This window comes from Streptomyces sp. cmx-4-9 (genome assembly GCF_046548835.1).
In the GTDB taxonomy this organism is placed as follows: domain Bacteria; phylum Actinomycetota; class Actinomycetes; order Streptomycetales; family Streptomycetaceae; genus Streptomyces.
Window position 1 is genome coordinate 1 of the sequence record NZ_JAEBEE010000006.1, and the last position, 55,850, is coordinate 55,850.

Here is a 55,850-nt window from a genome sequence, read left to right on the forward strand (position 1 = left end):
GGCGCCTGGAACTTCTGGCAGTCCCACCACTGGTACTGAGCCGACCCGGTTCGCCACCACGCCGCCGCCGGCGGCCAACGCACCACAACGCCCGACCGGAGACCCGGCCGGGCGTCTTGGCGTCCGCAGCCCCGCAACCGCCCGATGACAGGCCGGGGCCGGGACCGGATACCAGGCCAGGGCCAGGCCAGGGCCAGGGTCAGGCCGGGGTCAGGGGCGGTCGAGACCCCATGTCTGCAGGCTGAAGGGGCGCCCCTTCTCCGCACCGGTGATCGGCGGCACGTCCTCAAGGTGCCGGAAGCCCGCCGCGACGGCCACGCCGACGCTGGCGGCGTTCTCGGCCTCCAACTCCAGGATCACCTGCTCCGCGCCCAGTTCCCCGAAGGCGTAGGCGGCCATCACCCGCACCGCGCGCGACGCCAGCCCCCGGCCGCGGTGGGCCGGGCCGACCGCATAGCCGATCTCGGTCCCCTCGGGCGCGCGCCGCAGCATCACCTCGCCGAGCGGAGCCCCTCCGTCGAGGGTGATGGCGAGCAGGAGGGCGGTGCCCTCCGCCCGCAGCTGCCGGGCCCGGTCCAGCCGGGCGAGGGCGGCCGCGGTGTCGAAGGGCGAGACGATCGGCGTCCAGTACGCGATGTCCGGATGGTCGAAGAGCGCCGGCATCGCGGCCAGGTCCCCCTCCGCCCAGTCGCGCAGGATCAGACCCTCCCCCGAGAGCTCGACCCGCTCGGGGAACGACGGCGTTGTGCTGCTCATGATGAAGGACCTCCGTGGCCTGTTCGCGACGCAGCAGGGTATCCGCGGGACGGGCCGCCGGGCACCACGATTTCCTCCGGGCATGCCGGGCGCGCGCCCGGTCGTGCCGGGCATGCCGGAGCCGGACCGCCCGGCAGTCCGGCGCCGCCGTTGCGACACTGGACGGGTGACGGACAGCGAACGGCAGACGGACCGGCGCCTGGAACGAGCCATCCTGGAGCTGCTGGACCGTCGCGGCCCGACCGCGACGATCTGCCCCTCCGACGCCGCGCGGGCGGTGTACACGGGTGACGGCGACGGCTGGCGCGCCCTGATGGAACCGGCGCGCCGTGCGGCCCGGCGGCTGGTCACGGCCGGCGAGGTCGACATCACCCAGGGCGGCCGCCGCGTCGATCCCGCGAAGGCCCGCGGCCCGATCCGCATCCGCCGCCGCGCCCCCTGACGGGGCGCCGGGCGCCGTCAGCGTCCCAGCGCGGTCCGGACCGTCAGCCCGTGGTGGCGGCGCAGCCGGCGCAACTCCCACCAGGACAGGGCGGAGACGGTGACGGGCGCCCCGAGGACGAAGACCGCCCGGGCGACCGCCGGGACCTGGGAGTAGGCGCCCGTGAACAGGTCCAGCAGCACCATCTCCCACACCAGGACGCCGGCCAGGACCGGCGGCACCACCTCGTGGATGTCGGCGGTGCGGAAGACGTGCACGAGCGACAGGCCGATGCCGTAGAGGGCGAAGCCGACCGACCACAGGCACAGGACCACGATGGCGATCTTCCCCGGCAGGCCGACCGCGTCCCGCACTCCCGCCAACTCCGGTGCCATCGCCAGCGCGGAGGTGCCCATGGACGCCATCATGGCCACCACCGCGCCGAGCGGACGCAGCGCCCGCCGCAGGTAGACGCGCCGCAGCCCGCCCCGCGCGGCGGCCAGGAAGGCCCCCACGACCACGGGGAAGGTGCAGACCAGCACCAGGACGCTGGTCCAGCTCTGGTCCAGGCGCTCGCTCGCCACGCCCCTGGCGCCGTCGGCACCGGCGACCGCGTTGTAGGTGACCGTCATGCCCACCCACAGGGCCAGCCCGAGCGCGGTCCGCCACAGTTGCAGCCTGCGGACCTGCGGGTCGACCACCACCCCGGTGCGCGCGGGCCGGAAGGTGCGCTGGGCGGCGTAGAACGGGTTGTACAGCCCGCGCAGGATCTTCCGGGCCCGCGAGGGCTCGACGGGCGGCGGCCCGGCGGGCGGCCAGGGCCGGGCGTACGGATACCCCTGCGGAGGAACCGGCTGCGCATGCGGGTACCCGGGCGGGGCGGCGTACGGCGAGCCCTGCGGGGCGTACGGGTACCCGGGCGGAGCGTACGGGGAGCCCTGCGGGGCGTACGGGGAGCCCTGCGGGGCGGCGTACGGGTACCCCTGCGGCGGGAACGGGCCGCCCGGGCCCGGCCGGGCCGCCGGCGGCTGCCCGGGCGGCGCGCCGCCGCCTGCCGAATCCCCGTACCCGCCCCCGCCGTAACCGCTCACTGCGCGCACCCCCGCCGCCTTGCCCTGTGGAACCCCCGCATCGTAGTGGGCTGCACGCCGCCCGGAGCGCACGGTCTCCGCCGCTCCCGCCGGTCACCGCTTGCGGCGCCGGGAGATGCGGGAGCGGTGCCCGGAGGGGGCCGGCAGGGCCAGGGCGAACGTCACCGTGATGCGCGCTCCTCCGAGCGGCCCGCGGGTGATGCGCATCGTGCCGCCCGTCGCGCGCGCCGCCCGCTGCGCGATGTCGAGGCCCAGCCCGGTGGAACCGGTGCTGCTCCCGCGGGACAGCGCCCGGTCCGGTTCCGGGATGCCCGGTCCGCCGTCCTCCACGACCAGTTCCACGGCCTGGGCGGTACGCACGACCCGGACGCCGAAGGGGGTCCCGGCGGCGGTGTGGCGGAAGACGTTGCCGATGAGCGCGTCCACCACGGCGGCCACATCGTCCTCACAGAGGCCTACGGCCGTCTGCTCCTGTGTGAGATCGAGGGAGCAGGACCGGTTCTGCTGCCCGGCCAGGACCGTCCAGAAAGCCGTACGGCGACGGACGACCTCGGCGGCCTCGCAGCCCGGCCCGGCCGCCGCGGTCGCGGCCGTGTCCGCCGGCCGCAGCGCCGGCCCGTCCGCCCCGAGCATGCCCTGGCCCATGGGACCCACCGCGAGCGGGGTGCGCGCCGCCGCGATGATCGCCTGGAGCTCCGTCTCCAGCTCGCCCACGGCGGCCTCGACCCTCGCCGACTCCGGCGTACCGGCCATGCGCTCCGACGCCAGGTGCAGGGCGGTCAGCGGGGTGCGCAACCGGTGGGAGAGGTCGGCGACGAGCTCGCGTTCCACGGCGAGCAGCTCGTTCATCCGGTGGGCCATCGTGTTGAAGGCGATGCCCGCGTCCCGCAGCTCCCGGGGGCCCATCGGGTCCACCCGCGTGTCCAGGTCGCCCTGGCCGAGCGCGTGCGACGCCTGCGCGAGCTTCTTCGAGGAGCGGACCACCTTCGCGCCGAGCCGGTCCGCGACCAGGACGGATCCGGCGATCAGGCCCACGGCGAGGAACAGCATCACCGCCCACGACTCCTTCACCCCGCGGGTGAGTTCCGCCTCCGGCACGAAGTTCTCGATGACGGCGACCTCATCGCCCGGCAGCACCACCGGCTGCAGGCAGATCCAGCCGTCGGGGATCTCCTGCGAGATCGACTCCCGGCCCCGCTGCGCCCGTTCGAGCAGGGCAGTGGGCGCCTTGGAACGGCCCAGGGCCCCCGACCCCGGCAGATGCACGACCAGGTGGTCGGCCGCGTCCAGGCTCGCCGCGGACTCCCGCAGCGCATCCGGGTCCGTGGTCAGGGTCAGGACCGGCGCCAGGGCGGCGGCCCGCTGTTCCGCGGCGGTGACACCCTGCTCCTTGACGAGGGACATCACCAGGGCGGCCAGCGGTATGAGGAAGGAGAGGGCGACCATCGAGGTCACGGCGAGCGCCACTCCGGCAAGGGAGCGCCTCAACGCGGTGCCACCAGCTTGATGCCGACGCCGCGGACGGTCAGCAGGTAGCGCGGGGCCGCCGCGCGTTCACCGAGCTTGCGGCGCAGGGACGACAGATGGACGTCGACCGTCTGGTCGTCCACGTACGGCTCGCGCCAGACCTCCGTCAGCAGCCGCCGCTTGGAGACGACCTGGCCGGTGTGCCGGGCGAGGAACGCCAGCAGGTCGAACTCCCGCCGCGTCAGCCGCAGTTCCCGTCCGGCCAGGTACGCGGTGCGCGCGCCCGGGTCCACCGCCAGCTCGCCCACGGTGGTGGGGCGCAGCTCTTCGGCCGCCGCGACCGCCGCCCCGGCCGCCCCGCCGCCGGCGGGGGGCGCGCTGCTCGTGCGCCGCAGGACGGCCGAGAGGCGGGCCAGGAGCTGTCCCCCGGAGAAGGGTTTGACCAGGTAGTCGTCGGCGCCCGCGTTCAGGATGGTGATGATCTCCGTCTCGTCGTCGCGGGCGGTGGCCACCAGCACCGGCACGGAGGAGATCCCGCGGATCATGCGCAGCGCGTCCCCTCCGTCGAGGTCGGGCAGCCCGAGGTCGAGGACCACCGCGTCGACGGGCGACTGCGTGACCTCGCGCAGCGCGCCGAACCCGTCGGCCGCGCTGCGCACGGCATACCCGTGCTCCGCCAGGACCTCGATCAGTGACTGGCGGATGCTGGGGTCGTCTTCCACGACCAGGACGCTCGGCATGCGGACACCTTAGGGGCTCGGCCGGACGGGGAAGCGGACAGGCCTCCCGGTCCGCCGGTACGGGACGGCGGGCCTGCTACGGAGCGGCGAACGCCAGGCCGTCATCCGTGACGCGCAGGTGCACGGGGCGGTCGGACACCGGGATGGTGCAGCCGTCCTGCGTGCTGCAGCTCGCGTAGCCGAGCAGCACCGTCGCCTCCCCGGTGCCCGCGGCGCGGACGGGGAGGGTCGTGGTGACCGGGCCGTCCGGGTAGACGGGGAGCGGGGAGTCGACCCCGGGCACCATGACCGACCGCACCTGCGCGCCCGCCTGCAGCGGTCCCTCGGCCCCGAGGGCGCCGGTGACGCCCACCGTGGTCGGCCGGCCCACGCCCTCGATGCCGGTGGGCGGCAGGTCGGTGCTGTAGAGGTGGAAGCCCTTCGCCTCGGGCGTGAACACCGCGGTGAGCGTGCCCCGGGCGGCGTGCCAGTCGGACACCGACAGGGTGACGGTGACCCCGTTCTCGGAGAACCGCGCGGTGGCCGCGGACCCGGCGGACGGCCCCGCGGACGGCCCGGCGGACGCCCCGGCGGACGCCCCGGCGGACGCCCCGGCGGACCCTCCGACTGGCTTGGCGCCGCAGGCCACGAGGGCGGCCAGGGGGAGGAGGGCGGCCGCCACGCGGGTTCCGCGCCGGAGTCTCGCCTGGGTGGATGCGTTCATCTGAGTGCCTCTGCATCAGGGTTGCGGGTCGGGGTCACTGCACTAGAGAGCGGTGGAGAAGCTCGCGCTCCACAGCTGCATGCGATAGACGAGGTCGTTCCACAGACCGGTGGCCAGCAGGACGCCGACGAGCACGAGCATGCCCCCGCCGACCCGCAGGACCCACGGGTAGTGCCGTTTGACCACGCCGAAGGCGCTCAGCGCGCGGCGAAAACCCAGCGCGGCGAGGACGAACGGCAGCCCCAGTCCGAGGCAGTAGGCGGCCATCAGGAAGGCTCCGCGGACCGCGCTCGCCTCCGTCCAGGCCAGGGCCTGGACGGCGGCCAGCGTCGGGCCGATGCACGGGGTCCAGCCGACCGCGAACACCGCGCCCAGCACGGGCGCCCCGGCCAGGCCCAGCGCCGGGCGCCGGTGGCTGCGGAACTCCCGCTGGGCGAAGCCCGGCAGGAAGCCCGTGAAGGACAGCCCCATGAGCACGGTGAGGACACCGAGCACCCGGGTGAGTGCCTCCTGGTGGGCGAGGAGCGTGCGGCCGAAGTACCCGAACAGGGCGCCACCGGAGACCAGGACGGCCGTGAACCCCAGGACGAACAGGAGCGCGCCGGTCGCCATGCGGCCGCGGTGCCCGCCGCGCGCGTCCGTCAGATCGGCGACCGACAGGCTGGTCACGTAGCTGAGGTAGCCCGGTACGAGCGGCAGCACGCACGGCGAGAGGAAGGAGACGAGCCCCGCGACGAAGGCCACCGGGGCCGCCAGCAGGACCGTCCCGTTGACGAGGGAGGCGTCCGCGGCCGCCGCAAGCGTCCCGTGCACGGCCGCCGTCACCCCTCCTCCTGCGCCACGCGGGCGATCAGGGGCTGCAGTTGCCCGGCGGTGGCGGCGCCGCCGATAGCCACGGCGATCCGCCCGCGGCGGTCGATCACGAGGGTCGAGGGGATCGCCTGCGGGTTCAAGGCCGCCGGCGGGAAGCGCAGCAGGAGCTCGCCGGTGGGGTCGTGCAGGCTGGGGAAGCCCAGGCCGTGGGCACGTACGAAGGACTGTGCGGCGGCCCGCTCCCGGTCCCGGGTGTTGATCCCGAGGAAGCGGACGCCGTCGTCCCGGGTCTGCCGGCTGAGCTGCGCCAGGTCGTCGGCCTCCGCACGGCAGGGGGCGCACCAGGAGCCCCACACGTTGAGCACGACCACCTGGCCGCGGAAGCCGGCGAGGGAGACCGGCTTCCCGTCCAGATCGTCACCGGCCAGCGCGGGCGCGTGCACACGGGCAGCGGGCTCGACGACCGCGGCCTCGGCCGCGGCCCTGGTCCCGGCCGCTGTCCTGGTTTCCGCCGAGGCCCTGGTCCCGGCCGAGGCCCTCGGCCCGGCCGGCGCGCCGCCGTCGCCGCCGCCCGTGCCGAGGCCGGTCAGGTACAGGCCCGCCGCCACGGCCAGGCCCGCCCCCACCGGGAGGGCGGCCGCCCGTACGCCTCGTCTCACGGGGCCCACGTGCGCAGGAAGGAGTTGATGCCCTCCGCCGTGAGGGACGGGTTCCCGGTGACGTGGGTGTCGGTGCGCAGTGCGCCCGAGGGCGAGACGACCACCAGGACGGGCATCGTGTACGTCCCGCCCGAGGGGCTGTACTTGCGCAGGAGCGCGGAGTTGGCGGAGCTGTTGCCGCCGATGTCGATCTTGACCAGGTGGTACGAGTCCCCGAGCAGGGCCGAGGTCGCCGGCTGCGCGAACACCTTGTCGGCGGCCTTGCAGTTGCCGCACCAGTTCGCGCCGAAGTCGAGCAGCACCATCCGCCCGTCGGATGTGGCGGCGCGCAGGGCCGCGTCGATCTGCTTCTGCGCGTCGGCCGAACTGTCGTAGCCGGGGCCGGGTATGCGGGCCGGCGCGGGCGCGGCGGACGTCTTGGCCGGCTTGGACGGCGTCCCGGCCGAGCCGCCGGACCCGGACCCCGCCCGGGAGGGGCTCGCCGAGGAGCCGGCCCGGGTGCCGGCGGCCGACGCGGACGGGGATGCGGACGCGGAGGCGGAGACGGAGGCGGACGGCGAGGCCGGTGCGGAGGCGGACACGGACGCGGACGCATCGGGGGAGGCGCTCGCCGATTCGGTCGCGGCGGGGAGCGCCGCCGAGGAGCGGGCGCCGGCCGGCGCGGAGGACCCGACGGGCTCGGAGGAGGGCCCGCACGCGGCGGTCAGCCCGGCCGCCACCACGACCGCGGCGGCCAGCGGCAGGCGCCTGCCGAGCAGCGTGGCGGAACGGGAGGGCGTCGTACGGCGTGCGGCGCGGACGGATCGGAGCAGGCGAGAACTCATGGCGGAGACACCCCAGGGCAAGGTTCGGACTGCGGGACGGGCCAAGCGCATCCCGGCTCGGTGAAACCGTGGGCCCTGTGGTCCACCGGGGTCGTGCCCGGTGCCGAGGGCCGCTCGGCTGTCGTGAGCATAGGACCGCTCGGGGCCTGCGGAACCGCGTCGGCACGATCTTCAGGTTGCCCTAAGGAACAGCTCACCTTCCGCTTCGGCGGAACGGTCCCTCAGCCCGCACAGCGGGGCGAACCGGGCGGGGCGAACCGGGCGGGGCGAAACCGGGCGGGGCGAAACCGGCGAAGGGGCGGACCCGGCGAAGGGGCGGACCCGGCGAAGGCGCCGGCCGCGCCGTGGGGCGCGCAGGGCCGGTCGCGGCCGGTCGGGGTGGCCGTGGTCGGTCGTGGTCGGTCGCGGTACGCACGGACGGCCGCGGCCGTCCGTCAGAACGAGGTCTCGCGGACGCTGGCCTTGGCCCCCGGGACGATCGTCGCCGTGACCTCCGACCGGTGGTCGTTGCTGGAGAAGGTGACCGTCAGGGTCTCGTCGGCACTCTGCGCGGTGGTCGCCTTGAACCCGCGGCCGGGGATCGCCGAGATCAGGCACACGCCCCGGCTCCCGTACCGGACCGTCACCTTGCCTCCCTGCGAGGGCACGGTGTGCAGGCCCGCCCCGCCCTGCTCGCAGTCGACGCTGCTCTTCGGCGCGCTGGTCTTGGGGGTGCCCGACGGGGCCTTGGCGGGGGAGGGACTGGCGGGCGGCGGGGTGGTGGGCCGCTGCGTGAGCGTGGGCGAGGGGCTCGGGGAGGGGCTCGCGCTCGGGGAGGCCTGCTCGGGGGCCGCACTGCCCGCCTCCCAGGCAGGGGGCGTGTCAATGACCACCGGGGCGGAGCGCGCGACCGGCGGCGTATGCCGCGTCGATCCGACCACGAACTGGACCGTGGCGAGCACGGCGGTCACGCTGGCGGCCGTGCACGACAGCCATAGGAGCAGATAGCGCGGAGTTCGGGGCACGGCCCCATAGTGGCCGACGCGCCCGCCGGCCCGTCACCGGCTCCCCCCGAACGCCGCGGTGCGGACGCCCCGGCGGCGCGGGCGTTCGGGCGGGGGCGTGTTCGGGCGCCCCGGCGGTGCGGACGCCCCGGAGGCGGGGCGCTCGGGGGCGGGGGCGTGTTCGGGCGGGTGTGCGGGAACGCCGAAGTCCTCCGACCCGGGGAGGGGCCGGAGGACGGGCCGGAGCCGCACGGCGGGCCGGTGGGGGGTTGGGGTCGGCCGCCGGCGGCTCCGGGGCCGGTTACTTCCCGGTGCCGAAGTCCTGCGTCCACCAGGGGCCGCCGTCGCCCTTGTGCACGCCTATGCCGATCTCCCGGAAAGCACAGTTGAGGATGTTGGCCTTGTGCCCGGAGCTGTTCATCCAGGCGTTCATGACCGCGTCGGCGTCGGCCTGCCCGCGGGCTATGTTCTCGCCCAGGCGGGACCACCCGTATCCGGCGGCCTCCACCCGGCTGGTCATGGTGGACCCGTCGGGTCCGGTGTGCGACATGACACCGCTGCGGGCCATGGTGTCGCTGTACGCCCGAGCAGCGGCGCTCAGCTTTGCGTTGGCCGTCAGCGGGCCGCATCCGGCCGCCGCCCGCTCCTTGTTGACCAGGGAGAGGACCGCGGACTCGGCATCCGCGTTCACGGTGTCCGAACCACCGGACCCGCCGGACCCGCCGGAACCGCCCGAGCTGCCCGAACCACCGCCCGAGCCGCCGGAACTCCCGGAGCCGCTGCCCTTCGTGGGGGCGGGCTTCTGCGCCGGCTTGGCCGGCTGGGCCGCCGCCGTCGTGGCCGGAGCGCTGCTCGCGGGGGCCGTGGGCTCGGCGGGCGGGGTCGAGGAGGCGGCGGCGTCCGGCGTACCGGACGGGCTCGCGCTCACCGGAGCCGAGGCCTCGGGGGTGCCCGTCGCGGCTGCGTCCGCCGAGGGCTGCGCCGGCGTCGCCGCTGCCGCTGCCGCGCCGGACGTGGTGCCGGCCGCGCTGCCGGACCGCCGCTCCGCACGGGCGTCACCGCCGGAGTCGGCCACCGCCACGCCGACCGCCACGACCGCGGCGGCGGCGGTGACGGACAGGACGATGCGCGTGCGCGCCGTCTTCTTCCGGCGCGCCTCGACGCGGGACGGGGTTCCGGGAGTTCGGCTGCGGCTCATGCCGTTAACACCTCGCTGGAGAGGGGGAGGAGGGGAGTCCGCCTGAGCCTAGGCCCGCGACCAGCGAGGAGAGCGCCCCGGAGGGGGTTCTTCAGAGTCCCCTAAGGAAGCCCGCAGAATCGACGCAGGGACGATCCGGGCAATGGCCCCCAACGCGACATCAAGATCGGCGGACGAGTGGGCGGATGGATGGGCGGATGGATGGGCGGATGGGTGGGCGGTGGGCGGCGGGCGGGCAGGCGGTGGCGGGCATATCAGCGGATGAGCGGACTCCGGGGTGCGTACCAGGGACGGCGCGGGGTACACGCCGCGACAGAATTCGATCTTCGAGAAGGGACGCTTCCGTGCTGATGGCCCACCCGGTGCTCCTGTCCGCCGCAGTCCGCGAGTACGAGACCCTGAGCCTCCTCAACGCCCACGACGGCGACGCCGCCTCGCGCCGCCGCCTGGAGGAGGTCGGCGACCTGCTGTGCACCGCGACCGGCACGGGCAACCCGGACGCCGCCGTCATCGCGGCCCGCTACCGGCTCCCCGGCGCCCGCACCCTCGACGACTCCGTCCTGAGCGCGCACTGACGGCCCCGCCGCCGCGCCGTCACCGCCTCCAGACGGGGATCCGCGGCAGCGCACCGGCGGGGGAGACGGTGAGGTCGCCGCCATCGGAGCGGCCGATCAGCCAGGCCAGCACCCCGGCCGGGGAACCGGCCACCAGGGGTCCGGGCCGGCTGCCGAGGGACGTGAGCGGGGCCCCCGCGCCCGCCCTCAGCTGCAGCCCCGGCACCGCCGGGTCGGCCCGGAGGTCCCGTACGGTCTCTGCCAGCTGCCGCGCCACGAAGGCTGCGGACCAGTCGGTGGGGGCGTAGGCGGCCGCCAGGTCCACGTGGTGGATCTCCAGCTCCCGCAGCAGACTCCACAGCACCCCGCGGGCCGGCCGCAGGCCGCCGCCGAGCCACCGCACCGGGATGTCCCAGGTGTCCGAGGGCTGTTCGGCCACGGCGCGCAGGACCCCCTCCAACGAAGCCTGCAGATCACGGTGGATGGCCGCGGCATCCCGGAGCGCCCCTTGCCGGATCTCGTCCGCCCGGGTCTGCTCGTCGGGGTACTGGGGCAGGTCGGCGCCGGTCCGCGCGGCCGTCAGCAGGCGTACACGGGAATCCGCGCCGCGGGCGAGGTGGACCAGCACGTGCGCCCGGGTCCATCCGGGCAGCCGGGAAGGGGCCCGTACGGCCGCGTCGTCCAGAGTGTGTGCGCTGCGCAGCACGGCGTCGGCGGCGGTGGTCAGCAGGGGCAGGACCGTACCGGGCCGGTCGGGTCCGCCGGGCTCCTCCGGATCTGTCATGCCTGCTCTCCTGCCCCGGCCGGGGCCCTCTCACCGCGCCGTGGCGGATGCGTCCGGCGGGCGCGGGGCGCGGGCCGGGGGGAAGATGTGCGCATGCTGCTGACGCACCGACTGGTGGAGAACGACGTCCTGCTGGTGCGTCTGCTGCCGGTCCTCTCGATCCGGAGCCGGGCCGCCGCCACGCTCGCCCTTGAGGAGCTGACGGCCGCGTACGCGCCCCGGCACCTGGTCCTGGAGATTCCCGGCATCCCCACCCCCGCCGCGGTGAGCGTGATCCTGCGGGCCACCCGTTCGTGCGGTCTGCAGGGTCGGGTGCTGACGGTGGTGGCCCTGGCGGCGGCCACCCGTCTGCTGCTGAGGGACAACCTCCCCGCCGACGGTCCGGCGGTCCACGCCACCACGGAGGAAGCGCTCAACGCCCTGCGGCGGACCGGCGGTCAGCCCGAGCCGGAACCGGCGCCGGGCGGCTGACCGGACATGCGCCGAGCGGCTGGCCGGGCGTGCGGGCAGCCGCTGGCCGTGCGTGTGCCGGGCGGCTGGCCGTGCGTGCGCCCAGCCGCTGGTCGTGCGTGTGCCGGGCGGTTGACCCTACGTGCGCCGAGCGCCTGACCGTACGTGCGGGCCTGGCCGGCCGGCCGGCCGCCGTTCCGCCCCGGCCGACCCGCCGTTTCGACCCGGCCGGCGCCCCGGGGCCGGGGCAGGCTGTCGCTCCGCCGTCCGGCACCGTACGGTCGCAGGTGGCGGGCGTCCGTGCCCGCCGAACCGGTGCGGGGAGGCAGTCAGCATGGAGTTGCCGCGGGTGTCGGTCCGGTCCGAGGGCGACGGCGTGTGCGTCGTGGTCTGCTCCGGGGAGTTCGACCTGGACACCTCCGGGGCGCTGGCGGCCGCCTGTGACGGCGAGGCCGCGGCGGCGGAACTCCTCGTCCTCGACGTGTCCCAGGTCGTGTTCGCGGACTCGTCCTTCCTCAACCTCCTGCTGCGGCTGCGCCACACCCGCCCGGTGGTCCTGGCGGGGCCTCTGCCGGTCCAGCTGCGGCGGCTGCTGGAGATGACGGGGGCCGCCGCGCTGTTCGAGGTCCGCGGGGACACCGGCCAGGACCGCTGACGCGGACCGCAGGAGCCGGTACGGGGCGGGCCCGCCGCGGAGCCACCCGAACGGCTGCACCGTACGGGACTCGCCGCCGGGCATGGGCGGGCCCCCGACCCAGGGGGAGGAGGTCGGGGGCCCGGCCGTTCTGGAGGGCGTCTGCCCGTCAGTGGCGGCGCGTCAGTGGCGGAAGGCGTCCTTGGTCTTCTCCTTCGCCTGGCGGGCGTCGCCCCTGGCCTGCTCTGCGCGGCCTTCGGCGGTCATCCGCTCGTTGCCGGCGGCGCGGCCGAGGGTCTCCTTGACCTTGCCCTTGACCTGCTCGGCGTGCGCCTTGGTCTTCTCTTCGCCCGACATGGGACCTCCTCGTCGACGTACCGGATTGGTCGTAGGGCCCTCTTGCTCGCATCCGCCGCCCGCAAACCCCGTGATCCCGGTTCGGGGTCGCGGTTCGGCTGCGGGTTCGGGTCGGGGTTGCGGGTGAGGGTTCCGGGTGCGGCTCAGGCTCCGCGCTGCCTGGCGCTCGCGCTGTCGCTGCGCAGGCGGCTGGTGTGTGCGCGCAGGGACGCGACGCGCCGGGCCAGGTCGCCGTGGTCGGCGTGCAGGTCGCGGTGGGTGGCGGACAGCGGGTCCACCAGGCGGGCGGCATCCTGCTGGCCGAGGGCTTCGTTGAGGTCGGTGATCCTGCCCTCGGAGGCCGCGGGGAGGTCGGTCAGGCCGATGATCTGCCCCGCGAGCTGGCGCAACGCGCCGGCGTTCTCCCGGGCCCAGGCCGTGACGGTGCGGTCGGCGGCGCGCTGGTCGCGGACGGCCTGGACGCGCTGTTCGCCGGTCGTCTCGGCGGCTCCGGGGCGAAGGCGCAGGTAACGGCGTTCGGCGGCCTGCCTGCTGGCCACGCCCAGGGGTTCGGCGAGGTCGGCCCAGCTGGCTCCGTCGGCCCGGGCGCTCTCGATCAGGCCGCTCTCCCACCGGGCGAGCTCCTCGCGCACCTCGCGCAGCAGCAGGAGAGAGGCCAGCGCCTGCCGTGGCCCGCCCTCCGCTTGCGCACCGGCCGCGGCCGCGGCACCTGGCCCGGCGGCGGCTCCGGCCCTGGGCCCGGCGGCGGCCCCGGCCCCGGCGGCGGCTGCGCCTGTGGTCCCGTTGCCGGTCCCCTCCCCGCTCCCGCTCCCGGTCGCGGTCCCGCTCCCGGTCCCCGCCTCGGGGAGGTGCGCGGCATCGACGGCTGCGCGGATGGCCTCCAGTGCGGCCGCCGCGGCGCGGGGTGGGACGGGGCCCGTGTCCGTAGCGCTGCCGGGTGATGCGGGAGCGGGTTTTCTGGCTGCGGTCATGGGCCCTCCAGCGATGGATGTCATCCATCGAGCGACATGTCGGTTGTCATCGTTTCGATGACATGCTACAACAGAGGCACGTTGAAGCGCACGGGCAGTACCTGCCCGAACCGACTGGAGGTGTTTCGCGATGTTGATGCGCACTGACCCGTTCCGCGAGTTCGACCGGATCTCCCAGCAGCTGATGGGGACGACCGGTACGTGGTCCAAGCCCTCGGTGATGCCGATGGACGCCTACCGCGACGCCGAGGACTACGTCATCGCCTTCGACCTCCCGGGCGTCAGCGCGGACGCGATCGACATCGACGTCGAGCGGAACATGCTGACGGTCAAGGCCGAGCGCCGCCCCACGGCGAAGGCCGAGAACGTGCAGATGGAGCTCTCCGAGCGGCCCCTGGGGGTCTTCTCCCGCCAGCTGGTGCTGGCCGACACCCTCGACACCGAGCGCATCGCCGCCGACTACGACGCGGGTGTCCTGACCCTGCGCATTCCGATCGCCGAGCGCGCCAAGCCCCGCAAGGTCAGCATCAACGCCGACGGCCGCCGCAAGCAGATCACCAGCTGACACCCGGCCCACCCCCCCCGTGCCGCAGGACAGGCCGGCCCGCCCCCGACGGCCAGTCCTGCGGCCCGCCCAGCCCCACCCCACCCGCAGCCCCACCCCACCTGCAACCCCACCCCGTGTGCAGCCCATCCCGTGTGCAGCCCCACCCCTCGTACGAAGGGAGGTCCCCCGCGATGCCCCTGCGAGGGGAAGCGTTCCTCGAACACGTCCAGGACCGGGGCGAGTACGGCACCCACGACGAGGCGGACCGGGTGGTGCGCGTCGTACTGGCCCTGCTGGGCGCGCACGTCGTCGGCTCCGAACGGGCCGAACTCGCCGCCCGCCTCCCCGAGGCGTACGCCCTGATCCTGCTCAACCCGCTCCAGGCGGCCGAACCCCTCACCCCCGAGCGGTTCGTCCACGCGACGGCCGCCTGGATCGAAGGTGCCTCCCGAGCCACCGCGATGTGGGACGTCAGCGCCGTCCTCAGCGTCGTCGCCGATGCCGCCGGCGAGGACCTCACCCGTCGGCTCCTGGTCCAGCTCCCACCCGGTTACGACGCCCTGTTCGGCCGCCCGCAGCCGGATCCGCCACACCCCGCGTGACGCCACACCCGCCAGACCGCGCAGCCCCGTCACGCAACCCCGCCCCGCCACGCAACGCCGCCACGCCGCGCAAAGCCATGCACGACACCGAGACGAGAAAGGGCCCACCACCATGTTCGACCAGCCTGGACTCCACCGACAGGCCCCGGGCATGACCTACCGGCAGATGCTGGAAGCCGTCCGCTACGAAGGCGCCTACCCGACCGCGGAACGCGCCGAGGAAGCCGTCCACCGGGTCATGACCGCCCTGGGCCGCCAGATCACCGGCGACGCGCGCGTCGACCTCGCCGGAAGCCTGCCCGTGGAAGCGGCGCTCCCGTTCACCGCGCAGGTTCCCGACGCGGCGCCCCTCACCGGTTGGGGCTTCGTAAAGGACCTCGCCGCCCGCAACGGCAACTCGCCCGCGACCGCCCGCTGGGAGACCGGCGCCGTCCTGGCCGTCGTCAGCCGCCTCGCCGGCCCCGTACTCATGGACCGCGTCCTCGACGGGCTCCCCGAGGGCTGGGCCCTGCTGTTCGGCCGGGCCGAACTCCGCCGGCCGCAGCCCGCCGCCGCCTGAGAAGTCCGAAAGAGGCGGCTCAAGATCACAGCACTAGACCGTGGGCGCCGGCGGTCCCTCGACGGGGAGGTCCAGCTCGTCCGCCAGCGTGGTGAGGGCCGCTCCCAGGGGGAGGGCCACCCGGGTGACGGCGTAACGGTCGCCACGGGTCGCGTCCCGGTTGACGATCACCACCGGTTTCCCGGCCGCGGCGGCCTGGCGGACGAAGCGGAGCCCGGACATCACCGTCAGGGAGGAGCCCAGGACCAGGAGAGAGGCCGCCGCGCCGACCAGTTCACGGCAGTGCTCGACCCGCCGCGGCGGAACGGACTCGCCGAAGAACACCACGTCCGGCTTGAGGATGCCGCCGCACTCCGCACAGGGCACCACGCGGAAGTCCCCGACCTGCTCGTCGGTGAGGTCGGCGTCTCCGTCCGGGTTCAGCGCGGAGGCCACCGGTGCGAAACCCGCATTGGCCTCCTCCAGCCGCCGGGCGAGGTCGCGGCGGGCGCTCACGGCCCGGCAGGAGAGGCAGACCACCCGGTCCAGGCTGCCGTGCAGTTCCACCACGCCCTCGCTGCCGGCGGCCTGGTGCAGGCCGTCCACGTTCTGGGTGATCACACCCGAGAGCAGGCCGCGCCGCCCGAAGGCGGCCACGGCCCGGTGCCCGGCGTTGGGCCGGGCCCGGCCGAACGTGCGCCAGCCGAGGTGGCTGCGCGCCCAGTACCGGCGCCGGGCCTGGGCGCCGGCGGTGAAGTCCTGGTAGGTCATCGGGGTGTGCCGGCGCAGGCTCCCGCCCTCGCCCCGGTAGTCGGGGATCCCGGACTCCGTGGAGAGGCCCGCCCCGCTGAGCACCAGCACCCTGCCGGCGCCGAGCGCCTCGGCGACCGGCGCCAGGTCGGTGGTGGCGGGCGGCAGGTCCTCGGTGGGCGTCCAGCTCAGGGTGGGGCGCATGCGCATGCCGCCAGCGTACGGAAACAGCCGCCTCACCGGCACCACACCCTCGCGCCCCCGCCCCCTGCACCCCTACGGTTGCCCTGCGGCCCCGCGCCCCCTTCGGCTGCTCTGCGGCCTTGCGGCCCTGCGCCCCTCGGGCGACCTCGACGGCATCGGCCGGGCCCCGCCCGTCCCCGAACCCACGCGGCGAGGAACGGGCTCCACCGGGCCGCCCGCATGCCGGGGGAGTGATGGGAGCGGATCCAGGCGGCGCCCGCACGGCTGTGCACGCACGGCTGTGCAGGCAGGCCGCACCGTACTCGCGCGTCCCACGCGGGGACTCCCGGCGGAGGGCTGCCGACGCGACGGTGAGCCGCGGAGCCGGCGGGGCAGGCTGTTCCGGTCGCGCCCGGGCTTGTTGGCGTGCCGTCCGTACCGGGCGGTACGCGGACGTCGCCGGGGCCGGCCCGTCAGGCGGAGCCGCTCGCTTCCCCCACTTCCCCCACTTCCCCCGCTCCCCTCACTTGTCCTCCAGCACCGTCTTGATCCGGCTGGTCACATCGGGCAGGGTGTGGAGCCCGTCGAGCTGGATCTTGCGTACTCCTTCACCCGTCGTCGGCTGGTCCTTCGCGGCGACCCCGGCCGTGCACTGGTCGGCTCCCTCGCGGAGCGCGGTCAGCGCCCGCTCCCAGCGGAGCTGCGCGACCTTGTCGGGTATCGGGTCCAGCGCCTCGGCGGCCGGGACGTGGTCGGCGAGGTCCTGGCAGGCGGGACCGATCACGTCGAGGGATCGCGTACTCACCTCACTGACCCGTCCGGCGTCCTGCGCCATCTGCTTGATCTGCTTCTCACCCCCGTCCGCGTACCAGTCCTCCACGGATTCGGCGGGGGACGAACTGCACCCCGCCACCAGCAGGGCGGTGACGGCAGCAGCGATCACGGCAGCATGCGCGCGCATGGGAGCTCCCAGGTCGACGGACTGCCGATGCTGCCAGGCCGCCGCTGCCCGCACCGCGGCCGTTTCCGATCCGTGATGCAACCTGGTGGGGCAAAAATCTGACGCTTCCTCAGGTCGCGGGCGGGAGCGCCGGGTTGGGCGTGAGGATGCGGCGCAGGACGGCCTCGATCTGGGCGCGGGTGGGCGGGGTGGTGTTGGCGAGGGCCCGCAGGGCAAGGCCGTTGAGCGCGGCGGTGGCGGCCGCGGCGGTGTCGGGGTCGGTGTAGTGGGCCAGGGTGCGCAGGCTGAGCTCGGTGTACTGGTCGGCGATGGGCCGCAGGGCGGGGCGGCGCAGAGCGGCGAGGTAGAGCTCGAACTCAATTACCTGCTGGTCGCGTTGGGGGCCGGAACCTTCGGCGAGGGCGTCGGCGAGGAGGGCTGCGTACCGGTCGGGGCTCAGGTGCGGATGCTGCTCCTGGTTGGTCCGCTTCGGTCCGCCTCGGTCTGCCTGGGTCCGCGGAGGGGTGCCCGTCTCCCGGTCCCGCCCCCGGAAGCAGGCGACTGTCGCCATTCCTGCGGACCGGTTTCACCCGGTGGGCAGGGCCCACCGGGTACAGGGGAGGGCGCCGGGGCCGTCGGCTCCCACCCGGCGGATGCGCGGGCGGGCTGGTGCGACGAGGTGCCACCGGCCCGCCACCGCCGGCTGGCCCGGTTGTGTGGACGAGGGCCGGCTGCGTGCGTTGGTGTACCTGTCCAGCCGTCACCGCGACATCGTGAGCACGGGCATGCTCGGCGCCAAGTCCGCCGCACTGCACCCCGTCGGCGGCCGCCCCCGGACGGGAGCCGCACCGGCCCGCGCCGCCGCCCGGCCGGCATTCTGCGCGTCTGTGCAGGTCAGGGCGTCCTACGGGGCTTCGGAGGTGGACTTGGCGTGGAGGACCTCGCGGGCCTGATCTGCCGCGCGGGCGATGCTCTCCGAGACGAAGTCGACGAAGCGGGCGATGTTCTCCAGGCGGGCGGCGGCCGGGGTGCCCGGGCCGAGAATGCCGGCGCTCCCGTTCACCCGCACCCCGCACTCCTCGGTCGTTCTTCGTGGCATGCTTTCAACCCGCTCGCACCTCTCCCCGCCGCCTCCTTCATGTCGGGGGTGTCAGGACGTGCTGGAGCAGTGCGCCGTAGTGGGTGACCAGGGCGCTGCGGTCGGTGGCGAGCAGGGTCTCGTCCCGGGCCACCCAGAGGGAGTACAGCAGCCCCGCCGCGACGGAGGCCGCCAGTCGTGCGCGGGTGTCCGCGCCGGCTCCGGACAGGCGGCCGCGCAACGGCTCGATGAACACCTTCTCGTGGGTGTCCCGCAGGCGCTGCTGGATCTCGGGCTCGCTGCTGCCGTGGACCAGCGCGAGGAAGACGCCGCGGGCCCCGCCGTCGAGGCCGATGACGAGATCGACGATCCGTTCCCCCAGATGCTCCAGCGGCACGTCGAGCAGCGGCTCGTCGTCGATGGTCAGGTGCATCGTGTCCAGGAACAGCAGTTCCTTGCTCTTGAAATGACGGATGACCAGGGCGGGGTCGGTGGCGGCCGCCGCCGCGATCTGACGGACGGTCGTCCTGGCGAACCCCCGCTCGCGGAACAGCCGGGTGGCGGCCGCGTGGATGGCCTCGCGCGTCGTGGTACCGGGTCCTGGCTGCGCCATGGCTGAAGGATAGGTGCCGGGCCGGCGCCGCGGCGGTGTGGGGCGGCCCGGGTGCCCGCAGTGGGGCGCCGCAGGTCGGGGCGGGGCGGGGCCGTTCGGAAAGTGTTGTCAACAATGTTGACTGCGGCGCCGAGTTGGCTCAGATTACTTATCGGTAGTACCGAGCGGTAATCCCGCACCCGGAACTCCGCGGCCGTCGGCGCGCATGCCCGCAGCCGGCCCGCGCCGCCGTCGCCGTCCTCTGCCGCTCCCCGCCGTCTGCCGCTCCCCGCCGTCCTCTGCCGCTCTCCGCCGTCTGCCCGCGCCGCTTCTTTCTCGCGAAGCCCGGCTGCATCCCCTGCGGCCGCGCCCCCCACCCGCACCGTTCCTGAGAAGAGAGAGCACATGCCCAAGCTCCGCCATGTCATGACCGCGTCAATAATGGCCGGTGCGCTGGCCCTGGGATTCACCAGCGCCACCGCGCATGCCACGACGCCCCTGGACTACGTCGCCCTCGGAGACAGCTACAGCGCCGGCTCGGGCGTCCTGCCCGTCGACACCAGTAACCTGCTGTGCCTGCGCTCCACCGCGAACTACCCCCACGTCCTCGCCGCCCGCACGGGGGCCCGTCTGAAGGACGTCACCTGCGGCGCCGCCCAGACCAAGGACTTCGCCGGAGCCCAGTATCCCGGGGTGGCGCCGCAGTTGGACGCGCTGAGCGCCGACACCGACCTGGTGACCTTCACGATGGGCGGCAACGACAACAGCACCTTCATCAACGCCCTGCTGGCCTGCGGCTCCGCCGGCATCTTCAGCGGCGGCAAGGGCAGCCCCTGCAAGGACCGCAACGGCACCTCCTTCGACGACCAGATCGAGGCCAACACCTACCCCGCGCTCAAGAAGGCGTTGCAGGACATCCGCGCCAAGTCGCCCAACGCCCGCATCGCCGCGCTGGGCTACCCGTGGATCACCCCGGCCACCGCCGATCCGTCCTGTTTCGCCAAGCTGCCGATCGCCGCCGGTGACGTCCCCTACATGCGCGCGATCCAGGCGCACCTCAACTCCGCCGTCAAGCGGGCGGCCGAGGAGACCGGCGCCGTCTACGTGGACTTCTCCCAGGTGTCAGAGGGGCACGACGCCTGCAAAGCCCCGGGTACCCGCTGGATCGAGCCGCTCCTGTTCGGGCAGAGCGTCGTCCCGGTCCACCCCAACGCCCTCGGGGAGCAGCGCATGGCCGAGCGCGCCATGAGCGTCCTGCGACTCGGCTGACGCTCGTACGCCGTCCCCCGCCCCGCCCACCTTCCCCGAGTCGCCCCACTCGCCTTCCCCGAGTCGCCCCACTCGCCTTCCCCGAGCCGCCCCGCCCGCCGCCTCAAGCCGCCCGCTCGCCGCCGGGTGGGGCCCCGGACCCGGCGGTGCCCCGGGCTCGGCGAGGGCCCCGACCCGGCGGGGCCCCGACCCGGCCGGGGGACCGGGCTCGGCGGGGCCCCGGGAGGGGAATACCGCGGGTGCACCCCCTGTTCGAGGGTATAGTTGAATTATCAACAACTCGTTCACACCTCGAACCCGGGGAAGGGGAGCCATGCAGTTCGGAATCTTCACCGTCGGTGACGTCACGCCCGATCCGACGACCGGACGCGCGCCCGGCGAGCACGAGCGCATCAAGGCCATGCTCGCCATCGCACAGAAGGCCGAGGAGGTCGGCCTCGACGTCTTCGCCACCGGCGAGCACCACAACCCGCCGTTCGTCCCCTCCTCGCCGACGACGATGCTCGGCTACATCGCCGCACGCACCGAGCGCCTCATCCTGTCCACGTCGACGACGCTGATCACCACGAACGACCCGGTGAAGATCGCCGAGGACTTCGCGATGCTCCAGCACGTCGCCGACGGCCGTGTCGACGTGATGATGGGCCGCGGCAACACCGGCCCGGTCTACCCCTGGTTCGGCAAGGACATCCGCGACGGCATCGACCTCGCCATCGAGAACTACGCGCTGCTGCGCCGCCTGTGGGACGAGGACGTCGTCTCCTGGAAGGGCAAGTTCCGCACGCCGCTGCAGTCCTTCACCTCGACCCCGCGCCCACTGGACGGCGTCGCGCCCTTCGTCTGGCACGGCTCCATCCGCTCGCCGGAGATCGCCGAGCAGGCCGCGTACTACGGCGACGGCTTCTTCCACAACAACATCTTCTGGCCGGCCTCCCACACCCGGCAGATGGTCAACCTGTACCGGGAGCGCTACGCCCACTACGGGCACGGCACCCCTGAGCAGGCCATCGTCGGGCTCGGTGGCCAGGTGTTCATGCGCAGGAACTCGCAGGACGCCGTGCGCGAATTCCGTCCCTACTTCGACAACGCACCGGTGTACGGCCACGGCCCGTCCCTGGAGGAGTTCACCTCCCAGACGCCGCTGACGGTCGGCTCGCCGCAGGAGGTCATCGAGCGGACCCTGTCCTTCCGGGACTACGCGGGCGACTACCAGCGCCAGCTGTTCCTGGTGGACCACGCGGGCCTGCCCCTGAAGACCGTCCTGGAACAGCTCGACCTGCTCGGTGAGGAGGTCGTGCCGGTGCTGCGCAAGGAGTTCGCGAACCTGCGTCCGGCGGGCGTCCCGGACGCGCCCACGCACCCGGCGCGCGTGGCGCAGGCCCGGGAGGCCTCCGAGCCGCAGAGGCATCCGCAGGGGCCGCAGGAGGAAGGGGCGGTTCAGGCATGAAGCTCGTCGTCATATCGGCGGGGCTGAGTTCGCCGTCCTCCACCCGGCTGCTGGCCGACCGCCTCGAAGCCGCGACGCTGGAGCACGTGGACGCCGAAGCCCAGGTGATCGAACTGAGGGAGCTGGCCACGGAGATCGCCCAGCACTTCGTCACCGGGTTCCCGCCCGCCCGGCTGGCCGCCGCACTCGACGCGGTCGCCGCCGCCGACGGCCTGATCGCCGTGACACCGGTGTTCGCCGCGTCGTACAGCGGCCTGTTCAAGTCCTTCTTCGACGTCCTCGACAAGGACGCCCTCACCGGAAAACCCGTGCTCGTCGGCGCGACCGGCGGAACCGCCCGGCACTCCCTGGTCACCGAACACGCCCTGCGCCCCCTGTTCAGCCACCTGCGCGCCCTCGTCCTGCCGACCGCCGTCTACGCGGCCTCGGAGGACTGGGGTGACGAGGGGCTGGCTCAGCGCATCACCCGTGCAGGCACGGAGCTGGCGCGCTTCATGGCGCCCGCCTCCCGTGCAGCTGCCCCGGACGTCGACACCACCGCAGCGATCGCACCCCGCTCGCTGACCGGGGCGATCACCTCGGTGGATCCGGCGGACGGCTTCGAGGTGGTGCCGTTCGCCCAGCGACTGGCTGCGCTGGCCGCCGGATAGCCGCAGGCGGTACGACGGCACGCGGTTGCGGCCCCGTCCGTGGGGGACGGGGCCGCAGTGCGTCCGGTGCCGGGATGATCACCGGTGCGACTCGGGCGGGCCGCAGGGGGCGGCGAAGCACTGCCAGTCGTGCTTCTCGGAGGAGTCGCCCTTGCCGGGATGGTGGTTCCACTTGTCGTGCTCGTCGTGGTCCCACTTGTCATGCTTGTTGTGCTTGTCATGCTTGTTGTGGTCCCACTTGTCGTGCTTCTCGTGCTTGCTGTGGTCCCACTTGTCGTGCTTCTCGTGCTTGTCGTACTTGTCGTGGTCCCACTTGTCGTGCTTGTTGTGCTTCTCGTGCTTGTCGTGGTCCCACTGACCGGAGTGGTCTCTGTCGGACCGGCCGTGGTCGCCGTCCGTCACGACCGAGTGCGGCGTTGCCGGGGCGGCGAAGGCCGTCGTGGGGACGAGTACCCCTCCCGCCGCCATCGCGGTCCCGGCGGCGAGCAGGATCAGGCGTCGCGTGCGCATGGTGTGCGTCATGGAAATTCTCCTTGGCTGGATGTCTGGATGTCTGGGTGTCTGGTCCAGGGATGTCCGGTTGTCGGGGTGTCGGGGTGTCGGGGTGTCCCGATGTCCCGGTGTCCCGGAAGGTGCTTCCAGTAAGCGCCGACGCCCGCCGCGCGTCATGCCCCTCGATCACGTGGCTTGACGGACCGGGGTGATGCGTGCGTTCCCCGACCCGGACCTCGGCATCAGGTGGTCGGGGCGTGGCGGGCAGCCACCCGGCCCGCCCCCGGGCCACCGGCCCGGCGGGACCCTGAGGGGTTCTGCGGCGGTCGACCGCGCGCCGATGAGTTCTGCGGCGCCCGGCCGTCTACCTTCCGTAAGCCTGAGAAGCAGGCCCAGCGACCGCCCCGGGAGGGTGAGGACCATGAAGTACATGATCCAGATGAACGTGCCGGCCGATCAGTGGGACGCCGTGATGTCGTCCTACTCGGAGGAGGACATGCAGGCCATGTACGCCCACATGAACGCCCTCAACGCCGACCTCACGTCCGCGGGGGAATGGGTGGACGGGCAGGGCCTCGGCGGTCCTTCGCAGGCCAAGACGGTGCGGGCCGGCGGCGACGGGCGGCCGCAGGTGACGGCGGGGCCGGCCTACGCGGGGCCCGTCCTGGCCGGGTACTGGGTCGTCGACGTCGCGGACGAGGACCGGGCCCTGGAGATCGCCGCTCGGGCCTCGGCGTGCCCCGGCCCCGGCGGGAAGCCCGGCAGCGATCCGGTCGAGGTGCACCCGATCCCCGGCGACCCGACGCAGGCCTGAGCCGCCCGGCCGCGGCGCCGCCCCGAACCGGGCGGCGCCGACCCGCTGCCCGGCCCGGCGGTCGTCCCACGGCCGCCGTCAGGCCTTGGCCCCGGCCCCCGCCTCCTGCGGCCCGCCGGTGGAGGTCCACCCCTGTCGGTGGCGCTCCTCCAGGCCGTCCAGGAGGAGGTCCAGCGCGAACTCGAACTCGAACTGGTCGTCGCAGCTGCGGCCGACGACCGAGGCCGGGTCATGGGCTGCCCCCGCGGCCAGTTCGGCGATCCGCGGGTACCGCGCCGCCAGCCCGGCGAGCTCCTCGGGCCCGGCGTCCCGGTCGGCGTTCCCCGCGTCGTCGAACAGCTCCTGGCTGAAGCCCAGCAGCCGGCTTCCCAGGGCGTGCATGGCGTGGTGCGTGAGGTCGACGGAGAACCCGCCCTCGCGGAACGTCCCGATCATCGAGTCCAGGTACCCCAGCACCGCCGGCCCCGGGCTGCTCCGCGACTCGATCACCTGCGCCGCCCAGCGGTGCCGCAGGAGCTCCCGGCGCGCCGAGAGGACCCGCCGGCGGACCACGTCCTTCCAGCCGGAGCCGGAGTCTGAGCCGGAGTCTGAGCCGGAGTCTGAGCCGGAGTCTGAGCCGGAGGCGGAGGCGGAGTCGGAGCCGGAGTCGGAGCCGGAGCCCGAATCGCCGGCCGGGTGGTCGATCCCGGCGACGACCATGTCGGCCATTCCGTCGAGGAGCCGCTCCTTGTTCGGCACGTGCTTGTAGAGGGCCATCGGCACGACGCCCAGTTCCTGCGCGAGTCTGCGCATGCTGAGCGCTTCGATGCCCTCGTCGTCGGCAAGCGTGATGGCCGCCCGCAGGACGCGCTCCCGGTTGAGCGGCGCCCGGCGCCCGGCCTGCGGCTGCTGTGCCACGTCGTCTCCCCCTCACCGCCCGGGGCCCGCTGCCCCTTGACGAGTGTACGCCGTACACCTACCGTGCCGCAGGAGAGGTGTACGGCGTACACCTGCAAGGTCGGAAGGACCGGACATGAACGCAGACAGAAGGACCGCGGCGGCCGCCGGCGTGCTGTTCCTGGTGACCGAGGTCGCCGCGATAGCGGGACTGGCCCTCTACCGGCCCGTCCTGGACGGGCCGGCGGGGACCCTCGGCCCCGGCGCCGCGGAATCGGCGTTCGCCGGGGCGCTGTGCGAACTGGTGCTGGTGGCGGCGGTGATCGGCACCGGCTTCGTGCTGTTCCCCGTCATCAGGCGGCAGTTCGAGGGGCCGGCGCTCGGGTACGCCTGCCTGCGCCTCCTGGAGGCCGTCGTCATCACGGTCGGCGTCCTCGGCATCCTGACGCTCGTGACGCTGCGGCAGGAGGCTGCGGGAGCCTCCGCCGCGGCGGGCGCCGCAACGGACGCCGCCGCAGCGGGCGCCGACCGGGCCCTGCTGGCCCTGCACGACTGGACGTTCCTGATCGGGCCCAATATCGCCCTGGGTCTGAACACCGTGCTGCTGGCGTACGTGATGTACCGCTCCCGGCTCGTGCCCCGGCCCATCGCCGTACTCGGGCTGATCGGCGGCCCGCTGATCTGCGCGTCCGCGGTGGCCGTGATGTTCGGGCTCCACGAGCAGCTCTCGGCCACCGGCACGGCCGCGGCCCTCCCGGTCTTCGCCTGGGAGGTCGCGCTGGCCGTCCGCCTCATCGCCAGGGGTTTCGACCCGGCCCGCCCCCCGGCCGGCGCCCCGGCGACGACCCGGTCCGCCGAGCCCGCCCAGCCCGCCGAGCCCGCCGAGCCCGCCCAGCCCGCCCAGCCCGCCTAGTCCTGCCAGTAGAAGAGCAGCGTCCGGACGTCGAGCGGGGTGCGGCTGCCGAAGTAGTAGACGCCGAGGCCGGTGACGCGGACCGAACCGGTGTCCTCGTCGATCCAGCGGAAGCCCGCCCCTTCGAGGGCGGCGCGCGCGGCAGGGTCCTCGTCGTGGCTGCCCGCGAAGCGTCCCAGCGTGCTGATCTCCACCTCGCGCCCGGCGCCTCCCCCGTACCGGATCACGTGGTAGGTGCCGCCGCCTTGCCGGTGGACCTCGCCGCAGGACAGGGCGGGGCGCGGAACCAGTCCGGCCGCCGCCAACGCAGCCGTGGCCAGGGCCAGTTGCCGTTCCTCGTCCGGCGGCTGCGGCGGCTCGGTGCACAGGGCCTCGATGCGCCAGCGCGGATCGCTCTGCTTCTCGCACCCGTCCCCGTACTCGTGGACGACCGCCCGGCGGACCTCCTCGTCCAGACCGGCCACCTCCACCCGCGGGCGCCCCAGCGCCTCGTACACGGCCCGGGTCTCGGCCGTGTCGCCGGTCAGCCGGTGCAGGGCGTACGCCGCCCACAGCCGCGCATCGGCCGTCGGCGCCCCGGCCAGGTACGCGCGGACCCGGTCGGGGCAGGTGAGCAGTGACTGCGCCAGGTGCGCCACCTGCGGGTCGGGGTCCGCGAGTGCGCCGGTGACGTCCCCGCCCGCCCGGTGGCGGACGCGGACGGCCACGGCCCGGTCCTCGGGCCTGCCGCCGTCGAGTTCGCCGAGCACCGCGTCCGTCCCGTACCGGTCCGCGAGCGCGTCCAGCCCGGCCTCCCCGACCGCCCGGTCGGTGCTCCAGTGGCTGAACGCCAGGGTCGCCAGTCCTGCCGCCGCCGTACGGTCCCCGAGCGCCGCCCGCGTCCGCAGCACGGCCTGCGGCAGGCCGTACGCCTCCTCGCGCAGCCGGTCCTCGTGCTGCAGCCAGGGCAAGAGCTCCGTGCGGTCCGCGAGGAGGACCAGCAGTGCCTTGCGGACCGTCCCGGAGTCACCGGTGTCGCGGACGCAGTCGAGCAGCGCGCCGAGCCCGTCCTGCGGCACCCGGCCGGCCAGCGCCTCCACGCAGGCCGTACGCCGCCACCACGGCTGGGCGGGGTCGACGGCGTACCGGACGAGCAGGCCGGCCCCGCAGGCGCGCAGTCCGGCGGCGTCGGTCCGGCCGGCCTGCGGCGTCAAGTCCTCGATGGTCGGCATCCGCGGATGCTACTGCCCGTCCGGCCTGGGCGCCGCCGGGTTTTCGCCGGTCAGCCCCCCTGGGCGCGTTCATCGCGCTCCGCGCCGAGGACGCTTTCGACCGCGTCGGCCAGGCAGGTGACGCGGTCGTGCCCGTGCAGACCGCGGGTGACATAGGCGAGCGAGTAGCCGTAAGCGGGGGAGTGCCAGGCGCAGCTGCCGCCGATGCCCCCCATGCCGATGTCTCCGTTCTCGTCGAGCTTGAAGCCCAGGGACCAGCGGGCGTGCTCCCGTAGGAAGCCGTCGGTGCCGGCGGCGGCCGTGGTGAACAGGTCGGACCACAGTCCCGCGCCCAGCAGCCGGGCGATGTGGCCGTCGGGCCGGCCCAGGTCGTCGTACAGCGCCGCGAGCGAGGCGGCGTCGGTGATGAGGCCGACCGCACCGAACGGCGTCAGGTGCCACGACGGGCTGCGCAGCGTCGCGGTGTCGAGGAGGCCGCCGGGGCGCAGCAGGGCCGACCGGCCGAGTGCGTGCGCGAGATAGGGGTCGGTCCATGCGGTGCCCAGCGGTTCGGGTTCGGCGACCAGGGGGAGTTCGTCGGGGCGTACGCCGAACCGGAGGCGTACGCCGAGTGCGTGCGACAGGGCCTGCGTGCTGTCGCGGACCGAGGGGGCGCCGACCGCGCCGAGCAGCCCGTCGACGAGATGGCCGTAGGTGGAGGCGTGTTCGGCGATGTCGCGGCCCGGCACGGTCAGCGGTTCCATGGCTTCGAGGTCGTGCACCAGCGCGGCGTGGTCGCGGGGGTCGATGCCGGCCGCGGCGGGTGAGAACACGTGCTTGCCCGACCGGTGGCTGAGGATCATGCGCAGGGTCGTCGGCGTTCCCGGTGCGTCGCGGTAGGCCGGCCAGTACGTGGTGACGGGTGCGTCGAGGCCGATGCGGCCCTCCGCGACGGCTCGGAGGGCGGCCAGGGCGACCAGCGGCTTCCCGGTGGAGAACACCTGGACGAGGGTGTCCGCACTCCAGGGGACGCTGCCCGCGAGGTCGGCGCTGCCGCCGTGCACGACGAGGGCCGGAGTCCCCCGGCGCCAGACCGCCAGAGAGCCCCCGGGCTCGCGCCCGGTGTCGACGAGCTCCTGGAAGCAGGCGACAACCGGCTCCCATGCGCGGCTGGAGTGCTCGGTGCGGACGGCCGTGGACATGGGGTCCTCCATCGGTGAGGGGGTGCGGTCGGGGGCGGCCCCGCCACGGGCCGACCCCGTTCAGTGGAGGGCTTCCCGGCCTGCGGTTCAACAGGGTTTCCGCGACGTCCAGGACGAGGGCGAAGGAGGAGACGGGGCCCCGGGCACGGGGTGCGGGGCGCGGGGCGCGGGGCGCGGGGTCTGGGGGCGGGGCACGCCCGCACCGTCCCACCGCTGCCGACCCGTCACTGACCGCCCACTGCTGACCACCCGCCACTGACCACCCGCCACTGACCACTCGCACCACCCGTCACCGACCACCCGTACGGTGGGCCCATGTCCAGGGCGGTGGGAGCCGTGATGACCCGAACCATCCTTGCCCTCAAGGGAGTTGCCGTGCTGGCCGCCACCGCGACGGCATGCTTCGGGCCGGAGGGGACCAGCTTCGGCGACGGCACCTCCCGACCTCCCGGCGGGTGGTGTCCTGGCACGGGGCGCCACCGGTACCGCCCGGCCCGGACGGGGCCTGGGCCCTGCACCACGCCCCCACCGGCATCTTCGGGCAGGGGACGAAGCTGGCGCGCCTGCCCGGCCGGCCGGCACGCTGGTCCTCATCAGGCCGGCGGCGCGGGAGTGAGCGGGCAGGTACCGCACCTGCGGGCTTGCCCGCTCGCGGACGGCGACCGCCGTGATGCCCTCGTCGTCGACCTCTCGATGCGTTGACGGGTCGGCGGAGGGAGAGGGGAAGGGAGAAGAGGGAAGGGGGAAGGGGGAAGGGGGAAGGGGGCGGGTGGCGGGCCGTAGGCGGCTCCGGGGGGGAGTGGAGCCGCCTACGGTCACCCAGCCGCGGTGGAGCGCCCGTCTGCGGGGGAGGCGCCCGACCGTCACGGCGCGTATATCCCGCCCCGCGGCCATCAAACCTCCTGATTCGCCAGTCCCTACCGACGCCCCGACCGCTACCGTCACCCCACCACCGCGCTGCTCCTGCCGCTCCTGCCGCCTCTGCCGAGGTCAGGGCCTCGTCCGGGCGGGTCTGGTGGAGTCGGCGGGCAGGGCGAGACGGGCAGCGAGGCGGACGCGCATCTCCCCGGCGGCCAGCCGCACTTCCTCGGAGCGGGCCTCGTCCTCCAGGGCGCCGAGCAGCATCATCACCGCCCTCGCCTCGTCCCCGGTCAGCAGCTTCAGGCGGGTGTCGGTCGAGGCGTCCAGCAATACGTCGAGGAAGTCTTCATCCATGCCGGGACAACGTACCGCCGGCGCCACCGGTCACCGCAGCCCCCTACCTCAGGCCCCCGGACCCGCTGCTCCGGCCTGCTCCTGACGGCGATGACTACCTCTCCGGCCGACACGCAAAAATCTATCTCGGCCGGAGTAGACATTGGCCTGTGTGCTGGTTATGGTTTCTCTCGTAGCCAGAGAGACCGCAAGGCCCGGCAGAGACGAACTGCCGGGCAGCAGTACGCAGAACGGTGCGGTGGTGGAGTTCCGAAGCCAGTGGTTGTGTGACGGCGACGGGACTGACGACCGGACCGGGCGGCCCGCAGTGATCAGGGGCCGCCGCCGTGAGCAGTACCGCAGAACCGCAGTGGCAGTACCCGGTAGTACCTCGGTGAAGGCGTCGGCTGCGGGCGCGCGCACCGGGACGTTCGGCAGTGGGGTTCCAAGCCAGGGCAGATGCAGGATGGGCAACGGGGCTGGCTGCCGGAGGATGGCGCTGTGACAGGCCATCAGCAGTACGCATCACCAGCAGTACGCAGTGCGCAACACCAGCAGTACGCAACACACCAGTAGTAGGCATCACCAGCAACACCAGCAGTACGCAACACCAGTAGGGAAAGTAGTTCGATCCAGAGGGATGAACGGAGGGATTGAGCGCCATCAGGATCGCCCGGACGCCACGCGGGTCCGGGTACCGCAGGACATCGATAGTGAGGTGGTCTCCGGTCACGCATCCGCGATCCCCGCACCCCCGACGGCTTATCGGTCGGGGCGGCGGAAACAGAGAGCCGGCGCAGTATCAGGGCCGGTAGATGGTGTAGCAGTTCCTTCGGGGCCCGGGTGCCGGTCATGGCACCCGGGCCCCTCCACGTGTTCGCGGGGAGGGGCCGCGTACGGGCATCCGCGTACGGGCGTCCGCGGCCGGGCATCAGCGTCCGGGCCTCCGCGTACGGGCGGGCCCGGAGGTCCGCCGCTCCGGCAGTCGGTCAGGGGCCGTGCAGCTCCGTCTCCCACGGCGCGAACGGGGGCTCCACCCGGTAAGCGGGATCGCAGCGTTGACGGATCCACTGGGCGGCGCGGTGCTGGGCCTCGCCGTCGTTGACCGTCTGCCCCTGCTCGTCGACTTCGAGGACGTTGGCGAACACGGCAAAGACCATTTCGAGGTCCGAGCCGTACACGAACAGGCGGGCGCGGTAGTCGATCCCGTCGAGGAGCTCCCCGTCCAGGGTTCCGTTGCCCAGGTGGAACGCGAAGAACCGCAGGGCGGCCCGCACGTCCGTCGGCAGGTGTGTCATGTGCCCGTCCTTCCGCGGTCGGAGGCGCCGGCCACCGTCAGGCGTCGAAGCGGTGGCGGGAGGCCTCGATGTGGCCGAGGTAGCGGTGGGTCCAGTCGCAGAGGCCGTCGATCGTCACCCGCAGGGCCTGACCCGGTTCGGTGAGGGTGTACTCGACCCGCGGCGGCACGACGGGGTGCACGGTCCGCTCGACCAGCCCGTAGCGCTCCAGCATGCGCAGGTTCTGCGTGAGCATCTTGTGGCTGATGCCCTCGACCCCGTCCCGCAGTTCACTGAAGCGCAGGGTGCCCTCGCCCAGGGCCTCGATGATCAGGAGGGCCCACTTGTTGGCGACGTCGGAGAAGATCTCCCGCGCCAGCGAGTCCGCCCGCCGCACGTCCGCTGCGTCGGGTGAGCCCGTGAACTGCTTGGTCACCATGAGGTTCCCCAGTCACTGAAAAGTGCGTTCTTCCATGTCAGAGGCCACTCTCCTACGGTTTCCAAGTCACCACAAGAGACCAGTGGACGTGCTGGTCCGGTGGAGCGGCGGGCCAGCGGGCCCGCGTCATGAAGGAGGCGGGCCGCATGGCCATCACCCTGCTGAACCCCGAAGGACTGCCGGAGATCGATGTCTACCGGCAGGTGTCGATCGCGACGGGGACGAAGCTGGTCTTCGTCGCCGGTCAGGTCGCCTGGGACGCGGAGGGCGTCACGGTCGGCGAAGGCGACCTCGCCGCGCAGGTCGAGCAGTGCTACCTCAACGTCGCCGCCGCGCTGGCCGCGGCCGGGGGCTCCTTCGAGGACGTGGCCAAACTGAACGTCCACGTCGTCGACTGGACCCCCGACATGATGCCCCGGCTCCTGGAGGGGATCGGCCGGGCGTCCGCGCGGCTGGGCGTCACCCCGGTCCCGCCGGCCACCCTGCTGGGTGTGGCGGCGCTGGACGTGCCGGAGCACCTGGTGGAGGTCGAAGCCACCGCGGTCCTCGACTGACCGGGGTCACGGGGCTACCGGCCGCCCCTGCCCGCCTGCCCGCCTGCCCGCCGGTCGCCCTGGCCGTCGGCCCGAGGGTTCGCCGTTCACCGGTTCGCCGGGGCGCCGGTCCGCCGGTTCGCCGCCGGTTGGCCCTGAGTGTGTCCCCGCCGGTCCGTGGGCCGGCCGGTCCGCCGGCCGCCCGCCCGTTGGTCCGCTGGTCCGCTGATCCGCCGGTCCGTGGGTCAGCCGCCCCGCCGGTCCGCCCTGGTTGTCGGCCCGAGGGTTCGCCGGTCCGCCGTCCGCCGGTCCACCGGTCCGTCGCAGTGACGCCTTCGCCATGGCCGTGCCCGCCGGTATCCCGGAATGCCCCGGGCGGGCGCGTCGCCGGGTGGCCCGGGTGGGGGCGGTGGGCAGGTGCGTTGCGGTGCCCGAGGCCCCGGCACCCGGGCCGGAAAGGTCCCGGCGGGGCGGGGTCCTTCGGCCCGATGGTGCGGGCATGTCCGCCCTTGTTGGCAGCCGTGCCCGATTTTCTTTGTTCCCGCCCGGAATTATGCGTACTGTGGAGAGGAGAAGCCACAGAGTCGGGCATGAAACGGACGTAAAACCACATGTACGGACCGGAGCGTCAGCAGGAGATCCTCCGCCTCGCCCGTGAGGCGGGCCGGGTGGAGGTGCTGTCTCTCGCCGACCGTTTCCAGGTCACGGCCGAGACCGTCCGCCGGGACCTAACGGCCTTGGACCGGGCGGGCCTGGTCCGGCGGGTGCACGGCGGGGCGATACCGGCCGGGCGGCTCGACTTCGAGCCCGACCTGACCGAACGCGAGGGCACCGCCGCCGACGAGAAGGGCCGCATCGCCGCCGCCGCCCTCACCCAACTCCCGGACGGCGGCAGCATCGTCCTCGACGCGGGCAGCACCGTCGCCCGCCTCGCCGCCGGCATCCCCGCGGACACGGCGCTCACCGTGGTCACCCACGCCCTGCCGGTCGCAGCCCGCCTCGCCGGCCACACCGGCATCGAGCTGCACCTGGTCGGCGGCCGGGTCCGCCACCGCACCCGCGCCGCCGTCGACGCCTGGGCGCTGCGCGCCTACGCCGAGATCCGCGCCGACGTGCTCTTCCTCGCGGTCAACGGCTTCTGCCCCGACCGCGGCCTGAGCACCCCCGACCTCGCCGAGGCGGCCGTCAAACGGGCCGCGATCGGCGCCGCCCGCCGCGTCGTCCTCCTCGCCGACTCCGCCAAAGCCGGCCGGGAGCACTTCGCGCGCTTCGCCTCCTTCACGGAGGTCGACCTGCTCATCACCGACACCGGGCTCGCCCCGGAACAGCAAGCGGCGATCGAGGCCGCCGGTACGGAAGTCGTGCTCGTATGATCCTCACCGTCACCCCCAACCCCTCCCTCGACCGGACCTACGAGATCCCCTCACTGGACCGCGGTGCGGTGCTGCGCGCCGAAGGCGACCGGGTCGACCCCGGCGGCAAGGGCGTCAACGTCTCGCGCGCGGTGGCCGCCGCCGGCGTCCGCACCACGGCGGTCCTCCCGCTCGGCGGCGCCCCCGGCGCCCTCCTCGCCGAGCTGCTGGGCGCCCAGGGCGTGGACGTCACCGCCGTCCCGATCTGCGGCCAGACCCGCTCCAACATCTCGGTGGCCGAACCGGACGGCACCCTCACCAAGGTCAACGCCCCCGGCCCCGAGCTCTCCGAGGCGGAGTCCGGCCTGCTCCTGGACACCATCCGCACCTGCTCCGCCGAGGCCTCCTGGATCGCCTGCTGCGGCAGCCTCCCGCGCGGCCTGCCACCCCGCTGGTACGCCGAACTCGTCACCCGCGCCCACGAGGCGGGCGCCCGGATCGCCCTCGACACCTCGGGCCCCGCCCTGCTGGCGGCGCTCCCGGCCCGGCCCGACGTCATCAAGCCGAACGCGGCGGAACTCGCGGAGGCCGTCGGCCGCCCCCTCGCCACCCTCGGCGACGTGGCCAAGGCGGCCGAGGAGCTCCGCTCCCTCGGTGCGGGCGCCGTCCTCGCCTCCCTGGGGGGCGACGGACAGCTGCTGGTCGCCGCCGAGGGCGCGTACTACGGCACCGCTCCCGTCACCGCGGTCCGCAGCGACGTCGGCGCCGGCGACGCCTCGCTCGCCGGCTTCCTGATCGCCGGGGGCACCGGACCGGCCGCCCTCGCCTGCGCCCTGGCGCACGGCGCCGCCGCCGTCCAGCTGCCCGGCAGCGCCATGCCGGCCCCCGCCGACCTGCGCCCCGACCGGGTCCGCGTCACCCAGGACCTGCCCCTGGACCTCCCCCTGTCCGAACCCGCCGCGGTCTGACGCGCGCAAAGGAGCCCGCGATGAGCGAGATGATCAACCCCGAACTGGTCGACCTCGGCCTGGCCGCCGCATCGAAGGAGGAGGCCGCGCGCGCCCTGGCGCGGCGGATGGAGTCCCTGGGCCGGATCACCGACCTGGAGGGATTTCTGGCGGACGTGGCGGCTCGCGAGGAACAGATGCCCACCGGCCTGGAAGGCGGGATAGGCATCCCGCACTGCCGGTCCGCGCACGTCACGGCCCCCACCCTGGCCTTCGGCCGCGCGCCGGGCGGAGTGGACTTCGGAGCCCCGGACGGACCCGCCGACCTGATCTTCCTGATCGCCGCCCCGGCCGGCGCGGACGACGCCCACCTGACGATCCTGTCCTCGCTGGCCCGCCGCCTCATGCGCCCCGAGTTCGTCGCGGCGCTCCGCGCGGCCACCACGGCGGAGCAGGCCGCGACCCTGGTCGCCGGCGGCGACCCCGCCCCCTACCTGCCCGCCCCGGAAGCCCCGACCCGGCCCGCCCCGGAAGCCGCGACCCGGCCCGCGCAGCCGACGGGTTCCGCGCAGCCGACGGGTTCCGCGCCGTCGACCGCGCAGCCGGCCCGGCCCGGCGCCGCTTCCGCGGAGGCCTCTGCGGAGCCGACCGCCTCGGGTGTGCCCGAGACGACGGCCGGGGGAGGGGTGGTGGACTCGGGAGAAGCCGCCGACCGGCCGCAGTTGCGCATGGTCGCCGTCACCTCGTGCCCCACCGGCATCGCCCACACCTACATGGCCGCCGAATCCCTCGCCCAGGCGGCCCGCGAGGCCGGCATCGACCTGACCGTCGAGACCCAGGGATCGGCGGGCTTCACCAAGCTCACCCCGGAGGCCATCGCCGCCGCCGACGCCGTCGTCTTCGCCCACGACGTCCCCGTACGCGACCGCGCCCGCTTCGCGGGGAAGCCCACCGTCGACGTCGGCGTGAAGGCCGGCATCAACCGTCCCGCGGAACTGCTCGCCGAGGCCCGCGACAAGGCCGCCCGCGGCGAGACCGAGGCACACGCCCCGACCCCGGTCGAGGAGGCCGGCGAATCCCAGGACGGCTACGGCGCGAAGCTCCGCACCTGGCTGATGTCCGGCGTCAGCTACATGGTCCCCTTCGTCGCCGCCGGCGGACTGCTGATCGCCCTCGCCTTCGCCATCGGCGGGTACACGATCGACCAGGCCCCCTCCGTCGCCGACCATTTCGTCTGGACCGAGTCCGCCAGCTGGGCCGCCCTCCTCTTCCAGACCGGCGGCCTCGCCTTCGGCTTCCTGGTGCCGGTCCTCGCCGGCTACATCGCGTACGGCATGGCCGACCGGCCCGGCCTCGTCCCCGGGTTCGTCGGCGGCTCCGTCGCGCTCACCATCAACGCCGGCTTCCTCGGCGGCCTGATCGCGGGCCTCATCGCCGGCGGTACGGTCCTCGCCGTCCAGCGCGTGAAGATCCCCACGGCGCTGCGCGGGATCATGCCGGTGGTCGTGTTGCCGCTCATCGGATCCGCCGTCACCGCGTTCCTGATGTTCCTGGTCGTCGGCAAACCGATCGCCTCCCTCCAGCAGGCCCTCACCGACTGGCTGTCCGGCCTCACCGGCGCCAACGCGATCATCCTGGGCGTCATCCTGGGCCTGATGATGTGCTTCGACCTGGGGGGACCGCTCAACAAGGTCGCCTACGCCTTTGCCATCGGCGGTCTCGCCACCCCCAACGAGGGCAGCCTCAAGGTCATGGCCGCCGTGATGGCCGCGGGCATGGTCCCGCCGCTCGCGATGGCGCTCGCCACCACCCTGCGCGGCCGGCTCTTCTCGAAGACGGAGCGCGAGAACGGCAAGGCCGCCTGGTTCCTCGGGGCCTCCTTCATCAGCGAGGGCGCCATCCCCTTCGCCGCGGCCGACCCGCTGCGCGTCATCCCCGCCTCGATGGTCGGCGGAGCGGTCACCGGAGCCCTGTCGATGGCTTTCGAGTGCACCCTGCGGGCCCCCCACGGCGGGATCTTCGTGATCCCGCTGATCGGCAACCCGCTGCTCTACCTGATCGCCATCGCCGCGGGTACGGCCACCACCGCCGCCCTGGTCATCCTCCTGAAGGGGCTGCGCCGCACCGCGCCCGCGGCGCAGCCCGGGGAAGCAGGTCCGGCCGCCCCGGCCGAGGTCACCGCCGCGGCGTGACCCGGCCGGGCCCGGACCCGTACCGGTACGGCCGCGCCCGGAGCCCCAAGGTTCCGCGCGCGGCCGCGGTGCGTCCGGCCGCGGCGGGCCCGCATCGCGGGCCTCGTGCGTGAGGACCATGCTGGGAAGGAGGGCGCCGTCGGCACGAGAGCCGTCCGTCCGACGGGCGGAACGGGGCGCCCGAGAGGAGAAGGCCATGCGTATGCGGACAAGGCTGGGCCTCACCCTGGCCGCGGCGACCCTGGCCGGTGCGAGCGCCGTCGGAACCGTCGGAGCCGTCGGCGCCCAGGCCGCCGGATCTCCCACCATCAGCCAGGAGGAGTGCAAGGCCGCGGGCGGGCAGGTCGTGTCGAACCCCTACCGGAACGCCACGTGCACGCTGCCCGACGGGACCAGCCAGACGATCACCTGAGCCCTGCCGGGCCGGCCGGGCCACCGCGCGCTCGGGCCGGCCGGCCACCGCGCGCTCGGGCAGGGGTACGCGCCAGGGCAGGGGTACGCGCTCGGGCAGAGATACGCGCCCGGCCGGCCGCGTCCTCCGGCCAGCGGTCCCCCGTTGCGCGGCACCTCACGGCCTGCTCAGCGCCGTTGCTGCCCCTGTACGTCTCCCAGCGTCGACGCGGCCACCGGGTCGCCGTGGACGAAGTCGCCCGGCGGGATGCCCGGATGGTGCCCCTCGGACGGCTGCCCGGCGGGTGCGGTGTCGGCGCCCAGGGTCAGGCGGGACACGATGCGGTAGCGGTCGCCTCGGTACAGCGAGTGGACGTACTCCACCGGCTGCCCGGAGGTGTCGGTGGTGAGGCGTTCGAAGAGGAGGGCGGGGGAGAGTTCCGGCACCTCCAGCAGTTCGGCCTCCGCGCGGGTCACCACGGTGGGTTCGATCGTCTGTGTCGCCTCGTTCACGTACACCCCGTGGTGCGTGCGCAAATGCTCGTAGAGGTCGCCGTGCTCCAGCTCGCGGGAGGTGAGACCGGGGACCAGGGCGGCCGGGATGTGCAGGTGCTCGATGGCCATCGGATAGCCGTCCACCAGCCGTAGCCGGGCCACGTACACGATCTGCGCCGCGGGGGAGAGGCGCAGTTTGCGGCCCACCCGAGCGCCTGCGGGCACGGTGGTGAACTCCAGCAGCCGGCTGGCCCACGCCCCTGCCGCCCGCGGCACGCTGAGCGAGTGGCGCCCCGGCACCAGTTCCTGGGTGATCTTCTCCGGAGCGACGAACACGCCCCGGCCGTGTTCGCGGATGAGAACGCCGGCGGCGACCAGTTCGTCCACGGCCGCCCGCAGCGTCGGCCGGGACACCCCCAGCTGTACGCACAGGGTCCGCTCGGAGGGGATCGCGTCCCCTGCCCGGCGTTCCTCGACCATTCCCAGCACCGCGTCACGGACCCGTTCCCGCTTGAGTACCCCGCCCGGGCGGGCCCCGTCGGATGCCTCGGCCCCATCGGAGGCGTCGACCCGGGCATGCGGTACGGGTGGGGGCTCCGCCGGCAGTACCGGGCCGGCGCCGGTCGACCGGGCCGTGCCCGCGTTCCTGTCGCCCATCTGCCTCGTCCCCTCTCCAGCGCCGCTGCCGCGTGCTGCATTCAACCAGTCGTGGTCACTCCGACCACCACCCGGTACTGGTCAAGTCCACTTTACGGGCCGGTAGGGAGGTGTCGATGCGAGAAGCCGTCAAAAGCCCGGTGGGGCAAGGGGGTTGACGCTTGCATTGGTCCATGCCAGTTTCTTCCCTCATCGACAGGTCACTTGTCCAGTAGGCAAGTGGTCAGCTCTGTGCCACCGCTTCGTGTGCACCTCCGTTCCCCGTTCCCCGTTCCCCGCTCCCCTTGCCCCCTCCCCGTTCCCCGCTTCCCCTCCCCCGGTTTCCCGCTCCCCGCTTCCCGTTCCCCTGCGGATCCGCACGCCGCGGCACGACGCCCGCACGCCTCCGTACGCCGTGCGCACGCCGCCGTACGTCCCCTGCCCGTCCTGCTCTCCCGCCGCCCTTCCCGAGGTGAACCGTGAAGTTCCGTCTGCTCGCCGGTGCGTCCGTCCTCACGCTGACCATCGCCCTCAGTGCCTGCTCCGGCGGTTCCGACGACGCCGCCGGGGGTGGCGCGGACGGGGGCCGGACCGCGCTGACCGTCTGGCTGATGCGGGACAGCGTCTCCGCCGCCTTCCAGGACGAGTTCACCGCCGCGTTCGCCCGGTCCCACCCCGACATCGACCTGAAGATCCAGGTCCAGGAGTGGGACGGCATCGGCCAGAAGGTCACCGCGGCGCTGGCCAGCAATGACGCGCCGGACGTCATCGAGGTCGGGAACACCCAGGTCGCCCAGTACGCGCAGAGCGGCGGCCTGCTCGACCTCAGCGCCAAGAAGGCCGACCTGGGCGGCCACGCCTGGCTGGCCGGGCTGGCGGGTCCCGGCGCCTGGGAGGGCAAGCAGTACGGCATCCCGTACTACGCCGCCAACCGCGTCGTCGTCTACCGCAAGGACCTCTTCCAGCAGGCCGGAGTCGATGCCGCCGCGATCCGGACGAGGGACCAGTGGATCGCCGCCACCGAGAAGCTCAACACGGGTGACCAGCAAGGCATCTACCTCACCGGCCAGACCTGGTACGCGCTGGCCGGCTTCGTCTGGGACGAGGGCGGCGACCTCGCCGTCCAGGACGGCGGGAGGTGGAAGGGCGCGCTGGACACCCCGCAGGCGCTGGCCGGCATGGAGTTCTACAAGAAGCTCCAGGCCCTGGGCAAGGGGCCGAAGGACGCCGACGAGAGCAATCCGCCCCAGGCGGATGTGATGGCGGCCGGCAAGGTGGCCCAGATCATCGCCGTCCCCGGCGGAGCCAAGGTCATCGCCGAGCGAAACCCGGACCTCAAGGACAAGCTCGGCTTCTTCCCCGTGCCGGGCAAGACCGCCGACAAGCCCGGCGTCGTCTTCACCGGCGGTTCCGACCTCGTCATCCCGGCCGCCTCCCGGCACCAGGACGCCGCCTACACCTTCGTCAAGGAACTCGCCGGCGACGCGTGGCAGGCGAAGCTGGCGCAGGCCATGAGCTACGTGCCGAACAAGACCACCCTCGCCTCCGCCGTCGCCTCCGATCCGGGCACCGCCGCGATGGCCGTCGGCGCCGCCGCAGGCCGTGCCACGCCCAACACCCCCGGCTGGGCCGCCGTCGAGGCGGAGAACCCGATCAAGGACTACATGACCGCCGCCCTCACCGGCGGCGACATGAAGCGGGAGGCGGCGAAGACCTCGGAGGACATCACCCGGGCGATGAACAGCGTTTCCTGACCGGGACGCCGCCCCGCCGCCGCACGCAGCCCGGCCGTAGCCCACGCGGCGCCGCCCGCACCCTGCCCCGTAGCCCCCGCCCCGTAGCCCCCGCCCCGTAGCTATTGCCCCGTAGCCCCCCGCACCCGCGCCCCCAGCCGTGTCGCCCCCGAGAGGAGGAGCCGTGCCGGCCGTACGAGAACCTGCCGTCCCACGCCCCGCCGCCCGCCCCCGGCCGCCCCGGACCTCCGCTCCGCCCGCTGCCGCCCGGGCCCGCTCCGGCGGGCGCCGCAACCCCTGGCCCTACCTGCTCGTCGCCCCGGCCGTCCTCGGCATGCTGTACCTCCTGCTCTACCCGCTGGCCCGCGCCGTCCTGATCTCCTTCCAGGACTTCCGGCTGCGGGAACTCATCTCCGGCGACGCGAAGTTCGTCGGCCTCGCCAACTACCGGACCCTGCTGACGGATCCGCGGTTCTGGACCGTGGTGCGCCGCACGTTCCTCTTCATGGCGGTCAACGTCGTCCTCATCATGGTGCTCGCCCTGCTCGTCGCCCTGATGACCGAGCGCCTGGGCAGGGTGTGGCGGGCCGTGGTCCTCAGCTCGCTCGTCCTGGCCTGGGCCATGCCGGTGGTCGCGGCCACCACCGTCTTCCAGTGGCTCTTCCACTCCGAGTTCGGCGTCGTCAACTGGGCCCTGACCTCCCTGGGAGCCGAGTCCTTCGAGCGGTACCCGTGGTTCGCCAACGGCACCGCCGCGTACGCCATCATCGTCACCCTCGTGGTGTGGCAGTCGGTGCCGTTCGCCGCCATCACCCTGTACTCCGCGCTCACCACCGTCCCCGCCGAACTCCACGAATCCGCCCGCCTCGACGGCGCCGGCCCCTGGAGAATCCTGCGCTCCGTCACCTTTCCCGCCATCCGGCCGATCGTGATGCTGGTGCTCTGCCTGGAGGTGATCTGGACCTTCAAGGCGTTCGTGCAGATCTGGGTCATGACCAAGGGCGGCCCCGGCGACGCCACCACCATCCTGCCGGTCTACGCGGTGCAGACCGCCCTGTCCAGCCAGCGCTACGACCTCGGCTCGGCAGCCTCGATGATCACCGTGGTCCTCATGTCGGGGGTGCTGGTCCTCTACCTCCGCCAGATGCTCCGACAGGAGAACGAGAGTTGAGCCCCGCCGACCGCAACGCCAGCCGCCCCGCGGCCGACCGCAACCCCGCCGAGCGCGAGGCCGCCGACCGCAACGCCGCCGAACGCAAGGCCGGCCGCGGGCGCTCCGCCCGCCGGCTGCGCCGCTTCCCGCTCCACCTGGGCGCCGCCCTGACCGTGCTGGTCTGCCTCTTCCCCGTCTACTGGATGAGCACCACGGCATTCAAACCCGCCCGCGACATCCAGACCTCCACCCCGCTGCTCGTCCCGCGGACCTGGACCCTGGAGCACTTCCGCACGGCCGTGGAGGCGGACGGCTTCGCCCAGTTCTGGCGCAACAGCCTGCTGGTCACCGCCGGCGCCGTCCTCCTCTCCCTGGCCGTCGCCCTCGGCGCGGCCTTCGCCGTCGCTCGGATGCGGTGGCGGGGGCGGCGGGCGTTCGTCCTCGCCGTCTTCATCGCCCAGATGGCGCCCTGGGAATCCCTGATCATCCCGATCTACATCATCGCCCGCGACACCGGCATGCTCGACCGGCTCATCACCCTCAGCCTCGTCTACTTCATGGTGACCCTGCCGTTCACCATCATCGTGCTGCGCGGCTTCATCACCACCATCCCGCCCGAACTGGAGGAAGCCGCCCAGGTCGACGGCTGCACCCGCTTCGAGGCCTTCCGCCGGGTCGCCCTGCCCCTGCTCGCTCCCGGCCTGATGGCCACCTCGCTCTTCGGATTCATCACCGCCTGGAACGAGTTCGCGTACGCCAACTTCCTCATCATCAAGAACCAGGACCAGCGCACCCTGCCCGTCTGGCTGTCCTCCTTCCAGAACACCTTCGGCACCGACTGGGGCGCCACCATGGCCGCCTCCACCCTCTTCGCCCTTCCCGCCCTCGCCCTCTTCCTATTCCTCCAGCGCCACGTCACCTCCGGTCTCGCCTCCGGAGCCGTCAAGGGCTGAGGACCCCGTACCACCGCCCACCGCCCTGTTCGGGACCGCCCGACACCCCGCACCCCCGCCGCTGCGAGCCCCTTCCCGGAAGGCTGCACCCCCGTGCCCCCACACCGCCCCGAACAGGCACTCCTGCCCCGGCCCACCCGGTACGCCCCCCGCTCCGGCCACTTCACCCTCGACGCCACGACCACCGTCCGCACCACCCCCGGAGCCGAGGGCGCGGCCGAGCTGCTGCGCACCCTGCTCACGCCCGCCACCGGCCTGCCCCTGGCACCCTCCGCCGCGGGCACCGTCACGCTGGCCGTCGACGCAGGCCTGCGCGGCCTGGGCGGGGAGGGGTACGGACTCACCGTCTCCCCGCACTCCGTCATGCTGCGCGCCGCCGATCCGACGGGGCTGCTGCGCGGCGTCCAGACGCTGCGCCAGCTCCTGCCCGCCCAAGCCCTGGGCCCGTCCGCCCGAGCCGTCCGGCGCCCTCGCTGGGAGCTGCCCTGCGCGGAGATCACCGACATCCCGCAGCACTCCTGGCGCGGCCTGATGATCGACGTCGCCCGGCACTTCCACGACGCGGCCACCCTGCGCCGCCACGTCGACCTCATGGCCCTGCACAAACTCAACGTCCTGCACCTCCACCTCACCGACGACCAGGGCTGGCGGATGCCCGTCGCGTCCTACCCCCGCCTGACCACCGTCGGCGCCCACCGCACCCAGTCGATGACCGGCCCCGACGGCACCACCGGGTTCGACGGCCGGCCGCACGGGGGCGCGTACACCCGCGGTGAGCTCACCGACCTCGTCGCCTACGCGGCGCAGCGCGGCGTACGGATCGTCCCGGAGATCGGGATGCCCGGACACGTCCGCGCCGCGCTCGCCGCCTACCCGCACCTGGGCAACCGTCCCGAGCGCAACCTCGGGGTGTGGACCCGCTGGGGCGTGTGCGAGAACGTCCTCGGCGTCCACGACGAGGTCCTGGCCTTCCTCCGGGCGGTCCTGCACGAGGTGATGGAGGTCTTCCCCTCCCCGTACATCCACCTGGGCGGCGACGAGTGCCCCACCACCGAATGGGAGCGGTCCCCCCGCGCCCGGGCCCGCGCTGCCGCGGTGGGGCTGCCCGCCCCCGCGGCCCTGCACGGCTGGCTCCTCGGCCAGGCCGGCGCCCACCTGCTGGAACACGGCCGCCGCCCGGTCGGCTGGGCCGAGGACGGGGCCCTGCTCCCGCCCGAGTTCACGGTGATGAGCTGGCGCGACCCCGCGCACGCCGCCGAAGCGGTCCGCCACGGCCATGACGTCGTCCTCACCCACCACCGCACCACCTACCTCGACTACGCGCAGGACGACCTCCCCGACGGGCCGACCGCCCAGCCCGGGCCCGTCGTCGACCTGCGCACCGTCCACCGCGGAGACCCGCCGCCGCAGGCCCCCGCCGACGGCCGCGGACGGATCCTCGGCACGCAGGCGCAGATCTGGACCGAGTTCGCCCCCGAAGCCGCCGACCTCGACCGCCTCGCCTACCCCCGCCTGTGCGCCCTCGCCGAGCGGGCCTGGACCGGCCCCACCCCCTGGACCGACTTCACGTCCCGGCTCCACGCGCACATCCCCCGACTGGACGCCCTGGGCGTCCGCCACCACCCCCCGGCCCCGACCGCGCCCCGCACGACAGCCGTGGCGCCCGCACGTACAGCGCCCTCCGCATGACACCGCCCTTCGCATGACACCACCCCGCTCGCACCCCCGAGAGGACACCACCGTGACCAGCCCCCACAGTTCCGACAGCCCCCACAGCTCCGACAGCTCCCCCTATGCGACCGGTTCGACCGACGGGACCGGCGTACCCGGCGTGGCCGACGTGACCGGCCCGTCCGGCCGCGGTCACCGGACGGCCGGGCTGCGCCGCAGCCGCCTGCGGGCCGCCGTCGCCGCGGCCGTCGCCACGGCCCTCGGCGCCGTCGCCCTCGCCGCCCTTCCGGGCACCGCCAGCGCGGCGGGCGGCCTGTCCGTGCAGTACCGCACCAGCGCCACGGGCGCCACCGCCGACCAGAGCGAGCCCTGGTTCAAGGTGAAGAACACCGGCACGGCCGCACTGCCGCTGAGCGAGGTCAGACTCCGCTACTACTTCAAGGCCGACTCGCCCGGCGCCGCCTACCGGTTCGCCTGCTCCTGGGCGGTCAAGGGCTGTGCCAACATCACCGGTACCTTCGGCACCCTCGCCCACCCCACCGACACCGCCGACCGCTACCTGGAGATCGGCTTCACCTCCGGCGCCGGCTCCCTCGCCCCCGGCGCCGACACGGGCGACATGCAGCTGCGCTTCCACCAGGCCAACTGGCAGACCCTGCGGCAGAGCGACGACTACTCCTTCATCCCCGCCCAGACCGCCTACGCCGACTCCGCCAAGGTCACCGCCACCCGGGCCGGCACCCTGGTCTGGGGCACCGCCCCCACCGGCAACACCCCCACCGACCCGCCGACCACGCCGCCGCCCACCACGCCCCCGCCCGGCGGTTCCGGCGCGCTCTGGGACGACTTCACGTACAGCTCGCACACCGATCCGAAGATCTCCGCCAACGGCTGGTCGGTCCGCTCCAACTCCGGCGGCCCCGGCGTCCCGGGCGCCACCTGGGACCCCTCCAACGTCACCTTCACCACCAGCAGCGGCAACACCGTCATGACCCTGGAGACCTCCACAAACGGCACGGCCTCGGGCACCGAGCAGAGCGAAGTCCTCACCAAGTCCACCAAGTTCAAGAACGGCACCTACGCCGCCCGCGTCAAGTTCAGCGACGCCCCCCGGTCCGGCCCCGACGGCGACCACCTCGTCCAGACCTTCTTCACCATCAACGACCTGAAGGCCCCGATGGCCGACGACTACGCCGAGTACGACTTCGAGTACCTGCCCAACGGCGGCTGGGGCGAGCCGTCCAACATCCTCTACACGACCTCCTGGGAGACCTACAACCCGGAACCGTGGCAGGCGGTGAACGCCCACACCGAGAGCCGCCAGAGCTACGCCGGCTGGCACGACCTCGTCGTCACCATCGACAACAACGCCATCACCTACTACATCGACGGTCAGCCGTTCGGTACCCACGGCGCCACCTACCTGCCCGAACGCCCCATGTCGATCAACTTCAACCAGTGGCTGATCGACCTCAACGGCCAGACGTCCACCACCCCGCGCGCCTACGAGCAGCAGGTGGACTACGTCCTGCACGTCAAGGACCAGGTCCTGACCCCCGCCCAGGTCAACGCGAAGATCGCGGCGTACCGCTCGGCCGGCACCGCCTTCGAGGACACGGTCCCCGCGAGCTGACCGCGCCCCGGCGCACACCCTGCGGACGGCACCCCGAAGAAGGGGCGCCGTCCGCAGCAACTCCCTTCCCCCCCGCCGCCCGAACGCGCCCCGCCGGCAGTCGCCCCCCGGCGCCCATGCGGCGAGACCGGGCGCCGGACCCCGGCCCGCGGGGCCAGGGGCCCCGGGCCCGCAGCCGACGGCCCCCGCCCTCGAACCCCGGCCTCCGGCCGGCACCGTACGCGGCGTCGACCAGATCGTGGTGGCGGGTCGTCAGCCCATGGCCAGGGATGATGGTATTTCGCGGACCTTTTCGCCGTCAGTAGCCGGGAGTTGGCGAAGGGTGGTATACCGGATACTTGAGGTTCCTTTGGGGGCTCCGATATTGACGCGGAGTCCGGTGCGCTGACTTCCGCTCCGAGCCTCCCGGCCCACCTTTTCCTTTCGTGAGCCGCGTGCAGATCTCTTCAGCCCACGGAGTCCCCCAGGCGGCCCGCCAGGACATTTCCTGCGGCCTCTCGGCGCTGTATGCGCCCTCGCTTCGACTGAAAAGATTCCTCGGCGTACGCCATCGCATTCCCGGCGCCCGCATGACGTCCGTGTGACTGGTCGTCAGGGCCCTTTCGGGGCGATGGTGCGGAGGAGATCGACAATTCCTCATCCGAGGGGTGCACCATGAGTACGGAAACGTTCCTCCGCAATCCGCGGCCGGTTGGCGATCCTGTGGGTGGCGCCTCCACCCAAGGCCCCGGCTCGTTCTCGGTCTCGACCCAGCTCATGCAGGACGCGGTGCCCGCAGCCGGCGTGTCCGTCGGCGACGGGCGCAACCAGGAGGCGCTCTTCGCGAACCCGTTCAAGAGCGGGCGGGAAGAAGCCCTGGTGGTCAACCGGCAGGGGCAGCTGACCTACCTGGAGCGGACGGACACGTCCTCCACCGGGTGGGTGCAGGAACCGGTGGCCGGCACACCCCCGGTCGCCGAGGTCGTCGTGGCCGTGCACCCCTCCGGGGACGTCTGGGCGATCTGCAGCCCCAAGGACCAGACGGCCATGGTGTTCGGGCTGGTCCTGGCCCTGGGCGGGCGCGAGACCGACGGTACGGCCCGCTGCCGGTGGCAGGGCATGACCTCGTTCAACAAGGTGGGACTCGCAGGCCAGGCGATGACCGTGTCCTACGCACCCGACGGCGGCGCGCTCGTCCTCGGGACGAGCATCGACGCCCGGAGCGGACCCACCAACCTGGTGCTCACCCCGCAGCTGAAGAGCAGCGACGGCTCGGGGGGCGGCTGGATCACGCAACCCACCGGCCTGCTGGTCCGGGGATACCCGCTGGTGGGCGGCGGCTACCTGCCCTACCTCACGTCGGGCGGCCAGCCCGGCACCTACGTCTACTACTCCCTCGACGGGCAGAAACTGCTCCGCTGGGAGGAGCGGATGGGCGTGCCGGTGGGTGACCCCCTCCAGGTCACCACGGCATGCGCCCAGTTCTGCGGCGCCTACCACCAGCCGTACCTGAACCGCGACAACCCCCAAGGAGACATCGGCTTCCTCTACCTCGACACGAAGGGCTCCCTGGTCTGGGGCTACCGCATGGCTCCGGGCGGCAGCATCGTCACGGGCGAGGCCGGCGACGTGGACTTCGCGGCCAAGACGAAGCTGTGGCAGGACGCCGACGGCAAAATGCACGTCTTCGGACTGGACGAGGACGCCACCCTGAAGGTCCTGCACCAGGCGGGCTGGGAGACCGTCAGCCGGCAGTCCGGCCCCCTCCAGGTGCAGACGCTGCAACCGAAGTGGACCCAGGCCCGCGTCGCGTCGGCCCCGCCAGGCATCGGCGGCTACGACCTCGCCCGCCCGAACGACCGGATCGTGGCATTCGACTACACCGGGTCCGGATTTTCCGACCACCTGTTCGCCTACCGGCCCGGACCGACCCACTACTACAACGACCAGACCGTGTGGGTCGTCGAACGCACCGGTGAAGTCGGCGGATTCGCCCGGGCGTTCAGCAACGAGTACGGACTGCCCGGCTACGACTTCAGCTCCCCTGACGACCGCGTCGTCGCCTACGACTACACGGGCTCGGGAAGCGCGGACCACCTGCTGGCCTACCGTCCGGGAGCGGGAAAGTTCTCCATCTTCAAGAAGCGGGCGGGGGCGGACGGCTTCGTCCCGGTGGCCGGCGCCGCCGCGGGCGGCATCGGCGGCAGCAGCGGAACGTACGACCTGGCGGACAGCCGGGACCGACTGCTGCCCTTCGACTACCTCGGCACCAAGAGGAACGACCACCTGCTAGCCTACCGGCCGGGCACGGGAACGGCCTGGGTACTGGCACCGAAGGGCGACGGCTCGTTCACCCCGGTGGCCAGGTCCTCGACCGGCCTCGGCGGATTCCCCTTGAACAATCCGGTGGACGAGATCACCGGCCTCGACTACGCCGGCAAGGGCAGCAGCACCCACCTGCTGGCCTACCGCCCCGGCGCGGGCATGGTGTACATCCTCGCGCCGGACAAGCGCGGCGGATTCACGGCCGTGGTGCACAACCGGACCGGCGGCATCGGCGGCTGGGACCTGATGGAACCCGAAGACCGGCTCGTGCCCTTCGACTACTCCGGCATCGGCTGCAACGACCACATCCTCAGCTACCGTCCCGGCGACATTCCGGGCCACACCTCCCGGCAGGCATGGGTGCTGCGCCGGGACGGCGACACCGCCACGTACAAGCCGTCCATCCAGGGCAAGGGCCTGGGCGGCTACGACTTCGCCTCGCTGAGCGACCTGGTGACCGGCATGGACTACAACGGCACGGGCGGCCTGTGCTACCTCGTGGCGTACCGGCCCGGCGCCGGCAAGGTCTCGGTGATGGGCCAGCGCGGCGCCGGCCACATCGCCCCGGTCTACCAGGCCCCGACCCCGCCGTCGACGACGGTCACCGTCGGAGTGCACGCCGCGGTGGTGGACTACCAACTGGACCCGTACCCGGACTACCGGCCGTCCGAGCTGATCAAGATGAGCGGGATGCCCCCGGCGGAGGCGTACTGCGTCTGCACCCAGGACATCACCACCTCGCAATGGCAGATGGACAAGGTCCGCCTGCCCGAACCGGCCAAGAAGCCCGGTGAGCTCGCGCCCCCTCCCGATGTCGTCTCGCACTACGTCGCCGACGTCACCCTGCTGTCAAAAGCGGGCCAGCCGCTGCCCGGCCACCCCGTGTCCGTGTCCGCGGACTCCCTGGTCGAGGTCCAGATCGCCGAGATCTCCTACCAGGTCGGCCCCGGACGCCCCATCGCCGTGACCACCAGCCCCATGGGCAAGCTCGCCCTGGCCATCGCCGCGCGCGGGCTGAACCCGCCGGTCGTGCACCTCAACGCCGACGGCCTGCAATCCGGCACCGCCATCGACTTCGCCGCCCAGGCCAACGACTTCCTGGCGGGCAACGCCACCCTGCCCTCGCAGAAGGGCACGTTCACCGCCGACCTGCTCGAACACGCCACGGTCCCGCCGAACATGCCCGGAAAGCAGCAGGACCCGCCGCCGCTCGCCGACTGGACGGCCCTCAGGGAACGCGGCCTGACCCCCCAGATCGTGGTCGACCACTGCACCAACATGTACGGGCAGGCGGCGGGCAGCACAACGCTCCAGCCCGTCCTGTTCGACGGCTCCGACGAACCCCAGCCCGTCATCGGGTACGTCATCCAGCTGTGGGACCCCGACCGACCCGCCTACCAGGCCTTCCGGACCCAGGACGAACTCGACGCCTACCGGGAGTACCGCAACGCCCACCCCGCGTACGGCGGCTGGTGGGACGAGTTCACCACCTGGGCCTCCGACGTCTGGGAGGGCATCAAGACCGGGGCCGCCAAGGTGGCCGAAGTCATCGTCACCACGATCACCGAGATCGCCATCTGGGTGGGCGACGCCATCGTCTCCCTCGGCGAGATGGTGATCGAGGCCGTCGAGCAGGCCATCCAGGCCGTCGAAGCGGTCTTCCAGATGATCGCCGACGCCATCATGCGCGTCATCGACTGGCTCAAGTCCCTCTTCTCGCTGGGCGCCATCTGGAACACCAAAGTCGCGCTGGAGGGCGCCGTCCACTATTTCGTCCCGCTGTTCTCCTCGACCATCACCCACGCGCAGAGCCAGCTGGACGCATGGCTGGTCGGGGTGCACAGGAAGATCGACGACGCCCTCGACGACCTGACGCGGGAGTACGGCGGCACCCGCATGGGGGATTTCGGCAACAAGGTGCCCGCAGCGACCGGCTCCACCGGTACGCCGCTGAACACCGGAGAACTCAACACACCGCAGGCGAACTGGATGCAGAACAAGGCCCTCTCCGGAACGGAGGCCTACCGGATCCAATTCCAGGAGTCACCGGTGTCCGGAATCGAGGAGGATCTGGTCCTCAAATTCACGGACATGTTCAATGCCTTCGGAGCCGCGGGCCCGCAGGCCCTGTTCGGACAACTGGAGGGCCTGTACGCCGAGGTGGAGAACTTCTGCACGGTCGATGCCGGAGCCGGCGCCGACCGGTCCGCGTTCGAGAGCATCATCGAGATGCTCCGCACGCTCATCGACGCGGTACTGGAGACGATCGGCGCCGTCGCGGACAAGGCGTTCGAGGCCGCCGCTCTGGCCGCCGGCTCCTTCTGGGAGCTGTTCAACACACCCCTCACGACCCCCTTCGGGCTCCTCGAAGCCCTCTACGAGTGGATCCACCAGCAGGCGCGGCCGGGTGAGCCGCCCGAGACCCTGACCCTGGGCCGTCTCATCGTGCTGGTCGCCGCCTTCTTCACGACGGTGATCCACAAGCTCATCCACGGAGTCGACACGGAACCCTTCCCACAGGGCTTCCCCACCGACATCCCGCTGCCCTCCTGGGACCCGCGCCACGTTCCGAGTGCCGAGGCGGACCCGCCGCCGGACTGGGCGCTGAACGACAGCCTGCTCAGGGTGCAGGAGGTCTTCGGCGTGTGCGCGGCGGTCTTCGACGGGGTCGCCACCCTCGGCACCGATCTGATCGCCCTCAACCCCTCCCTCGGGGAGAACTCGATGCGGCGCGTGGTCAACGGGATCTCGTGCTTCGGCAAGACCCTGTCCCTGGTGCTCACCGCCCCACCGGTGCTCGGCAGCAAGTGGGAGCAGACGGAGGGCACGGTCGCCTGGGGAATGCAGGTCGGCAGGTTCGGCTGCGACGTCGGCCTGACCGCCGTCGGGCACCTCATCAAGCCGCTGGGCGAGCGCTCCACCCTGCTGAAGAACGCCGGACGGGTCATCGAGGACGTCCACCACATGATCGAGGGGTCGGCCGGCCACTTCATCCTGGGCGGCGTTTCGATGGGATGCGGCATCGCCAGCGTCCTGAAGTCCCCGCCGGAGAGCAAGGGCCTCACCCAGTGCGCCCTGGCGAGCACGGTGCTCGGGAACGTCCCCGACGTCCTCCAGGTGTTCCGCACCATCGCCCGGGCGGTGTCCCGGGACGCCCCGGCCACGAAGTACATCATCGGGATCGTCGCAGTGCTCGACGGGCTGAGCGTCGCCGGGTCCGACCTGCTGATCGGCGTGCCGGCGATCGTCGAGCGGTACAACCTGCCGACCATCGACACGACGAACCCGCCCCCCGCGACCGTCGGCGTCGAGTACACGTGGACGTTCAAGGGAACGGGCGGCGAGAGGTCCATCAACGACTCGAAGAGGTTCGCCTTCTACGACCAGATGCCGGCCTGGCTGACGACGCGGGACGACGTCACGGGGACCGTCCGCGGAACGCCGGCCGTCACGGACATCGTCACGCCGCCCGTGCGGTTCCTCGTCGCCTGCTACGACGGCTTCTCGCCGCCCCAGGGGAAGGCGGCCGAGTTCAGCATCACCGTGCAGCAGAAGTAGGCCCGCCGTCCGTCCGTCCATCCGTTCGTCCATCCGTCCGTCCGAGTTGCGCTCGCAGCACACCGGACGGGCACCCCGGGGGAGACGGTCCCGGAGGAGACGGCGCCGGGGAGCCGGTCCCTGGGGAGCCGGTGCCTGGGGAGACGGTGCCTGGGGAGACGATGCCTGGGGAGACGGTGCCTGGGGAGACGGTGCCTGGGGAGACGGTGCCGGGGGAGACGGTCCCGCGTCGACGAGCCACCGCCCGTCGACGCGGGACCGTCCGTTGACGCGGACCGCCCGTCGACGCCGGATCATCCGTCGACGCGGACCGTCGGTCGATGCGGGACCGTCCGTCGGTGCGGGGCCGTCTCGCGCGGGGCGCCCCGGCCGGGGCGCCGGGCGCCGTGATGGCATGTACCCCCGCGTGCTGCGCGACCGCGGGGCGGAGGTGGGCCGGGCCCTCGCCAGCGCCCGCCGCCACCCCGCCCCCGACCGTCCACCGCGGGACGGCCGGCCGTCAGGCCGACGCCGGTTCCTCCGCGGGCAGGCGGCCGTCCCGCACCGCCTCCACCAAGGCCTGGTGGTCGCGTTCGTTCTGGTCGGCGTAAGCCTCCGCGAAGCCGACCAGCGCCCGGTCGAAGGACGTGCCGGAGCCCAGGTAGGCGGCGATGGCGATCCGGTCGCCCGACCGCGCGTGCGCACGGGCGAGCGTCATGCCGCAGAGCTCCCCGAAGGTCCTCAGCTGCCGCGGCGACATCGTCTCCGGCATGGCGATCCCCTTCCAGTCGCGCAGCTGCCGGATGTAGAAGTCGCGCTGCCTGCCGTCGATCCCCTCCAACTGCTCCCAGCCCAGGAAGATGTCGCTGGCCGCCTGCATCAGCCGCTGTCCCGCCACCACCCGTTCGCCCTGGTTGCGGTACCGGCTCGCCCCGACGTGCGCCGCGAGGACGGACTCGTCGGCCTCCTTGGCCTGGAGGAAGAGCGGATCGCGTCCGTCGCGCCCGAGCAGCAGCAGGATCCAGCAGCGGGTGCCGACACTGCCGACGCCGACCACCTTGCGGGCCATGTCCGCGAGCCGGTAGTCCTCCAGGAGCGCCCGCCGGTCGCTCGACAGCGTCTGCCCGTAGTGCGCCACCAGCCGGCGCAGACGCTCCTCCAGTTCACCGCGCTCGACATCGGGCATGAGGTCGGCGATCGGCACCAGCAGCGGGGGGTCCGCCCGGATCATCCGCTGCCCGTCGACCAGTTCCGTGAGCTTCCCGAAGGCCTGCAAGGTGTCCCGGCCACGGGCTTTCGCCATGGCCCCGGCCAGCTTCTTCCGCCCCTGCGCGTCGAGCTGACCGGCGGTCAGGTCCTCCAGGCGGTCCGCGTCGATCTTCGCGTACCAGATGTCGAGGTTCCCCAGGCCGGCGAAACCGCGCATCGCCTCGCGGTACGCGCGGACGGCGGAAGCCACGATGCGGGCCCGCCCGGAGTCGTCGAGGCCGTTCGCCCGGCCGGCGATGACGAGGCTCGCCGACAGCCGTTTGACGTCCCACTCCCAGGGGCCGGGCAGCGTCTCGTCGAAGTCGTTGATGTCGAACATCAGCCGCCGCTCGGGAGAGGCCAGCAGGCGGAAGTTCAGCAGGTGCGCATCCCCGCACAGCTGGACCGTGATCCCCGAGTCCGGGGAGCCGGCCAGGTCGGACGCCATGATCGCGGCAGCGCCCCGGTAGAAGCGGAAGGGCGACTCCGTCATCCGGCTGTACCGGATCGGCACCAGCTCGGCGACCCGCAGGGCGGACTGCGCCTCCAGGATCGCCAGCGGGTCCGGCCGGTCCGGGGACGACCGGTACGCGGCGTGCTGCGACCGCGGCGAGCGCCGCCGGGCCTGCTTGCCGCGGGCCGCGCGTTCCTCGGGCGTGCTGTGGGGTACCGCACGCATCGCAGTGGTGGAGACGTAGGCGGACATCGGAGCACTCCTGCCTGGCCGTGCGGTCCCCGGACGGGACGGCGCCCTGCCCTGCGGGCGGGAGCACCGCCGGGCCGGGGGAGGGGCGCCGCGGCGGTCGCGGGGTGGAGCGGCCCGCCCGCGTCCGGTGGCCGCCCGACCCTCCCACGGTAGGACCTCGCCGGGCGCCGCGCACGGGGGGTGGCCGCGCCCTCACCGCCCGCGTGGCGCACCCCGGGAAGCAGGCCGAGAATGGAGCGGTGACGGCAGCGGCCCGACGGCCGCATGCGGGGGACGGGGACGGGGCGCAAACGGGGACGTCAGGGAGGGACGGGGACGTCAGGAACGGGAACGACAGGAACGGGACGCGCCACCATGGTGCTCGACCTCCTCCTCATCGGTGTGGCCGTCACCCTCTTTCCGCTGCCGGTCATGGCCTTCGTCCTGGTGGTGTCCTCACCGCGCGGCGCGCGCAAGGGCCTGGTCTTCATCCTCGCCTGGCTGGCCTGCCTCGTGGCGGTCATGGCGGTCGTGCTCCTCCTCACCGGCGGCCAGCCGCCGCCGCCCCGCTCCCCGCCGTCCGTCGCGGCCCTCGTGGCCACGCTCGTCATCGGCGCCGGACTGGTCGTGTACGGCGAACGCCGCCGCCGCAGCCGTGCGGCAGCCGGGGCGCAGCCCCCCGTACGGGAGCAGGCCGGCGACGCCCAGCCGGGGGCGGCGTCCCGTACGGACGAGGCCGGTGCGGACGGGGCCGGTGCGGACGAGGTGGGCTACTGGTCGGCGGCGGCCCTCGCCGTACTCCTCCAGCCCTGGGGGATGGTCGGCGCCGCGGCCGCCACCGTCGTCCAGGCCGACCTGTCCCACGGCACGTCCTTCGTCGCCCTGGCGGGCTTCTGCGTCCTTGCCACCTCCACCCTGCTGGCCATGGAGCTCTTCATGGTGTTCCGGCCCGCCAGGGCCCAGCGCACCCTGAGGGAGCTGCGCGGGTGGCTGGAACGGCACAAGGAGCCGGCGATCATCCTCACCTGCCTGCTCCTGGGCCTGTGGCTCGTCGGCCGAAGCCTCTACCAGCTCACCGGCTGAAGATGACCGATCCCCTCCGCGGCCCCAGAATTGAGATGGCGCGTGCTGCGCTCCCCGCGCCGACGCCGGACGGATCGGAGAAACGCATGAAGGACCTCAAGCTGGAGCAGAAGCGCTCGCTGTCCCGCAGCGAAGCTGCCGACCAGCTCAGCGCGCTGGCCGACGCGCTGCGGGAGGGCCCGGACGCCGAACTGGACCTCGGTACCGGCACGCTGAGCCTGCGGGTCGCGGACGAACTCCGCTGTGAGGTGGAGGTCGAGATCGGTGACGGGCAGGTCGAGTTGGAGATCGAGTTCAAGTGGCCGACGGCCGCCCGTCGGCCGGCGTCCCCGCGAGCGGCCACCGGCACGGGCACGAGTACGAGTACGAGTGCGAGTACGGGTACGGCCGCCGGCGCGGGCAGGGCCGCCGGCAGCGGCTCCGGGACCGCGGCGACGCGCAAAAGGGCGACGTCCAAGACCGGACGGAAGACCGCTGTCGGCGGGAGCAAAAGCGCCAAGCGGGCGGCCGCACCGGCCTCGTGAGGCGGCCGGGGCAGGACGCGGGGCCGAGGTGAGCGGCCCCGGCGGACGGCAGGCCGTACGAGACCGCCGCGGGCGGGCCGTACGAACCCGGCGCGGGCAGGCCGTGCCGGCCCGCCGCGAGCCGTGCGTCCTCGCGGAGGTGGTCCCATGAGACGGCGCTGGGCCGCCCGGCTGGCCCTGGCTTCCGGCTTGGCGGCGCTCCTGGTGTTGGTGGTCTTCGGCGGGCTCGCGCACGTCCTGCTCCTCGGGGTGGCGTGGGCGGGGCTGGCGCTGATGGCGGCCGGCGGCTGGTGGATGCTCACCCACACGGGTGCCACCAGAGCGCTGGCCGCGCTGCTGGTGGCCGCCGTACCGGTCGCCGTCCTGGCCCTGTACACGACGGCCGGGCTGCTGTGGGTCGTCCTGGTCTCCCTCGGTCTGTGGGCGCTGGCCGTCTTCGCCGGCAGGACCGCCCTCGCCGAGGACACCGGGTCGGGCGCCGGGGCGCCGGAGCGCGCTGCCACCAGTCCCGTACGGCCCTTCCTGATCATGAATCCGCTCTCGGGCGGCGGGAAGGTCGAGCGGTTCGGTCTGGCGCAGCAGGCCAGGGACCTGGGCGCCGAGGTCGTCGTACTGGACCCGGACCACCGCCTGGACGTCGCCGAACTGGCGCGGCAGGCCGTCGAGGACGGCGCCGACCTGCTGGGCGTCGCCGGCGGCGACGGCACCCAGGCCCGGGTCGCCGCCGTGGCCGCGGAGTACGACATCCCGTTCATGGTCGTCAGCGCCGGTACCCGCAACCACTTCGCCATGGACCTGGGCCTGGACTGCCGGGACCCTTCCCGCTGCCTCCAGGCGTTGACCGACGGCGTCGAACTGCGCATCGACCTGGGTTTCATCCGCGAGGGAGAGCCAGCGGGCGAGCTGGCGGGAGAGCCGACGGGCTCGGGCTCAGGCTCGGGCTCGGGCTCGGAGCGCGTCTTCGTCAACAACGCCTCGTTCGGCGTGTACGCGGAGGTCGTGCAGAGTCCCGCCTACCGCGACGACAAGATCCGCACCATCCTGGAGATGCTGCCGGCGCTGCTGACCCACGCCGACGGCGCCCGCCTGGACGTCCGTGCGGACTCCCTGGCCCTGACCGGCCCGCAGGCCGTGCTGGTGAGCAACAACCCCTACCGGAGGGGAGACCCGGCCGGGCTGGGGCGTCGTGAACGCCTGAACTCCGGTGAGCTGGGTGTTCTGAGCGTCGACGTCGCGACCGCCGCCGAGGCGGCGGAGCTCATGCTGCGCGGCGGCCAGGGCCGCGGCCTGACCGCCGTCACCGCCCGGGAGGTGCTCGTCCACGCCGACGCGCCCGCCGTCCCGGTCGGCGTCGACGGCGAAGCCCTGATGCTGTCCGTCCCGGTGCGCTGCCGCATCGCGCCCGGGGCCTTGCGCGTCCGCGTGCCCCGGCACCGCCCCGGCGTGCCGCGCGAAGCGGTCCCGGTCGACTGGCGCCGGGTGCGGCAACTGGCCCTGAGCATGGGCAGGACCGCGGCAGGACGCGGCGCCGCCTGAACGGCAGCGACAGCAGGACGCGGCGCCGCCTGAACGACAGCGGCAGCAGGACGCGGCGCCGCCTGAACGACAGCGGCAGCGGCAGCGGCGGTACCTGGTGGAGACGGGCGTGCTGTTCGTGGCGCCCTCGGTCGCGCGGTGCCGGCGGGCGGCTGCCCCGCCCGGCTCGGGGCTTCACCGGTGGCCGGCCGGCCGCATTACGTCGTGATGACCGATGCCCCGCCCCGGCCGCCCGGCCTACCGTCAAGGACGTCAAGACGTCACCGCGGCAACTCCCTCAGCCCCGACACCCCCTCCGAAATGAGCTGCATGCCCCTCCGCTTCCGCCCCACCACCCCTGCCGACCTCGACCGCGTCATCGCCGTCACGGTGGACGAACCCGTCGGCTGGATCGACGCCGACCGCTATCTCGAAGAACTGCACGAGAACATGTACCGCCCCGAGTGGACCTGGATCGCCGAGGACGACGACGGCCGCATCGTGGCCCGCGCCCTGTGGTGGGGCCGGGCCACCAGCGAGCACCCCGTCGCCCTGGACTGCCTGTACGCCGCCCCCTCGGCCACCGACTCCCCGCCCACCGGCCGCACGGCCACCGACTCCCCGCCCACCGGCCGCACGCCCACCGACTCCCCGCCCACCGGCCGCACGGCCGTCGCGGCCGGCCTGCTCTCCGCCGGCCTGGCGGCCTTCGCCGCGCAGGGCGCCGCCAAGCCCCCGCTGTACAACCTGACCCTGCCCACCGGATGGAACGAGGACCCGGCCGCGGTCGCCGCCCTCGCCTGGCGGCGCGAGGCGGCCCGGGCGGCCGGACTCACCGACGAGGTGCAGCGGCTGCGCCTGGAATGGA

The 55,850-nt window shown here is 73.4% G+C and carries 53 protein-coding genes and 1 pseudogene (1 of these 54 running past the window's edge); 27 read left to right on the top strand and 27 right to left on the bottom strand.

Annotated elements, in window-relative coordinates; all coding sequences use genetic code 11:
• Window positions 1–210: 210 nt before the first annotated feature.
• Entirely contained in the window at window positions 211–759 is a 549-nt protein-coding gene (locus ACLJTM_RS18775) for a GNAT family N-acetyltransferase (RefSeq protein WP_411105295.1), read from the bottom strand.
• Between the two features lie 163 nt (window positions 760–922).
• Here ACLJTM_RS18775 and ACLJTM_RS18780 point away from each other — a divergent pair, with 163 nt between their 5' ends.
• The gene (locus ACLJTM_RS18780; RefSeq protein ID WP_411104792.1) at window positions 923–1,198 is read left to right on the top strand and encodes a DUF3253 domain-containing protein; all 276 of its coding nucleotides are present in this window, start codon (window positions 923–925) and stop codon (window positions 1,196–1,198) included.
• Between the two features lie 17 nt (window positions 1,199–1,215).
• Here ACLJTM_RS18780 and ACLJTM_RS18785 read toward each other — a convergent pair whose 3' ends face one another.
• From ACLJTM_RS18785 to ACLJTM_RS18825, 9 genes are all read right to left on the bottom strand, one after another.
• A complete protein-coding gene (locus ACLJTM_RS18785; RefSeq protein ID WP_411104793.1) occupies window positions 1,216–2,277 on the bottom strand; it encodes a hypothetical protein in 1,062 nt (353 codons plus the stop codon).
• Window positions 2,278–2,361: 84 nt separating this feature from the next.
• Window positions 2,362–3,756 (bottom strand): ATP-binding protein, encoded by a 1,395-nt coding sequence (locus ACLJTM_RS18790; protein WP_411104794.1) that lies wholly within the window; start codon window positions 3,754–3,756, stop codon window positions 2,362–2,364.
• Window positions 3,753–4,475 carry a response regulator transcription factor gene (locus ACLJTM_RS18795; protein WP_411104795.1) on the bottom strand — a complete coding sequence of 241 codons (723 nt, stop codon included), beginning with the start codon at window positions 4,473–4,475 and terminating at the stop codon, window positions 3,753–3,755. The genes ACLJTM_RS18790 and ACLJTM_RS18795 overlap by 4 nt, the downstream gene beginning before the upstream one ends.
• 76 nt (window positions 4,476–4,551) lie before the next feature.
• A complete protein-coding gene (locus ACLJTM_RS18800) occupies window positions 4,552–5,178 on the bottom strand; it encodes a hypothetical protein (RefSeq protein WP_411104796.1) in 627 nt (208 codons plus the stop codon).
• Window positions 5,179–5,220: 42 nt separating this feature from the next.
• Window positions 5,221–6,003 (bottom strand): cytochrome c biogenesis CcdA family protein, encoded by a 783-nt coding sequence (locus ACLJTM_RS18805; RefSeq protein ID WP_411104797.1) that lies wholly within the window; start codon window positions 6,001–6,003, stop codon window positions 5,221–5,223.
• Entirely contained in the window at window positions 6,000–6,650 is a 651-nt protein-coding gene (locus tag ACLJTM_RS18810) for a TlpA disulfide reductase family protein (protein ID WP_411104798.1), read from the bottom strand. The genes ACLJTM_RS18805 and ACLJTM_RS18810 overlap by 4 nt, the downstream gene beginning before the upstream one ends.
• On the bottom strand, window positions 6,647–7,474 hold the full coding sequence (locus ACLJTM_RS18815; RefSeq protein ID WP_411104799.1) for a thioredoxin family protein: 828 nt from the start codon (window positions 7,472–7,474) through the stop codon (window positions 6,647–6,649). The genes ACLJTM_RS18810 and ACLJTM_RS18815 overlap by 4 nt, the downstream gene beginning before the upstream one ends.
• Before the next feature lie 434 nt (window positions 7,475–7,908).
• The gene (locus ACLJTM_RS18820; RefSeq protein ID WP_411104800.1) at window positions 7,909–8,478 is read right to left on the bottom strand and encodes a hypothetical protein; all 570 of its coding nucleotides are present in this window, start codon (window positions 8,476–8,478) and stop codon (window positions 7,909–7,911) included.
• Window positions 8,479–8,758: 280 nt separating this feature from the next.
• The gene (locus ACLJTM_RS18825) at window positions 8,759–9,655 is read right to left on the bottom strand and encodes a CAP domain-containing protein (RefSeq protein ID WP_411104801.1); all 897 of its coding nucleotides are present in this window, start codon (window positions 9,653–9,655) and stop codon (window positions 8,759–8,761) included.
• Window positions 9,656–9,999: 344 nt separating this feature from the next.
• Between ACLJTM_RS18825 and ACLJTM_RS18830 the strand changes: the two genes are divergently transcribed.
• Window positions 10,000–10,230 (top strand): DUF5133 domain-containing protein, encoded by a 231-nt coding sequence (locus ACLJTM_RS18830; RefSeq protein WP_411104802.1) that lies wholly within the window; start codon window positions 10,000–10,002, stop codon window positions 10,228–10,230.
• 19 nt (window positions 10,231–10,249) lie between these two features.
• Here the strand turns inward: ACLJTM_RS18830 and ACLJTM_RS18835 are convergent, their stop codons facing one another.
• Window positions 10,250–10,993 (bottom strand): maleylpyruvate isomerase family mycothiol-dependent enzyme, encoded by a 744-nt coding sequence (locus ACLJTM_RS18835; RefSeq protein WP_411104803.1) that lies wholly within the window; start codon window positions 10,991–10,993, stop codon window positions 10,250–10,252.
• A gap of 93 nt (window positions 10,994–11,086) precedes the next feature.
• Here ACLJTM_RS18835 and ACLJTM_RS18840 point away from each other — a divergent pair, with 93 nt between their 5' ends.
• Together ACLJTM_RS18840 and ACLJTM_RS18845 are read left to right on the top strand one after the other, a co-directional pair.
• A complete protein-coding gene (locus tag ACLJTM_RS18840) occupies window positions 11,087–11,464 on the top strand; it encodes a hypothetical protein (protein ID WP_411104804.1) in 378 nt (125 codons plus the stop codon).
• A gap of 313 nt (window positions 11,465–11,777) precedes the next feature.
• Entirely contained in the window at window positions 11,778–12,098 is a 321-nt protein-coding gene (locus ACLJTM_RS18845; RefSeq protein ID WP_411104805.1) for an STAS domain-containing protein, read from the top strand.
• 162 nt (window positions 12,099–12,260) lie between these two features.
• Here ACLJTM_RS18845 and ACLJTM_RS18850 read toward each other — a convergent pair whose 3' ends face one another.
• Together ACLJTM_RS18850 and ACLJTM_RS18855 are read right to left on the bottom strand one after the other, a co-directional pair.
• Entirely contained in the window at window positions 12,261–12,434 is a 174-nt protein-coding gene (locus ACLJTM_RS18850) for a CsbD family protein (protein ID WP_411104806.1), read from the bottom strand.
• Window positions 12,435–12,577: 143 nt separating this feature from the next.
• A complete protein-coding gene (locus ACLJTM_RS18855) occupies window positions 12,578–13,405 on the bottom strand; it encodes a hypothetical protein (RefSeq protein ID WP_411104807.1) in 828 nt (275 codons plus the stop codon).
• Window positions 13,406–13,535: 130 nt separating this feature from the next.
• On the opposite strand from ACLJTM_RS18855, the gene ACLJTM_RS18860 reads away from it, so the two are divergent.
• The 3 genes from ACLJTM_RS18860 (at window position 13,536) to ACLJTM_RS18870 (ending at window position 15,113) form a co-directional block, all read left to right on the top strand.
• The gene (locus ACLJTM_RS18860) at window positions 13,536–13,970 is read left to right on the top strand and encodes an Hsp20/alpha crystallin family protein (RefSeq protein ID WP_411104808.1); all 435 of its coding nucleotides are present in this window, start codon (window positions 13,536–13,538) and stop codon (window positions 13,968–13,970) included.
• A 173-nt stretch (window positions 13,971–14,143) separates the two neighbouring features.
• Window positions 14,144–14,554, top strand: coding sequence for a DUF2267 domain-containing protein (locus ACLJTM_RS18865; protein ID WP_411104809.1), 411 nt, complete (start codon window positions 14,144–14,146; stop codon window positions 14,552–14,554).
• Between the two features lie 112 nt (window positions 14,555–14,666).
• On the top strand, window positions 14,667–15,113 hold the full coding sequence (locus ACLJTM_RS18870) for a DUF2267 domain-containing protein (protein WP_411104810.1): 447 nt from the start codon (window positions 14,667–14,669) through the stop codon (window positions 15,111–15,113).
• 33 nt (window positions 15,114–15,146) lie between these two features.
• Here the strand turns inward: ACLJTM_RS18870 and ACLJTM_RS18875 are convergent, their stop codons facing one another.
• From ACLJTM_RS18875 to ACLJTM_RS18895, 5 genes and pseudogenes are all read right to left on the bottom strand, one after another.
• On the bottom strand, window positions 15,147–16,052 hold the full coding sequence (locus tag ACLJTM_RS18875) for an NAD-dependent protein deacetylase (RefSeq protein WP_411104811.1): 906 nt from the start codon (window positions 16,050–16,052) through the stop codon (window positions 15,147–15,149).
• Between the two features lie 496 nt (window positions 16,053–16,548).
• The gene (locus ACLJTM_RS18880) at window positions 16,549–16,986 is read right to left on the bottom strand and encodes a hypothetical protein (RefSeq protein WP_411104812.1); all 438 of its coding nucleotides are present in this window, start codon (window positions 16,984–16,986) and stop codon (window positions 16,549–16,551) included.
• Between the two features lie 109 nt (window positions 16,987–17,095).
• A complete protein-coding gene (locus tag ACLJTM_RS18885) occupies window positions 17,096–17,536 on the bottom strand; it encodes a hypothetical protein (protein ID WP_411104813.1) in 441 nt (146 codons plus the stop codon).
• 333 nt (window positions 17,537–17,869) lie between these two features.
• Window positions 17,870–18,013 (bottom strand): annotated as a pseudogene (locus ACLJTM_RS18890) (MarR family transcriptional regulator); the annotation flags it as partial.
• An 88-nt stretch (window positions 18,014–18,101) separates the two neighbouring features.
• Window positions 18,102–18,656, bottom strand: coding sequence for a TetR family transcriptional regulator (locus ACLJTM_RS18895; RefSeq protein WP_411104814.1), 555 nt, complete (start codon window positions 18,654–18,656; stop codon window positions 18,102–18,104).
• Between the two features lie 384 nt (window positions 18,657–19,040).
• Between ACLJTM_RS18895 and ACLJTM_RS18900 the strand changes: the two genes are divergently transcribed.
• The 3 genes from ACLJTM_RS18900 to ACLJTM_RS18910 all read left to right on the top strand — a co-directional run bounded on the left by ACLJTM_RS18900 (window position 19,041) and on the right by ACLJTM_RS18910 (window position 22,001).
• On the top strand, window positions 19,041–19,904 hold the full coding sequence (locus ACLJTM_RS18900) for an SGNH/GDSL hydrolase family protein (protein WP_411104815.1): 864 nt from the start codon (window positions 19,041–19,043) through the stop codon (window positions 19,902–19,904).
• Between the two features lie 313 nt (window positions 19,905–20,217).
• Entirely contained in the window at window positions 20,218–21,351 is a 1,134-nt protein-coding gene (locus ACLJTM_RS18905) for an LLM class flavin-dependent oxidoreductase (RefSeq protein ID WP_411104816.1), read from the top strand.
• On the top strand, window positions 21,348–22,001 hold the full coding sequence (locus ACLJTM_RS18910; RefSeq protein WP_411104817.1) for a CE1759 family FMN reductase: 654 nt from the start codon (window positions 21,348–21,350) through the stop codon (window positions 21,999–22,001). Before ACLJTM_RS18905 ends, ACLJTM_RS18910 begins: the two co-directional genes overlap by 4 nt.
• Before the next feature lie 78 nt (window positions 22,002–22,079).
• Here the strand turns inward: ACLJTM_RS18910 and ACLJTM_RS18915 are convergent, their stop codons facing one another.
• Window positions 22,080–22,523 carry a hypothetical protein gene (locus ACLJTM_RS18915; protein WP_411104818.1) on the bottom strand — a complete coding sequence of 148 codons (444 nt, stop codon included), beginning with the start codon at window positions 22,521–22,523 and terminating at the stop codon, window positions 22,080–22,082.
• A gap of 391 nt (window positions 22,524–22,914) precedes the next feature.
• Between ACLJTM_RS18915 and ACLJTM_RS18920 the strand changes: the two genes are divergently transcribed.
• Window positions 22,915–23,307 carry a YciI family protein gene (locus ACLJTM_RS18920; RefSeq protein ID WP_411104819.1) on the top strand — a complete coding sequence of 131 codons (393 nt, stop codon included), beginning with the start codon at window positions 22,915–22,917 and terminating at the stop codon, window positions 23,305–23,307.
• Window positions 23,308–23,385: 78 nt separating this feature from the next.
• On the opposite strand, the gene ACLJTM_RS18925 is transcribed toward ACLJTM_RS18920, so the two are convergent.
• Window positions 23,386–24,204: a TetR/AcrR family transcriptional regulator C-terminal domain-containing protein gene (locus ACLJTM_RS18925; RefSeq protein ID WP_411104820.1), complete on the bottom strand. Its 819-nt coding sequence runs from the start codon at window positions 24,202–24,204 to the stop codon at window positions 23,386–23,388.
• A 115-nt stretch (window positions 24,205–24,319) separates the two neighbouring features.
• On the opposite strand from ACLJTM_RS18925, the gene ACLJTM_RS18930 reads away from it, so the two are divergent.
• Entirely contained in the window at window positions 24,320–25,096 is a 777-nt protein-coding gene (locus ACLJTM_RS18930) for a DUF4386 domain-containing protein (RefSeq protein WP_411104821.1), read from the top strand.
• On the opposite strand, the gene ACLJTM_RS18935 is transcribed toward ACLJTM_RS18930, so the two are convergent.
• From ACLJTM_RS18935 to ACLJTM_RS18955, 5 genes are all read right to left on the bottom strand, one after another.
• On the bottom strand, window positions 25,093–26,307 hold the full coding sequence (locus ACLJTM_RS18935) for a hypothetical protein (RefSeq protein WP_411104822.1): 1,215 nt from the start codon (window positions 26,305–26,307) through the stop codon (window positions 25,093–25,095). The genes ACLJTM_RS18930 and ACLJTM_RS18935 overlap by 4 nt on opposite strands.
• Window positions 26,308–26,357: 50 nt before the next feature.
• Entirely contained in the window at window positions 26,358–27,488 is a 1,131-nt protein-coding gene (locus ACLJTM_RS18940; RefSeq protein WP_411104823.1) for a serine hydrolase domain-containing protein, read from the bottom strand.
• A 990-nt stretch (window positions 27,489–28,478) separates the two neighbouring features.
• Entirely contained in the window at window positions 28,479–28,703 is a 225-nt protein-coding gene (locus ACLJTM_RS18945; RefSeq protein WP_411104824.1) for a hypothetical protein, read from the bottom strand.
• Window positions 28,704–29,671: 968 nt separating this feature from the next.
• A complete protein-coding gene (locus ACLJTM_RS18950; protein ID WP_411104825.1) occupies window positions 29,672–29,980 on the bottom strand; it encodes a hypothetical protein in 309 nt (102 codons plus the stop codon).
• 37 nt (window positions 29,981–30,017) lie between these two features.
• Window positions 30,018–30,398, bottom strand: a complete 381-nt coding sequence (locus ACLJTM_RS18955) for a winged helix-turn-helix transcriptional regulator (protein WP_411104826.1) — start codon at window positions 30,396–30,398, stop codon at window positions 30,018–30,020.
• A gap of 146 nt (window positions 30,399–30,544) precedes the next feature.
• On the opposite strand from ACLJTM_RS18955, the gene ACLJTM_RS18960 reads away from it, so the two are divergent.
• The 5 genes from ACLJTM_RS18960 (at window position 30,545) to ACLJTM_RS18980 (ending at window position 35,834) form a co-directional block, all read left to right on the top strand.
• Window positions 30,545–30,952, top strand: coding sequence for a RidA family protein (locus tag ACLJTM_RS18960; protein WP_411104827.1), 408 nt, complete (start codon window positions 30,545–30,547; stop codon window positions 30,950–30,952).
• Between the two features lie 590 nt (window positions 30,953–31,542).
• The gene (locus ACLJTM_RS18965) at window positions 31,543–32,304 is read left to right on the top strand and encodes a DeoR/GlpR family DNA-binding transcription regulator (protein ID WP_411104828.1); all 762 of its coding nucleotides are present in this window, start codon (window positions 31,543–31,545) and stop codon (window positions 32,302–32,304) included.
• Complete coding sequence (pfkB, locus tag ACLJTM_RS18970) at window positions 32,301–33,251, top strand: 1-phosphofructokinase (protein ID WP_411104829.1); 951 nt, start codon at window positions 32,301–32,303, stop codon at window positions 33,249–33,251. The genes ACLJTM_RS18965 and pfkB overlap by 4 nt, the downstream gene beginning before the upstream one ends.
• A 20-nt stretch (window positions 33,252–33,271) precedes the next feature.
• On the top strand, window positions 33,272–35,422 hold the full coding sequence (locus ACLJTM_RS18975) for a fructose-specific PTS transporter subunit EIIC (protein ID WP_411104830.1): 2,151 nt from the start codon (window positions 33,272–33,274) through the stop codon (window positions 35,420–35,422).
• A gap of 196 nt (window positions 35,423–35,618) precedes the next feature.
• Entirely contained in the window at window positions 35,619–35,834 is a 216-nt protein-coding gene (locus tag ACLJTM_RS18980; RefSeq protein ID WP_411104831.1) for a hypothetical protein, read from the top strand.
• A 167-nt stretch (window positions 35,835–36,001) separates the two neighbouring features.
• Here the strand turns inward: ACLJTM_RS18980 and ACLJTM_RS18985 are convergent, their stop codons facing one another.
• Complete coding sequence (locus tag ACLJTM_RS18985) at window positions 36,002–36,964, bottom strand: GntR family transcriptional regulator (RefSeq protein WP_411104832.1); 963 nt, start codon at window positions 36,962–36,964, stop codon at window positions 36,002–36,004.
• Between the two features lie 458 nt (window positions 36,965–37,422).
• On the opposite strand from ACLJTM_RS18985, the gene ACLJTM_RS18990 reads away from it, so the two are divergent.
• From ACLJTM_RS18990 to ACLJTM_RS19015, 6 genes are all read left to right on the top strand, one after another.
• Window positions 37,423–38,697: an extracellular solute-binding protein gene (locus ACLJTM_RS18990; RefSeq protein WP_411104833.1), complete on the top strand. Its 1,275-nt coding sequence runs from the start codon at window positions 37,423–37,425 to the stop codon at window positions 38,695–38,697.
• Window positions 38,698–38,860: 163 nt separating this feature from the next.
• A complete protein-coding gene (locus tag ACLJTM_RS18995; protein WP_411104834.1) occupies window positions 38,861–39,847 on the top strand; it encodes a carbohydrate ABC transporter permease in 987 nt (328 codons plus the stop codon).
• A gap of 116 nt (window positions 39,848–39,963) precedes the next feature.
• Window positions 39,964–40,782 (top strand): carbohydrate ABC transporter permease, encoded by an 819-nt coding sequence (locus ACLJTM_RS19000; protein WP_411105296.1) that lies wholly within the window; start codon window positions 39,964–39,966, stop codon window positions 40,780–40,782.
• A 93-nt stretch (window positions 40,783–40,875) separates the two neighbouring features.
• On the top strand, window positions 40,876–42,471 hold the full coding sequence (locus tag ACLJTM_RS19005; protein ID WP_411104835.1) for a beta-N-acetylhexosaminidase: 1,596 nt from the start codon (window positions 40,876–40,878) through the stop codon (window positions 42,469–42,471).
• 190 nt (window positions 42,472–42,661) lie between these two features.
• Window positions 42,662–44,086 carry a cellulose binding domain-containing protein gene (locus ACLJTM_RS19010; RefSeq protein ID WP_411105297.1) on the top strand — a complete coding sequence of 475 codons (1,425 nt, stop codon included), beginning with the start codon at window positions 42,662–42,664 and terminating at the stop codon, window positions 44,084–44,086.
• Between the two features lie 654 nt (window positions 44,087–44,740).
• A complete protein-coding gene (locus tag ACLJTM_RS19015; RefSeq protein ID WP_411104836.1) occupies window positions 44,741–49,948 on the top strand; it encodes a hypothetical protein in 5,208 nt (1,735 codons plus the stop codon).
• 499 nt (window positions 49,949–50,447) lie between these two features.
• Here ACLJTM_RS19015 and ACLJTM_RS19020 read toward each other — a convergent pair whose 3' ends face one another.
• Window positions 50,448–51,881 carry a DUF2252 domain-containing protein gene (locus ACLJTM_RS19020; RefSeq protein ID WP_411104837.1) on the bottom strand — a complete coding sequence of 478 codons (1,434 nt, stop codon included), beginning with the start codon at window positions 51,879–51,881 and terminating at the stop codon, window positions 50,448–50,450.
• Window positions 51,882–52,235: 354 nt separating this feature from the next.
• Here ACLJTM_RS19020 and ACLJTM_RS19025 point away from each other — a divergent pair, with 354 nt between their 5' ends.
• The 4 genes from ACLJTM_RS19025 to ACLJTM_RS19040 form a co-directional block, all read left to right on the top strand.
• Window positions 52,236–52,943 (top strand): GAP family protein, encoded by a 708-nt coding sequence (locus ACLJTM_RS19025; protein WP_411104838.1) that lies wholly within the window; start codon window positions 52,236–52,238, stop codon window positions 52,941–52,943.
• Between the two features lie 86 nt (window positions 52,944–53,029).
• A complete protein-coding gene (locus ACLJTM_RS19030; protein ID WP_411104839.1) occupies window positions 53,030–53,467 on the top strand; it encodes an amphi-Trp domain-containing protein in 438 nt (145 codons plus the stop codon).
• A gap of 147 nt (window positions 53,468–53,614) precedes the next feature.
• Window positions 53,615–55,003: a diacylglycerol/lipid kinase family protein gene (locus ACLJTM_RS19035; RefSeq protein WP_411104840.1), complete on the top strand. Its 1,389-nt coding sequence runs from the start codon at window positions 53,615–53,617 to the stop codon at window positions 55,001–55,003.
• A 309-nt stretch (window positions 55,004–55,312) separates the two neighbouring features.
• Window positions 55,313–55,850: the 5' portion of a GNAT family N-acetyltransferase gene (locus ACLJTM_RS19040; RefSeq protein ID WP_411104841.1), read on the top strand. Its footprint extends 500 nt past the window's final position; only the first 538 of its 1,038 coding nucleotides appear in the window; it begins with the start codon at window positions 55,313–55,315; the stop codon falls past the right edge of the window.

Coding starts and splice junctions, on each gene's coding strand:
- ACLJTM_RS18795 (WP_411104795.1), bottom strand. CDS start 4,475: ATGCCGAGCGTCCTGGTCGTGGAAGACGACCCCAGCATCCGCCAGTCA.
- ACLJTM_RS18800 (WP_411104796.1), bottom strand. CDS start 5,178: ATGAACGCATCCACCCAGGCGAGACTCCGGCGCGGAACCCGCGTGGCG.
- ACLJTM_RS18815 (WP_411104799.1), bottom strand. CDS start 7,474: ATGAGTTCTCGCCTGCTCCGATCCGTCCGCGCCGCACGCCGTACGACG.
- ACLJTM_RS18825 (WP_411104801.1), bottom strand. CDS start 9,655: ATGAGCCGCAGCCGAACTCCCGGAACCCCGTCCCGCGTCGAGGCGCGC.
- ACLJTM_RS18835 (WP_411104803.1), bottom strand. CDS start 10,993: ATGACAGATCCGGAGGAGCCCGGCGGACCCGACCGGCCCGGTACGGTC.
- ACLJTM_RS18840 (WP_411104804.1), top strand. CDS start 11,087: ATGCTGCTGACGCACCGACTGGTGGAGAACGACGTCCTGCTGGTGCGT.
- ACLJTM_RS18845 (WP_411104805.1), top strand. CDS start 11,778: ATGGAGTTGCCGCGGGTGTCGGTCCGGTCCGAGGGCGACGGCGTGTGC.
- ACLJTM_RS18850 (WP_411104806.1), bottom strand. CDS start 12,434: ATGTCGGGCGAAGAGAAGACCAAGGCGCACGCCGAGCAGGTCAAGGGC.
- ACLJTM_RS18855 (WP_411104807.1), bottom strand. CDS start 13,405: ATGACCGCAGCCAGAAAACCCGCTCCCGCATCACCCGGCAGCGCTACG.
- ACLJTM_RS18860 (WP_411104808.1), top strand. CDS start 13,536: ATGTTGATGCGCACTGACCCGTTCCGCGAGTTCGACCGGATCTCCCAG.
- ACLJTM_RS18865 (WP_411104809.1), top strand. CDS start 14,144: ATGCCCCTGCGAGGGGAAGCGTTCCTCGAACACGTCCAGGACCGGGGC.
- ACLJTM_RS18870 (WP_411104810.1), top strand. CDS start 14,667: ATGTTCGACCAGCCTGGACTCCACCGACAGGCCCCGGGCATGACCTAC.
- ACLJTM_RS18875 (WP_411104811.1), bottom strand. CDS start 16,052: ATGCGCATGCGCCCCACCCTGAGCTGGACGCCCACCGAGGACCTGCCG.
- ACLJTM_RS18880 (WP_411104812.1), bottom strand. CDS start 16,986: ATGCGCGCGCATGCTGCCGTGATCGCTGCTGCCGTCACCGCCCTGCTG.
- ACLJTM_RS18885 (WP_411104813.1), bottom strand. CDS start 17,536: ATGGCGACAGTCGCCTGCTTCCGGGGGCGGGACCGGGAGACGGGCACC.
- ACLJTM_RS18895 (WP_411104814.1), bottom strand. CDS start 18,656: ATGGCGCAGCCAGGACCCGGTACCACGACGCGCGAGGCCATCCACGCG.
- ACLJTM_RS18900 (WP_411104815.1), top strand. CDS start 19,041: ATGCCCAAGCTCCGCCATGTCATGACCGCGTCAATAATGGCCGGTGCG.
- ACLJTM_RS18905 (WP_411104816.1), top strand. CDS start 20,218: ATGCAGTTCGGAATCTTCACCGTCGGTGACGTCACGCCCGATCCGACG.
- ACLJTM_RS18910 (WP_411104817.1), top strand. CDS start 21,348: ATGAAGCTCGTCGTCATATCGGCGGGGCTGAGTTCGCCGTCCTCCACC.
- ACLJTM_RS18915 (WP_411104818.1), bottom strand. CDS start 22,523: ATGACGCACACCATGCGCACGCGACGCCTGATCCTGCTCGCCGCCGGG.
- ACLJTM_RS18920 (WP_411104819.1), top strand. CDS start 22,915: ATGAAGTACATGATCCAGATGAACGTGCCGGCCGATCAGTGGGACGCC.
- ACLJTM_RS18930 (WP_411104821.1), top strand. CDS start 24,320: ATGAACGCAGACAGAAGGACCGCGGCGGCCGCCGGCGTGCTGTTCCTG.
- ACLJTM_RS18935 (WP_411104822.1), bottom strand. CDS start 26,307: ATGCCGACCATCGAGGACTTGACGCCGCAGGCCGGCCGGACCGACGCC.
- ACLJTM_RS18940 (WP_411104823.1), bottom strand. CDS start 27,488: ATGTCCACGGCCGTCCGCACCGAGCACTCCAGCCGCGCATGGGAGCCG.
- ACLJTM_RS18945 (WP_411104824.1), bottom strand. CDS start 28,703: ATGGATGAAGACTTCCTCGACGTATTGCTGGACGCCTCGACCGACACC.
- ACLJTM_RS18950 (WP_411104825.1), bottom strand. CDS start 29,980: ATGACACACCTGCCGACGGACGTGCGGGCCGCCCTGCGGTTCTTCGCG.
- ACLJTM_RS18955 (WP_411104826.1), bottom strand. CDS start 30,398: ATGGTGACCAAGCAGTTCACGGGCTCACCCGACGCAGCGGACGTGCGG.
- ACLJTM_RS18960 (WP_411104827.1), top strand. CDS start 30,545: ATGGCCATCACCCTGCTGAACCCCGAAGGACTGCCGGAGATCGATGTC.
- ACLJTM_RS18965 (WP_411104828.1), top strand. CDS start 31,543: ATGTACGGACCGGAGCGTCAGCAGGAGATCCTCCGCCTCGCCCGTGAG.
- pfkB (WP_411104829.1), top strand. CDS start 32,301: ATGATCCTCACCGTCACCCCCAACCCCTCCCTCGACCGGACCTACGAG.
- ACLJTM_RS18975 (WP_411104830.1), top strand. CDS start 33,272: ATGAGCGAGATGATCAACCCCGAACTGGTCGACCTCGGCCTGGCCGCC.
- ACLJTM_RS18980 (WP_411104831.1), top strand. CDS start 35,619: ATGCGTATGCGGACAAGGCTGGGCCTCACCCTGGCCGCGGCGACCCTG.
- ACLJTM_RS18985 (WP_411104832.1), bottom strand. CDS start 36,964: ATGGGCGACAGGAACGCGGGCACGGCCCGGTCGACCGGCGCCGGCCCG.
- ACLJTM_RS19015 (WP_411104836.1), top strand. CDS start 44,741: ATGAGTACGGAAACGTTCCTCCGCAATCCGCGGCCGGTTGGCGATCCT.
- ACLJTM_RS19020 (WP_411104837.1), bottom strand. CDS start 51,881: ATGTCCGCCTACGTCTCCACCACTGCGATGCGTGCGGTACCCCACAGC.
- ACLJTM_RS19025 (WP_411104838.1), top strand. CDS start 52,236: ATGGTGCTCGACCTCCTCCTCATCGGTGTGGCCGTCACCCTCTTTCCG.
- ACLJTM_RS19030 (WP_411104839.1), top strand. CDS start 53,030: ATGAAGGACCTCAAGCTGGAGCAGAAGCGCTCGCTGTCCCGCAGCGAA.
- ACLJTM_RS19035 (WP_411104840.1), top strand. CDS start 53,615: ATGAGACGGCGCTGGGCCGCCCGGCTGGCCCTGGCTTCCGGCTTGGCG.